Consider the following 44,466-nt stretch of genomic DNA (forward strand, 5'->3'; position numbering starts at 1 on the left):
TGGTTACTTTTTGTCGCGTTTGACAAAAAGTTCACGTAAGGGCGAAAAGGTGAGTCGGTGTCGCCATCGTGAATGGACTGTTCGCTGAGTCAAAACAGACGAATTTGCTTCTTGCTTCTTGCTTCTTGGATGTGGGCATTCACACCGAGTAGATATTCATTCACGCAGGTGGCGCATAGTCACCTTTCCGCCCTTACGGCGGGTCCCTTTTTGTCGTGGCAAAAAGGAACCAAAAACCGTCGGCTCCCATCATCCGGCCCCTGCGCTACGCTCCGGGGTTCCCTCGCTCCGGGCTTGCTCCCGGGAGGACCGCGCTGCAGGCCCCATCCATGGGGCCTCAGCGCTTGACGGGCATCCATGCCCGTCACCTCCCTCCGCAAGCCCTGCGCTCGGCCTCCTGAAGTCGCAATCTGCGTCGTCTGAACTATCGCGCACTTAGAAGCAAAAGCAAAAGCAAGGGCAAGGCTCTGTCAGAGCAGACATTTCGCCAATGAATAAGGCATAAAAAAATACCGCACTGTCACCAGTGCGGTATTTTTCAGGTAAAGCCTGAACGATCAACGCTCCAGCAGAATCCGCAACATGCGACGCAGCGGTTCGGCGGCGCCCCACAGCAGCTGGTCACCCACGGTGAACGCACCCAGGTACTGCGAACCCATGTTCAGCTTGCGCAGGCGGCCAACCGGGATGTTCAGGGTGCCGGTGACCTTGGTCGGGGTCAGCTCCTGCATGCTGATTTCACGCTGGTTCGGCACCAGCTTCACCCAAGGGTTGTGCTGGCTGATCATGCCCTCGATGTCGGCGATCGGCACGTCCTTGTTCAGCTTGATGGTCAGCGCCTGGCTGTGGCAGCGCATGGCACCAATGCGCACGCAGATGCCGTCGACCGGAATCGGGCTCTTGAAGCGGCCGAGGATCTTGTTGGTTTCGGCCTGGGCCTTCCACTCTTCGCGGCTCTGACCGTTCGGCAGCTCCTTGTCGATCCACGGGATCAGGCTACCCGCCAGCGGCACGCCGAAGTTTTCGGTCGGGAACGCTTCGCTGCGCATGGTCTCGGCAACCTTGCGGTCGATATCGAGGATGGCACTGGCCGGGTTGGCCAGATCATCGGCCACTGCCGCGTGGGTAGCGCCCATCTGCTTGATCAGCTCGCGCATGTTCTGCGCGCCGGCACCCGAAGCTGCCTGGTAGGTCATGGCGCTCATCCACTCGACCAGACCGGCCTCGAACAGGCCACCCAGGCCCATCAGCATCAGGCTGACGGTGCAGTTGCCACCGATGTAGTTCTTGGTACCGGCGTCAAGCTGCTGGTCGATGACCTTGCGGTTGACCGGGTCAAGGATGATCACCGCGTCATCCTGCATGCGCAGGGACGAAGCGGCGTCGATCCAGTAACCCTGCCAGCCGGCTTCACGCAGCTTGGGGAAGACCTCGTTGGTGTAGTCGCCGCCCTGGCAGGTCAGGATCACGTCGAGGGTCTTGAGTTCTTCAATCGAATAAGCGTCCTTGAGGGGCGCTGTATCCTTGCCCACGTTCGGACCCTGGCCACCAACATTGGAGGTAGTGAAGAACACCGGCTCGATAAGGTCGAAATCCTGCTCCTCCAGCATCCGCTGCATGAGCACGGAACCGACCATACCGCGCCAACCGATCAGACCTACACGTTTCATCGCAACTACACCTTTGCTAAAAGTGGGCCGCCACCGGGAATTTTGGGTGGCGGGCCAGAGAGATTACAGATTCCGCAGCGCTGCGACTACTGCGTCGCCCATTTCCTGCGTACCAACTTTGCGGCAGCCTTCCGAGAAGATGTCGCCGGTACGCAGCCCCTGGTCCAGAACCAGGCTCACGGCCTTCTCGATCGCCTCGGCGGCAGCCGACTGATTGAAGCTGTAACGCAACATCATCGACACCGACAGGATAGTCGCCAGTGGGTTGGCGATACCAAGGCCAGCGATGTCCGGTGCCGAGCCGTGGCACGGCTCGTACATGCCCTTGTTGTCGGCATCCAGCGACGCCGAAGGCAGCATGCCGATGGAACCGGTCAACATGGAAGCTTCATCCGACAGAATGTCGCCGAACATGTTGTCGGTCACCATCACGTCGAACTGTTTGGGTGCACGCACCAGCTGCATGGCAGCGTTGTCGACGTACATGTGGCTCAGTTCCACGTCCGGGTAGTCCTTGGCCACGTCTTCGACCACTTCACGCCACAGCTGGCTGGAGGCCAGAACGTTGGCCTTGTCCACCGAGCACAGCTTCTTGCCGCGCACACGGGCCATGTCGAAACCGACACGGGCAATGCGGCGCACTTCGCTTTCGCTGTACGGCAGGGTGTCGTAGGCCTGGCGTTCGCCGCCTTCCAGCTCGCGCTGGCCACGCGGGGCACCGAAGTAGATGCCGCCGGTCAGCTCCCGGACGATGAGAATGTCCAGGCCCGATACGATTTCCGGCTTCAGCGACGAGGCATCGGCCAGTTGCGGATAAAGGATGGCCGGGCGCAGGTTGGCGAACAGGCCCAGTTGCGAACGGATCTTCAGCAGGCCGCGCTCCGGGCGAATGTCTCGCTCGATCTTGTCCCACTTCGGCCCGCCAACAGCCCCCAGCAGCACCGCATCGGCCTTGCGCGCACGCTCCAGGGTTTCGTCGGCCAGCGGCACACCGTGCTTGTCGATGGCGGCGCCGCCGATCACGTCGTGCGCCAGGCTGAAACCGAGCTGGAACTTGTCGTTGGCCAACTCCAGTACCTTGACCGCTTCGGCCATGATTTCAGGGCCGATACCGTCACCTGGGAGAATCAGAATCTGCTTGCTCATGCTTTCCTCTATCCATTCACGCGGTGTGGCCAAGCGGGCCCCACCGAAAAGTGCTTAACGCTCGGCCCACAGCACCAGCACATCGGTGCTGAACGAGCCATCGGCTTCGATCTGGTAATACTGCCGTACTTCTTCGCCCATGGCTTGCTGCAACTGGCGGATGGCCACGCGCATCGGCTCGGGGGTGCGCATGCGCTCAACCCAGGTGCTCCACTCCAGGCGCAACGGTTGGCGGGTGTGGCTGCGCACGTGCAGGCCGGCTTCGCTGACCTGGCGTTGCCATTCGGCGACGGAGTAGTCACGCACATGGCTGGTGTCGCGCAGCACTTCGACCGTTTGCAGGTAAGTGTCGAGCAGCGGGCTGCCCGGAGACATCACGTCGATGAACGCCGCCACACCACCAGGCTTGAGCACCCGGCGCACTTCGCGCAGGGCCAGGCCCAGGTCGCTCCAGTGGTGGGCCGAATAACGGCTGAAGACAAAGTCGAACGAGGCATCGGCGAACGGCAGGCGTTCGGCAGCGCCGCGTTCGGTAGTGATATTGGCCAGACCACGCTCGGCGGCGGCGCTGGCGACCACGTCGAGCATGGACTGCGAGAGGTCGTAGGCGACCACTTCGGCAACCAGCGGGGCGACGTGGAAGCTGACATGACCGGCACCGCAGCCCAGGTCCAGCACGCGGGCATGGGCCTGCCCTGCCAGCTCAGCCTGCAGCAGGGCGAATTCACTGCCTTGGGCGTGCACGGCGCTGCTGAGGTAGGCGCTGGCCTGTTCGCCGAACTGGCGTTGGACCACATCGATGTGCTGGGTGCTGGTCATGTCTCGTTCCTTTAGATTTTTGTTGCCTGTGCCGGCCTCTTCGCGGGTAACCCGCTCCTACAACGACCGCGTAACCCTCTGCCCGCGAAGAGGCCCGCACCGTCACCTACGAACTTCAGGCATCACGGAACAGCCAAGGCTGGCTGGCGCGATGCTTGGCTTCGAAGGCCTTGATTGCATCGCTGTCCTGCAGGGTCAGGCCGATATCGTCCAGACCGTTGAGCAGGCAGTGCTTGCGGAACGCATCAATCTCGAAGTGCAGCACCTTGCCATCCGGGCGGGTCACTGCCTGCGCCTGCAGGTCGATGGTCAGCTGATAGCCTGGGTTGGCTTCAACCTGTTTGAACAGCTCGTCGACTTCCTCATCGCTCAGAATGATCGGCAGCAAGCCGTTCTTGAAGCTGTTGTTGAAGAAAATATCGGCAAAGCTCGGCGCAATGATGCTGCGGAAACCGTACTCGTCCAGCGCCCAAGGGGCATGCTCACGGCTGGAGCCGCAACCAAAGTTCTCCCGCGCCAGCAACACGCTGGCACCCTGGTAGCGCGCGTGGTTGAGCACGAACTCCTCGTTGAGCGGGCGCTTGCTGTTGTCCTGGTAGGGCTGACCCACGTCCAGGTAACGCCACTCGTCGAACAGGTTCGGGCCAAAGCCGGTGCGCTTGATCGACTTCAAGAACTGCTTGGGGATGATCTGGTCGGTGTCGACGTTGGCACGGTCCAACGGTGCGACGAGGCCAGTGTGCTGGGTAAAGGCTTTCATGCTGCGCTCCCTTGGATCAACTCGCGGACATCGATGAAGTGGCCAGCTACAGCGGCAGCGGCGGCCATGGCCGGACTGACCAGGTGGGTACGGCCACCGGCGCCCTGACGGCCTTCGAAGTTGCGGTTGGAAGTGGACGCGCAATGCTCGCCGCTTTCCAGGCGGTCCGGGTTCATCGCCAGGCACATCGAGCAGCCTGGTTCACGCCATTCGAAACCGGCTTCGAGGAAGATCTTGTCCAGGCCTTCACGCTCGGCCTGGGCCTTGACCAGACCCGAACCCGGCACGACGATGGCTTGCTTGACGCTGGCGGCCACCTTGCGACCCTTGGCGATTTCCGCCGCAGCACGCAGGTCCTCGATTCGCGAGTTGGTGCACGAGCCGATGAACACACGGTCCAGCTTGATATCGGTGATCGCCTGGTTGGCGGTCAGCCCCATGTACTTCAAGGCACGCTCGATCGAACCCCGCTTGACCAGGTCCGCTTCGGCAGCCGGATCCGGTACGCGCTGGTCGACGGCCAGAACCATCTCGGGCGAAGTGCCCCAGCTGACCTGTGGCTTGATCTGGCTGGCATCCAGCTCGACCACAGTGTCGAATACGGCATCGTCATCCGACACCAGGTCTTTCCACGATTCGACCGCTTGCTTCCACTGCTCGCCCTTCGGCGCGTACGGGCGCCCTTCGACGTAGGCAACGGTAGTGGCATCGGTCGCCACCAGGCCCACGCGGGCACCGGCTTCGATGGACATGTTGCAGATGGTCATGCGGCCTTCCATCGACAATTCGCGAATGGCACTGCCCGCGAATTCCATGGCGTGCCCGTTGCCACCGGCAGTGCCGATCTTGCCGATCACGGCCAGCACGATATCCTTGGCGGTGACGCCGGCCGGCAATTGGCCTTCCACGCGCACCAGCATGTTCTTCATCTTCTTGGCGACCAGGCACTGGGTGGCGAGCACGTGCTCGACCTCGGAGGTGCCGATGCCATGGGCCAAGGCACCGAAAGCGCCATGGGTGGAGGTGTGCGAGTCACCGCAGACCACGGTCATGCCAGGCAAGGTGGCACCCTGCTCCGGGCTGATGACGTGGACGATGCCCTGGCGCTCGTCATTCATCTTGAATTCGACGATGCCGTATTCGTCACAGTTCTCGTCGAGGGTCTGGACTTGCAGGCGCGAAACCTGGTCGACGATTGCCTCGATACCACCCTTACGCTCTGGCGTGGTCGGCACGTTGTGGTCCGGCGTGGCGATGTTGGCGTCGATACGCCACGGTTTGCGATTGGCCAGGCGCAGGCCTTCGAAGGCCTGGGGCGACGTCACTTCGTGGATGATGTGGCGGTCGATGTAGATCAAGGACGAGCCGTCATCACGGCGCTTGACCTCATGGGCTTCCCAGAGTTTGTCGTAGAGCGTTTTGCCAGCCATCAGACTGTTCCTCATCAGCGTCTTTCTATGCCAAAGACCCCTTGGCTTGTACGGACGATGCTAGGGGGTTAGATTGAATAACTCAAATTCATAATTTTTATGCTTTGGATAACCCAAAGGAATACGACATCATGGACCTGGCCAACCTCAGCGCCTTCATCGCCATTGCCGAAACCGGTAGCTTTTCTGGCGCGGCCGAACGCCTGTTCCTGACCCAGCCGGCCATCAGCAAACGCATCGCCGGCCTGGAGCAGCAACTGGACGTGCGCCTGTTCGACCGCCTGGGCCGCGAGGTGACCCTGACTGAAGCCGGGCGCGCACTGTTGCCGCGGGCCTACCAGATCCTCAACGTCCTTGATGATACCCGACGGGCGCTGACCAACCTGAGCGGGGAAGTGAGTGGTCGCCTGACCCTGGCCACCAGCCACCATATCGGCCTGCACCGCTTGCCTCCGCTGCTGCGGGCCTTCACCCGTCAGTTCCCGGCCGTGGCGCTGGATATTCAGTTCATGGATTCGGAACAGGCCTACGACGAGATACTGCATGGCCGCGCCGAAATCGCCGTTATCACCCTGGCGCCCGAGCCTCATCACTTGGTCAAGGCCGTGCCGGTGTGGGATGACGCCCTGGACTTTGTCGCCGCCCCCGAGCACCCATTGGCCAATAATCAGGCGGTCAGCCTGGCTGACGTCGCCCGCCACCCGGCGGTATTTCCCGGCGGCAATACCTTTACCCACCATATCGTCCAGCGCCTGTTCGAAAGCCAGGGCCTGACGCCGAACATCGCCATGAGCACCAATTACCTGGAAACCATCAAGATGATGGTGTCGATCGGCCTGGCCTGGAGCGTACTGCCACGCACCATGCTCGACGAGCAGGTTGCACCCATCGCTTTGCCCGGCATACAGCTGTCGCGCCAGCTAGGCTACATTTTGCACACGGAGCGTACGCTATCGAATGCGGCCAGGGCATTCATGGCCCTGCTCGACAGCCACTCAGGTTCCACCTGAAGGGCTGTCAGCCGGCTATTCCGTTTCCAAGGACACGTCATACGCCAAAGGTCTGGTACCGATGCCCAAATCAGCAAACCGCTTTTTGCGCCTGCCGCGAATACCTGCCGCTGATCCCCAGGAGTCCGAGCAGGCCTGGCAGAACGCCCCGCAACTGCTGGCAGCGCTCAACGGTGCGCACCTGGGTGCCTGGCTATGGGATATCGAAAGCGGCAGGGTCAGTTGGTCGCGGGGAACGCAGGCCCTGTTCGGCTTCGATCCACAGCGGCCACTGCCTGCCGATATCGATTACCTTGACCTGCTGCCCGAGGAGGACCGCGCCCGCACGCGCCAAATGTTTCAGGCAGTGTTCAACGGTGAGCCGGTGGAACAGGCCATGCGCCACCGTATCCGCTGGCCGGACGGCAGCCTGCACTGGCTGGAGATCAACGGCAGCCTGACCCACGACCCGCACGGCCGACCGCAGATGATCGGCGTGATCCGCGAGATCACCCGCCAGCGCGAGCGGGAAACGGCGCTGATCAATTCGGAAAAGCGCTTCGCCACGCTGTTCCACCTGAGCCCTAACGCCATTTTGCTGACCCGCCGCCACGATGGCATGATCTTCGAGGTCAACCAGCACTTCGAAGACATGTTCGGCTGGCCCGGCAGCCAGGTGATCGGCAAGACCAGCCTGGAACTGGGCCTGTGGGTCAACCCCGAACAGCGCCACCAGATAATCGAGTCGACCCGCGCCAACGGCGGCCCGCTGATCATGGAGGTGCAATTCCGCGCCACCAGCGGCAAGGTGCATGACGGCATCCTGTGCACCCAGGGCATCGAGCTGGAAGGCGTGACTTTCCTGATCAGCACATTCGTCGACACCACCGAACGCAAGCGCGCCGAGAAGGCCCTGAAGGACAGCCAGGAGCGCCTGGACCTGGCCCTGGATTCGGCGCAACTGGGCACCTGGGACTGGCACATCCCAAGCGGCATGCTCTACGGCTCGGCCCGCGCTGCGCAGCTGCATGGCTTGCCGCCCATCCCTTTTCATGAATCGTTCGATGCATTTTTCGAGGGGGTGCCGGAGCAAGAGCGCAACTCGATGCGACAGGCCTACCGTAGCCTGCGCGAAGGGCCCGCCGGCAACTACCAGATCACCTATCGGGTGCAGTTGGAAAACGGCACTTCACGCTATATCGAAAGCCGCGCGCGGCTGTACCGCGACGACCAGGGCATCCCCCTGCGCATGGCGGGCACCTTGCTCGACATCACCGATCAGGTGGAGCGCGAACAGCGCCTGAGCGCCTCGGAAGAGAAGTTTGCCAGCCTGTTCCAGGTCAGCCCCGACCCGATCTGCGTCACTCGTCAGGACACCGGCCAGTTCATCGAGATCAATCCGGCGTTCACCCAGACCTTCGGCTGGAGCAGCGAGCAGGTGCTTGGGCGTACCGCCGAGGAAATCGGCCTGTGGGCCGAGTCCGTCGAGCGCGCGAAACGTATCGAGCAGGTGATCCGCGAACAGGCCTTGAGCAACGTCGCCGTGGTACTCAACCACCGCAATGGCGCCCCGCTGACCTGTGTGATTTCCAGCCGCCTGATCACCGTCGACGACCAGCCCTGCAGCGTCACCACCCTGCGCGACATCACCCAGCAACAACGCGCCGAAGCCGCGCTGAAGTCCAGCGAGGAGAAGTTCGCCAAGGCCTTCCACTCCAGCCCCGACGCCATCACCATCACCGAACGCCACAGCGGCCGCTACCTGGAAGTCAACGACGGCTTCTGCCGCCTGACCGGCTACAGCACTGCCGAAGTGATCGGCCACACGGTGTATGAGATCGGCATCTGGGCCGACGCCAAGCAGCGCAGCGCGCTGCTGGCCGAATTACACGAACGCGGCCGGGTACACCACCGCGAGATGCTCGGGCGCAACAAGCGTGGCGATATCCTCACGGTGGAGGTTTCGGTAGAACCGATCACCCTCAACGAAGTGGATTGCCTGCTGCTGACGGCCCGCGACGTCAGCCAGCTGAAGAACGCCCAGGCGCAGATACGTCACCTGGCCTATCACGACCCGCTGACCAACCTGCCGAACCGCGCCTTGTTGATGGACCGCCTGAGCCAGCAAATCGCCTTGCTCAAGCGGCATAACCTGCGTGGTGCCCTGCTGTTCCTCGACCTGGACCACTTCAAGCACATCAACGACTCGCTGGGCCACCCGGTGGGCGACACTGTGCTGAAGATCATCACCGCCCGCCTTGAGGCCAGCGTGCGGCTGGAGGACACCGTGGCGCGCCTGGGGGGCGACGAATTCGTGGTGCTGCTCAGCGGCCTGGAAGGAAGCCGCGAACACGTGGAACAGCAAGTGCGCGAGCTGGCCGACACCCTGCGCGAACTGCTGGCCGAGCCCATGTCACTGGATGGCCAGCGCCTGCAGGTAACGCCCAGCATCGGCGTGGCGCTGATCCCCGACCACGGCACCACACCGGCCGACCTGCTCAAGCGTGCCGATATTGCCCTGTACCGGGCCAAGGACTCCGGTCGCAACACCACCCAGCTGTTCCACACCACCATGCAAAAGGCCGCCAGCGAGCGCCTGCGCATGGAAAACGACCTGCGCCTGGCCTTGGCCCGTGGCGAACTGGCGCTGCACTTCCAGCCGCAGGTGGATGCCCGTGACAACCGCATCGTCGGTGCCGAAGTGCTGCTGCGCTGGCACCACCCGCTACTGGGCCAGCAACCGCCCTCGCAGTTCATCCAGGTACTGGAAGAAAGCGGCCTGATCCTGGAAGTTGGCAGCTGGATTCTCGACGAAGCCTGCGACGCCTGCGCCCGCATGCTCACCGACGGGCTGATCGACGCTGACGATTTCAGCCTGTGCGTGAACATAAGCCCGCGACAGTTCCGCCAGAACGACTTTGTCGGGCGGGTGCTGCGCAGCCTGGACGATTACCGCCTGCCGCGGCAGATGCTGACGCTGGAAATCACAGAAGGCATCGTCATCCAGAACCTGGAAGACACCATCAGCAAGATGCGCGAGCTGAAGCGCTACGGGGTGAGTTTTGCCATGGACGACTTCGGCACCGGCTACTCCTCGCTGACTTACCTGAAGCGCCTGCCGGTCGATGCGCTGAAAATCGACCAGAGCTTCGTACGCGATGCACCGGTCGACCCCAACGACGCAGAAATTGTCCGCGCCATTGTCGCCATGGCGCGCAGTCTGGACCTTGCGGTGATTGCCGAAGGGGTAGAGCTGACCGACCAGCTGGCGTTTCTCGAGCGGCTGGGGTGCCATCTGTACCAGGGTTATCTGCACAGCCGGCCATTGCCGCTGCCGGAGTTTCGGCAGATGCTGCTGGAGGCGCCGGCAGATTACTGACCCGCATGAAGGCCGCGCGCCTACACGGAACCGCGCGAGAGGCACGAAAAAGGGCACCTCTGGAGGTGCCCTTTTTCATTGCAGCGCGATCAGTTCAGCGCAGGCTTTTCACCATTGATCGGAATGCGCTTGGCCTTGGCTTCTTCAGGCACGATGCGCAGCAGGTCGATGCTGAGCAGGCCATTGGCCAGGCCGGCGGCCTTCACTTCGATGTGATCTGCCAGGCGGAACGACAGCTTGAAGGCGCGTTGTGCGATACCCTGGTGCAGGTAGGTCACTTCAGCGGCGCTGTTGTCGCGCTTGCCACCGGTCACGGTCAGGACACCTTTTTCGACCTGCAGGTCGAGGTCCTCTTCCTGGAAACCGGCTGCAGCAACCACGATGCGGTAGTGGTCATCGCCATGCTTTTCCACGTTATAGGGCGGGTAGCTGCTACCGGCCTCGTTACGTGCCGCGGATTCGAACAGGTCGTTGAAACGGTCGAAACCAACGGAATGACGGAACAGTGGAGCAAGAGAGAAAGCAGTAGTCATGGTCATAAACTCCTGAGATTCAGCAAGTAAGTCATTACGCGACCCGGCTTCGGCATCGCGTACTCAAAAGATATGGCCGCGGGAAACGCTTTCAAGGGGCAAACAGAAAAAATTTGATTTTTTTGCACGGAGCCTGTGACCTGTTTGTCGCTGACCCGCCCCTACGGCGGCCTTTGCCGAACCACCGATCCGGCGTAGGAGCGGGTTTACCCGCGAATACGGTGGCAGCAGCGACGGTGAACGGCCAGGGATATTGGCCAGCAGGCCCGGCCCTTTCGCGGGTGAACCCGCTCCTACGGGTGCAGTACCCGCGAAGAGGCCTGCTCAGGCGACGCAAGCTTCCAAGGCTGGAACCTCAACCCCGAGCAACCGGCTGATCCGCGCGCAGTCATCTTCCCGGCGCAACTCGGCAAACAACACCACCGCTTCGGGGTAACTGCGAGTCAGCATCGCCAGCCACTGCTTCATCCGCCCCGGCGCATAACGCGGCGACAATTTGGCCTGGGCCTGGCGCCAGAACTCACGCAACAGTGGCAACAAGTCATGCCAGCTCATCGGCTGGTAGTCGCGCCCGTCCCGCGCGGCTGCAATCTGCAAGCCCAGGTCCGGGCGCGATACCAGCCCGCGGCCGAGCATGAAGTCTTCGGCGCCACTGACCTCGCGGCAACGCCGCCAGTCATCGACGGTCCAGATCTCGCCATTGGCGAACACCGGCACCTTGACCACATCCTGTACCCGCGCCACCCACTCCCAGTGCGCTGGCGGCTTGTAGCCCTCAACCTTGGTCCGTGCGTGCACCACCAGGTGTGCCGAACCGCCCTCGGCCAGCGCCGTGGCGCACTCCAGTGCCCCATCGGGGCTGTCGAAGCCCAGACGCATCTTCGAGGTGACCGGGATATTCGCCGGCACTGCACGCCGCACTTCACGCACAATGGCGTGCAACAATTCCGGCTCTTTGAGCAGTACCGCACCACCGCGCGACTTGTTCACCGTCTTTGCCGGGCAACCGAAGTTCAGGTCGATCACCGGCGCCCCAAGCTCGCACGCCAGTGCGGCGTTGTCCGCCAGGCATACCGGGTCCGAACCCAGCAATTGCACGCGCATGGGCACACCAGAAGCCGTGCGCGCTCCCTGGCGCAATTCAGGCGCCAGCTTGTCGAACGAGGACGCCGGCAGCAGGCGGTCGCACACGCGAATGAACTCGGTGACGCACCAGTCAATACCGCCTACACGGGTCAATACGTCGCGCAGGATGTTGTCGACCAGCCCCTCCATGGGGGCCAGGGCAATTTGCATGTCGGGGTCTCAGCGGAAAAACCGGCAGTTTAACAAAAAATGCCGGCGACTCAGGCGCCGATCAGCGCCGGACCGTAACCCTCGACGAATTCCGCCGGCATGCGCCTGGGCTTGCCGCTGGACAGCTCGATGCAGGCAAAGGTGGTTTGCGCGCGCAGCAGCGTCACACCATCGCGCGGGCGCTTGAGCTGAAACCGCCGGGTCATGCGCAGGCGCTGGTCCCAGTCAATAATCCAGGTGGCCAGCTGCAGCTCATCGTCTTCATAGGCGGCGGCCAGGTAGTCGATTTCGTGGCGCACCACAGCCATCGCCCGGTCAAGGCGCCGGTACTCGGCCAGGTCCAGCCCCAGGCGCTGGGAGTGGCGCCAGGCGCAGCGCTCAAGCCAGGTGACGTAGACGGCATTGTTGGCGTGGCCAAGGCCGTCGATATCCTCGCTGCCGACGCGCAGGTCGATGACGAAGGGTGTTGCCAGGTCCCAGCTCATTTTCGCTTCCTTGGCGCAAAAGGCGATTTAGCAGCGATCTGCGGGGCAATGTCCAGCCCCAGCGAGCCTGAAGCGGTCGTTATAGGAGCGGGCTTGCCCGCGAATCAGACACCGCGGTGGGTGGCACCGGCGATGCCGATGTTCGCGGCTGAAGCCGCCCCGACACTGACGGCTTCAGCCCGAGCCAGCAATTCGAGCACGGCTTCACCCAGCCGCGGGTCGGCCAGCACTCGCTGGTGACCACCCTCTTCCAGCAGCATCAGCCGACTGTCGAACCAGGCTTTGTGAATAACCTGTGCCTCATCTGCGGGCACGAGCGCATCATTGGCGGCATGCACCACCAGCCCCGGCAGCTCCAACTGGTAACCCGTCACATCCAGCCGCGCAATCTGCATGCCCACGTCACGCTCGACCTGGCGAATGAACGCTGCCCGCGCCCGCGCTGGCAGCCCCAGGCGATGGGCAAAACCCCGCAATACACCTAGCAAGCGCGCCGGCGCTGCAATGCTGACAGCCGCCTCTGTGCGAAGCCCCATCTGCAAGGCCAACAACACGCTGGCACCGCCCATGGAATGACCTATGACCGCTCGCAAGGGCGGCAACTCTGCGGCGGCTTCCAACAACGCCCGGGCAAACAGCACCACGTTCGCTTGCGCGCCAGGCGAACGGCCATGCCCCGGCCCTTCCAGCGATACCACCGTATGCCCCGCCTGAACCAAGGTCTCGATCAAAGCGGCAAATTGCGTCGGGCGCCCTTCCCAACCGTGCATCAGCAGCACGGTCGGCCCTTGCCCCCAGCGCAAGGCAGACAGGCCGAAGCGCAGCGTAATTCGCTCGGCACTGGCCAGCACAGGCAGCTCCCAATCCCGCGGCGGCAGGTTGCGCGGCGTCATGAAGGCACGGCGCATCTTGCCCGCGACATGCTCGGGGGCCAGGCGGCCCAAGGTGCCATTGACACCGCGAATCCAGCTAAGGGTGGTCATCGCCATGCTCCAGGGTTAAAGCACCGCCGACTTGGCAGCGCGCAAAATACGGTCAGACAGGTCACTGGTCCCCAAGGCCCGAGCCAGCGCCAGCCCCCCCACCATCAGGGCCAGGTCAGCCAGCGCTTTGTCGGCATCCTCTGGGCGGTCAACCATCGCAGCAGTCATCAACTCGATGTGCTCGGCCAGCACCTCGCGGAACACCTCCGGCAGGCGCTGCATTTCGCCCAACGCGTTAGGCAACGGGCAAGCATGTACTTCGCAGTCCCGGTGCTTGCGCGAGAGGTAGAAGGCCCCGGCCAGTGCCCGCCGCCCGGCGCCATCGAGATTGGGATCGACCTGGGCGAGCAACGCACGGCGCTCACCCAACAACTGGCGGAACGCTTCGAGCATCAGCTCGTCCTTGCTCTCGAAGTGCGCATAGAAGCCCCCGACGGTCAGGCCTGCTGCACCCATCACCTGGCTGACGCTGGGTTCGGCCGGGCCGTGCTGAATCAGCGCACTGCGCGCAGCTTCCAGAATGCGTTCGCGGGTTCTGCTCTTCTTGTCGCTCATCGGGTACACACCGAACAAAATATGATGATCGAAATATTATTCTCATCATATTTTTTGGCAAGCAAAATGTGCGGCCGTTTGTCGGGGCGAATTATTGGGAAAGGAAAAAACAAAAGGCCCATTCAATAAGCGAATGAGCCTTTAAAGTCCCGCAAAACGCGGGTAAACGTGGCGTCCCCTAGGGGACTCGAACCCCTGTTACCGCCGTGAAAGGGCGGTGTCCTAGGCCACTAGACGAAGGGGACGTAACCTTCGCGAAGATCCACTTGCGTGAACCCTGGCAGAAATGGTGGAGCTAAGCGGGATCGAACCGCTGACCTCCTGCATGCCATGCAGGCGCTCTCCCAGCTGAGCTATAGCCCCGAAACAAAAGGCTCATCAATAACCGACGAGCCTTTTAAAGCCCTGCAAAACGCAGGAAAAGTGGCGTCCCCTAGGGGACTCGAACCCCTGTTACCGCCGTGAAAGGGCGGTGTCCTAGGCCACTAGACGAAGGGGACATAACCTTCGTGCCGATCCGCTAACGCGAACCGCGGCAAAATTGGTGGAGCTAAGCGGGATCGAACCGCTGACCTCCTGCATGCCATGCAGGCGCTCTCCCAGCTGAGCTATAGCCCCGGATTTCTAGCCTCGCGGCCCAGCGACATAACAACATCGCTTGTGTAAAACTGGCGTCCCCTAGGGGACTCGAACCCCTGTTACCGCCGTGAAAGGGCGGTGTCCTAGGCCACTAGACGAAGGGGACGAACCTTCTTACCTTCAAGACCTGGTTGCTGGACCCGGTCTTGCTTATCAGCCTTGGCTGCTAAGCGGAATTTGGTGGAGCTAAGCGGGATCGAACCGCTGACCTCCTGCATGCCATGCAGGCGCTCTCCCAGCTGAGCTATAGCCCCACAATGTCGCTTTGAACTGAACCACTGGCTGGGTGCCTGGCGCTTCGTTTTCGTTCATCGCTGTGGACGGGGCGCATATTAAGTTCGGATTGCAGGGCTGTCAAACGAATTTTCAAAAATATTCAAAAGTTTTTTCACAGATAACAATCACTTACCGCCCTGCTCCACTAAACCCGGCTACTTGGTCCTCAGGGAAATGCCTGTGGGAGCGGCCTTGTGTCGCGAAAGGGCCGCAAAGCGGCCCCCGACGGTTTTGCGTTGAGCCAAAGAGAGTGGGACCGCGTTGCGGTCCTTTCGCGACACAAGGCCGCTCCCACAGTGCTCAACAGCGGTGTTCGGAACGCAGTCAGGCGATGGAAGCCAACAGCTTTTCCCATTCTTTGTTTTCTTTCTTCGACACACCACCCAGCAGGTCCAGGGCCTGGCGCAGGCGGTAGCGCGTCAGGTCGGGGCCGAGGATTTCCATGGCGTCCAGCACCGAAACCGAGCTGGCCTGGCCCGTGATGGCGGCAAACATCAGCGGCATGGCGTCGCGCAGTTTCAGCTCCAGCGCTTCGACCACGGCCTGGATGCAACCGGTGATGCGCTCTTTTTCCCACTGACGCAGGCTTTCAAGCTTCCACAGGATCAGCTGGATCACCTGGCGCACTTGGTCGGCCGACAGTTTCTTGCTTTCGAACAGCTTGGCATCAAGCTTGAGCGCGCCTTCGAAGAAGAACCCGCCCAAGGGGGCAACCTGGCTGAAGGTTTCGACCCGGCCTTGCACGTGCGGGGCAATCTTCATCATGTAGTCGCTGTTGAAGGCCCACTTCTGCAGGCGTGCGGCAAACTCGTCGACCGGCAGCTCGCGCAGCCACTGGCCGTTGAGCCAGGACAGCTTCTCGATGTCGAAGATCGGGCCGCCCAGCGAGATACGTGACAGGTCGAAGTGCTCGACCATTTCGGCCAGCGAGAACTTCTCGCGCTCGTCAGGCATCGACCAGCCCATGCGGCCAAGGTAGTTGAGCATCGCTTCAGGCATGAAGCCCATGCGCTCGTAGAAGGTGACCGAGGTCGGGTTCTTGCGCTTGGACAGTTTGGATTTGTCCGGGTTGCGCAGCAGCGGCATATAGCACAGCTTGGGCTGCTCCCAGCCGAAGTACTCGTACAGCTTGATCAGCTTGGGCGCCGATGGCAGCCACTCTTCCCCACGCAGCACGTGGGTGATGCCCATCAGGTGGTCGTCGACCACGTTGGCCAGGAAGTACGTCGGCAGGCCGTCGTTCTTCATCAGTACCTGCATGTCCATGCGGTCCCACGGGATCTCGACATCGCCGCGCAGCATGTCCGGCACCACGCAGACACCTTCGCTCGGCACCTTCATGCGGATCACGTGCGGCTCGCCAGCGTCCAGGCGGCGCTGCACTTCTTCGGCGCTCAGCAGCAATGCACGGCCATCGTAACGGGGGGTTTCGCCACGAGCCTGTTGTTCGGCACGCATCTGCTCCAGCTCTTCGGCGGTGCAGAAGCAATAGAAGGCGTGGCCGGCGTCTACCAGTTCCTTAGCGTATTTGGCGTAGATTTCACCACGCTCGCTCTGCCGGTAGGGGCCGTGCGGGCCGCCGACATCCGGGCCCTCGTTCCATTCGATGCCAAGCCAGCGCAGAGCGTCGAAGATCTGTTGCTCCGACTCACGCGTGGAGCGCAACTGGTCGGTGTCTTCGATGCGCAGGATGAACTCACCGCCGTGCTGCTTGGCAAAGCAGTAGTTGAACAGGGCGATGTAGGCGGTGCCGACATGGGGGTCGCCGGTAGGCGATGGCGCGATACGCGTGCGTACGGTGGTCATGGAGAGTCTCGAACGAAAGATGAAACAAAGGCGGGATGTTAGCAGGAGGCGGGCACCGGGCTCCAGCAATGGCGCGAACGTCACTTGTCGACAGGCCCTGTGCCGCTGTTAAATTTGTTTACATTTCTGGAACGATAGTCCCCATGCCTGCCCAACTCAAACGCCGCCTGACGCTCTTCTTCGCCCTGGTGGCCATCATCGCCCTCGCCTTCCTGGCCCACTGGTACTTCAAGGGCCGCTTCTACGAGAGCACCGACAACGCTTACGTGCAGGGTGAGATCACCCGTATCTCCAGCCAGCTCGGCGCACGTATCGAAACGGTGCCGGTCGAGGACAACCAGCACGTCAGCAAGGGCGACCTGCTGGTGCGCCTGGAAGCCGCCGACTTCGAGCTGGCGGTCGAACGCGCCCGTGCCGCCCTGGCCACCCGCGAAGCCGAGTACGCACAAGCGCAAAGCCGCCTCACCCAGCAAGGCAGCCTGATTGCCGCCGGCCAGGCCCAGTTGGCGGCCACCCAGGCCACCTTCGACCGTTCACGGCTGGACCTGAGCCGCGCCGAGAAGCTGCGCAAACCGGGCTTTGTCTCTGAGGAGCGGGTCACTACCCTGTCGACGGACAGCCATGTCGCCGGCTCCCAGGTCGACAAGGCCCGCGCCGACCTGCAAAGCCAGCGCCAGCAGGTCACCGCCCTGAACGCCGAACTCAAGCGCCTCGATGCGCAAATCGCCAATGCCCGCACCGACCTGGCCCAGGCCGAACTGAACCTGACCCGCTGCGAAATCCATGCACCGATCAGCGGAACCATCGGCCAGCGTAATGCGCGCAATGGCCAAGTGGTGCAGGCCGGCGCCTACCTGCTGTCGATCGTGCCGGATGAAGACATCTGGGTGCAGGCCAACTTCAAGGAAACCCAGATCGGCCGCATGCAGCCCGGCCAGCGCGCGCAGCTGTTGTTCGACAGCTACCCCGACACACCGATCGAAGGGCGGGTAGACAGCCTGTTCGCCGCGTCCGGTGCGCAGTTCAGCCTGCTGCCACCGGACAACGCCACCGGCAACTTCACCAAGGTTGTGCAGCGCATCCCGATAAAACTCACGTTCCGTGCCGACAACCCGTTGCATGGGCGTATTCGCCCCGGCATGTCGGTGACCGCCACCGTCGACCTGCGCAGCGCAGACGAAGGCCACAATGGCCGGTGATCAACTGCTGCGCCCCACTGCGGAGCCAACCCGACGCGACTGGATCGCGGTGATGAGCGTGATGCTCGGTGCCTTCATGGCTGTGCTGGATATCCAGATCACCAACTCCTCGTTGAAGGATATCCAGGGCGCTCTGTCGGCGACCCTGGAAGAAGGCTCATGGATTTCAACTTCGTACCTGGTGGCGGAAATCATCATGATCCCGCTAACGGCCTGGCTGGTGCAGCTGCTGTCAGCGCGGCGCCTGGCGGTGTGGGTATCCGGCGGTTTCCTGCTGTCGTCGCTGCTATGCTCGATGGCCTGGAACCTGGAGAGCATGATCCTGTTCCGCGCCTTGCAGGGTTTCACCGGTGGCGCGCTGATCCCGCTGGCCTTCACCCTGACGCTGATCAAGCTGCCTGAGCACCACCGTGCCAAAGGCATGGCGATGTTCGCCATGACCGCCACTTTCGCGCCCTCCATCGGGCCCACCCTGGGCGGCTGGCTGACCGAGAATTGGGGCTGGGAATACATCTTTTACATCAATATCCCACCGGGCCTGCTAATGATCGCCGGATTGTTGTACGGGCTTGAGAAGAAGGAGGCGCACTGGGAACTGCTGAAAAGCACCGATTACGCCGGCATCGTCACGCTCGGCCTTGGGTTGGGCTGCCTGCAGGTGTTTCTCGAGGAAGGCCATCGCAAGGACTGGCTGGAGTCGCAGCTGATCGTCGGCCTGGGCAGCGCTGCCCTGGTCAGCCTGATCACCTTCGTCATCCTGCAGTTTTCCAAGCCACACCCACTGATCAACCTGCGCATCCTCGGCAACCGCAACTTTGGCCTGTCGAGCATCGCCAGCCTGGGCATGGGCGTGGGCCTGTACGGTTCGATCTATCTGCTACCGCTGTACCTGGCGCAGGTACAGGGCTACAACGCCTTGCAGATTGGCGAAGTGATCATGTGGATGGGTATTCCGCAGCTGTTCCTGATCCCGCTGGTGCCGCAACTGATGAAGGTAGTATCACCCAAGGTGTTGTGCGCCCTGGGGTTCTGCCTGTTCGGTGCCGCCAGTTTCGGCTCGGGCGTACTCAACCCGGACTTTGCCGGGCCGCAGTTCAACCATATCCAGATCATCCGCGCCCTCGGCCAACCGATGATCATGGTGACCATTTCGCTAATTGCCACCGCGTATATCCAGCCGCAGGATGCCGGGTCGGCGTCGAGCCTGTTCAATATCCTGCGTAACCTGGGTGGGGCCATCGGTATTGCCCTGCTTGCCACCCTGCTCGATGCACGGACCAAGGTGTACTTCGACTACCTGCGCGAGGCGGTGGTACCGAGCAACCCACAAGTGGCAGAGCGGCTGGCGCAACTGACGGAGCGCTTGGGCAATGACAATGCGGCACTGGGCAAGCTGAGCGAAATCACCCACCAACAGGCCATGATCATGGCTTACAACGATGCCTTCCACTTTGTCGGGATCGGGTTGGCGGTGAGCATGGTGGCCGTGTTGTTGACCCGCAAGTTGCCGGAAGGGTTGAAGGCCGGGGAAGCCCATTGAGGCTATTACAGATTAAATGCGGTCCCTGTGGGAGCGGGCATGCCCGCGAACACCGGCGCAGCCGGTGCCAGCCACCGCGTTGAATTCTTCGCGGGCACGCCCGCTCCCACAGGGCCCGCGCCCGGCTTCAGCTGGTAATCAACCGCTCCCGCAGTTGAGTAATCTCGTCACGCAGCTGCGCCGCAGCTTCGAACTCCAGGTCGCGGGCGAACTGCATCATTTTCTCTTCCAACTGCTTGATACGCTTGGTGATCTCGCCCGGCGTACGCAGTTCGGCCTCGTAACGGGCGCTCTCCTCCGCCGCCTTGGCCATGCCCTTGCGCTTCTTGCTACGCGCGCCGGGCACGGTGGCGCCTTCCAGGATGTCGGTGATGTCCTTGACCACCCCCTTGGGGACGATACCGTTGGCTTCGTTGAAGGCGATCTGCTTCTCGCGGCGGCGCTCGGTTTCATCGATGGCGCGCTGCATCGAGCCTGTCACATTGTCGGCGTACAGGATGGCCCGACCATTGAGGTTACGTGCAGCGCGGCCAATGGTCTGGATCAGGGAACGCTCGGAACGCAGAAAACCTTCCTTGTCCGCATCGAGGATCGCCACCAGCGACACCTCGGGCATGTCCAGGCCCTCGCGCAGCAGGTTGATGCCCACCAGCACGTCGAAGGTACCCAGGCGCAGGTCACGGATAATCTCCACCCGCTCCACCGTATCGATGTCCGAGTGCAGGTAGCGTACCCGCACGTCATGGTCGGCCAGGTAATCGCTGAGGTCCTCGGCCATGCGCTTGGTCAGCGTTGTCGCCAGCACACGCTCGCCTGCCGCAACACGCTTGCGGATCTCGGACAGCAGGTCGTCGACCTGGGTGAGCGCCGGGCGCACCTCTACCTGCGGGTCGACCAGCCCGGTCGGGCGCACCACCTGCTCCACCACGCGCCCGGCATGCTCAGCCTCGTAAGGGCCCGGGGTTGCCGAAACAAAAATGGTCTGCGGGCTGACATCTTCCCACTCGTCGAAACGCATCGGCCGGTTGTCCAGCGCTGAAGGCATGCGGAAGCCGTACTCGACCAGGGTCTCCTTGCGTGAACGGTCGCCCTTGTACATGGCGCCGACCTGCGGAACGCTGACGTGGGATTCGTCGATCACCAGCAGCGCATCGGGCGGCAGGTAATCGTACAGGGTGGGCGGCGGTGCCCCGGCCGGGCGCCCGGAGAGGTAGCGCGAGTAGTTTTCGATGCCGTTGCAGTAGCCCAGCTCGAGGATCATCTCCAGATCGAAGCGGGTGCGTTGCTCCAGACGCTGCGCTTCGACCAGTTTGTTGGCCTTGTGCAGGTATTCCAGACGCTCTTTCAGCTCTTGCTTGATGCCTTCCACTGCTTCCAGCAGGGTTTCCCGCGGGGTGACGTAGTGGCTCTTGGGGTAGAAAGTGAAACGTGGCAGCTTGCGGAAAACCTCGCCGGTCAATGGATCGAAGGCGGCGATGTTCTCCACTTCATCATCGAACAACTCGATGCGGATGGCCTCCAGATCCGATTCGGCCGGGAAGATGTCGATCACGTCGCCGCGGACCCGGAAGGTGGCGCGGGCAAAGTCCATTTCGTTGCGGGTGTACTGCAGGTCGGCCAACCGGCGCAGCAGCGCGCGCTGGTCGAGCTTGTCGCCACGGTCCACGTGCAGAACCATTTTCAGATAGGTCTCGGGGCTGCCCAGGCCATAGATGCACGACACCGTGGTAACGATGATCGCGTCACGCCGCTCCAGCAGCGCCTTGGTTGCCGAGAGGCGCATCTGCTCGATGTGGTCGTTGATCGAGGCGTCCTTCTCGATGAAGGTGTCTGACGAAGGCACGTAGGCTTCCGGCTGGTAGTAGTCGTAATAGGAAACGAAGTACTCCACCGCGTTGTTGGGGAAAAACGCCTTGAACTCCCCGTACAACTGGGCGGCCAGCGTCTTGTTGGGCGCCAGCACCAGCGTCGGGCGCTGCACCTGCTGGATGACGTTGGCAATGCTGAAGGTCTTGCCCGAGCCGGTCACCCCGAGCAGCGTCTGATGCGACAGCCCCGCCTCGATGCCTTCGACCAACTGGCGGATAGCCTCGGGCTGGTCGCCTGCCGGCTGAAAACGTGTGACGAGCTGGAACTCGGACATGAAGGACCTCGCGGTGCTGCAGCAGCTGTAAATTTAGCCAGTAGTCTATACCCAAATGCGCCCGTTCGGGGGCGCTTTCAAGGCACAGGTGCGGGCGCGTACAACGGTGGACACGGCATTTAGACCAATGGTCGAAAAATATTTGCGCAAATAGCCCCAAAAGCTGCGCCAGAGTGTCGCGGTGACCGGTCGGTATCACTATACTGACTCCCCGTTTGTGCACCGCTTCAGTGCATTCGGCTGGAGCGTGTACGCCCTATCACACTCCAATCAGAGCCAAGGTAACAATGAGCCTGTTTTCCGCTGTCGAGCTGGCACCCCGCGACCCTATTCTGGGCCTCAACGAAGCATTCAACGCCGACCCACGTACCGACAAGGTCAACCTGGGCGTAGGCGTGTATTGCAATGAGGAGGGCCGCATTCCGCTGCTGCGCGCCGTGATCGAAGCCGAAACCCAGCGTGCCGCCCAGCACGCTTCGCGCGGCTACCTGCCGATCGATGGCATCGCCACCTACGACCAGGCTGTGCAGAAGCTGCTGTTCGGCGCCGAGTCGCCACTGCTGGCCGCCGGCCGCGTGGTCACCGTGCAGGCCGTCGGTGGTACCGGCGCACTGAAAATCGGTGCCGACTTCCTCAAGCGCCTCTCGCCCAACGCCGTGGTTGCCATCAGCGACCCTAGCTGGGAAAACCACCGTGCGCTGTTCGAATCGGCCGGCTTCCCGGTGCAAACCTACCGCTACTACGATGCGCCGACCAACGACGTCAACCGCGCCGGCATGCTCGAAGACCTCAACGCCCTGCCATCCGGCTCGATCGTGGTGCTGCACGCCTGCTGCCACAACCCGACGGGTGTCGACCTGAACCTGGACGACTGGAAGAACGTCCTGGAAGTGGTCAAGGCCAAGGGCCACGTGCCATTCCTCGACATGGCCTACCAGGGCTTTGGTGACGGTATCGCCGAAGACGCCTTCGCCGTGCGCCTGTTCGCCGAGTCGGGCCTGGAGTTCTTTGTGTCCAGCTCGTTCTCCAAATCGTTCTCGCTGTACGGCGAGCGCGTCGGCGCACTGTCGATCGTCACCGCCTCCAAGGACGAGAGCACCCGCGTGCTGTCGCAGGTCAAGCGCGTGATCCGCACCACCTACTCCAACCCGCCAACCCACGGCGCAACCATTGTTGCCACCGTGCTGAACAGCGCAGAGCTGCGCCAGATGTGGGAAACCGAACTGGCCGAAATGCGCGAGCGTATCCACGGCATGCGCAAGCAGATGGTATCGCTGCTGGCCGAATACGGTGCCAACCGTGACTTCAGCTTCGTTGGCCGCCAGGTCGGCATGTTCTCCTACTCGGGCCTGACCGTTGAACAGGTTACCCGCCTGAAGAACGACTTCGGCATCTATGCCCTGGACACCGGCCGTATCGCGGTGGCCGCGCTGAACCAGAGCAACATCCACGTGGTGACCAAAGCTATCGTGGAAGTGCTGTAACTCATTGTTTTGCCTGGGGGTGGGTTGACTTCTCCCGGGCAATCAGTAAGATACGCGCAGATTCCGCGATAGCTCAGTCGGTAGAGCAAATGACTGTTAATCATTGGGTCCCTGGTTCGAGTCCAGGTCGCGGAGCCAGACATTGAAGAAGCCCCCGGATGCGCAAGCAACCGGGGGCTTTTTCGTTGTTCAGCGGAAGTATGTCAGCGCCTGGTAGATCGAGCGCCGCCCGCGCGGCGCTCGATCTACCAGGCAGCCCCCCCCTCAAGACATGCCTCTTGCAGCCCAGCCCCCTCAACCACTGCGCCCAATCGGGTAAAACTGACCCTGGCTCCATACGCCCAACCATTCCTCACCGTCGATCACATGCGGCACCGCCAGCTCCACCAGTTGGTAAAACACATTGCGATGTATCAGCGCCTCCAGGTTGCTGCGCATCAGCACATACGGTGATGGCTCCTGCGTCACCGGGTCGATCACTACCCGCAGGGGGTTATCCGGCCCTGCCTCGACCTGGTCCTCGACATTGCTGGTAAAGCGCAGCACCTGCTGTTCGCCTTCGCCCTGCACCTCCAGCAACACGGCCACGAATGGCGCATCATCGACACGAATGCCGACCTTCTCTACCGGGGTAATCAGGAAATAGTCATCGCCATCGCGGCGAATGATGGTAGAGAACAGCCGCACCATCGGCTTGCGCCCGATCGGCGTGCCCAGGTAGTACCAGGTGCCATCGCGGGCGATGCGCATGTCGATGTCACCACAGAAATCCGGGTTCCACAGGTGCACCGGCGGCAGCCCCTTGGCCTTGGGGATCTGCGCCAGAAGGTCATTGGCCTTGCCGGAGTCGCTCATCACGCTTGCCTCATTCACTCATGCCCAGGAGGCTACGAGCGTACTCGCGCATCGGCGCACCAAGCAAATCCTCCGGGGTGTTGTCGTGGAACGTCAACAAACCGCCACGGCTCTTGATGCGTGCGGTGTCGATCAGGTAGCGGGTACTGGTTTCGATCAGCATCATCTGCACCACGCCAGAGTCCCAGCCCAAACGGTCGACGGCCTGCTCGTCATACCATTCGTCACCATTGCCGATGCGATCGTCGGTACGTGCAAAGCGCGTGTACAACACGTAGTCCGCACCCACCGAGCGCGCCTGGGCAATGGCCTCTTCGAGGCCCAGCGGGCCCTGGGCACGACGTACCAACGGGAAGTATTCGACGAAACTCTTGTAGGCCTGCTCGGCCACTGCGTTCTGCCGAGGCACCGGCCCCTTGCCGGGCGGTACGAAGGTACCCTGGCCAATGAAGATGAACGAATCAGGCTGCAGGCGGATCGACAAGGTGCGACGGGTTTCGCTGTGGTCCAGCAGACCGGCATCGCTCATGTGATAGCGGACGCCTTCGCCCATATCGCTGACATTCATGCAGCCGCCCAGCGCCATCAGCGCCAGCAGCAAGACCAGGCTACGCATCTTTCCTCCAGTGGCCGGCGACGAAAAACCGGCGAATAGCCGGCGGATGCAGCTTTTGCGCCAGCTTCAGCCACCGATCACTTTCATGACTGTCACGCCACCGGAAAAGGCCACATCCTGCTTGTCAGCCAAAGCCTTGACCAACAACCGTTGCAAGGCCGGCAGCGCCTGATGACGCGGCTTTTCCAGCAGGTCGCCGACGAAGTGCCGGTTACCTGACGACAGGCAGCCATGCAGCCAGCCGGTAGAAGACAGGCGCAGCCGTGAGCAGGTACGGCAAAACGGCACGCTTTCGTTGGCAATGACGCCGAAGTGGCCCCTGCCAGGGATGTGGTAACGCATGGCTGTGGCATCCAGCGGCGCATTCACCTGGACGTAGGTATGCTGGCCGCCGATCAGCGCAAGCAGCTGGTCGAGGCTTACAAACTGTTGGAGGAAGGCATTGCGATCGTGAGAGAGGTGGCCCATGCGCATCAGTTCGATGAAGCGCAGCTCGAAGCCGCGCGCGAGGCAGTAATCCAGCAGCGGCAGCACCTGATCCAGGTTTTTCCCGCGCATCGGCACCATGTTGACCTTGATTCGCATACCCAGGGTGCTGGCCTGCGCCAATGCGTCCAGCACGGTGCCCAGGTCGCCGCCACGGGCAATCTGGCGGAAAGCCAGCGGGTCGAGGGTGTCGAGGGATACGTTCAGCCGACGAATCCCAGCCGCCTGCAGTTGCGGCAACTTGCGCGCCAGCAACTGGCCGTTGGTGGTCAGCGAAACGTCGTCAAGGTGGAGTTTGGCCACGGCAGCCAGAAAGGCATCCAGGCGCGGGCTAACCAGTGGCTCACCACCCGTAATCCGCAGGCGCTCGATGCCGGCGGCTTCGATCAGATAGGCCACACCACGCGCCAGGGCATCCGCCGACAGCTCGTCCTGCGCCGCCACCAGCCGCTTGCCGTCGGGTACGCAGTAGGTACAGGCGTAGTTGCAGGCAGCCGTCAGGCTGACGCGCAGGTTGCGAAAGCGCCTGCCTTGACGATCGACAATCATGAATGACTCCGGCATGGATGAAGGGGCTGGCAAAACCTGACTCATAAATCAGGTTTTTGCAAGCCCCCCAATGAGCAATGCCGAATTTCCAAACGATAGCCAAACGCTTCGGGCTGCACTGCCGTGCAGAGGACGCACAACCCAGTTTCGCTAAATGCTCAGCTTGAGGGTTCCGGGTCGCGCTTGCGCTTGTTGCCCATACGCACCCCAATGTCCATCAGGAACTGGAAGAAGCCTTCCTGGTCCTCCAGCACGTTGCTCCAGAACGGCGAGTGGTACAGCGCCACAGCGCCGTGCACCAAAGCCCAGGCAGCGCAGTAGTGGAAATACGGCGGCACGTCTTCGAGCTTGCCTTCGCTGATACGGCCCTTGATCAGCTGGGTCAGGCGGTCGAAGTTGGAGGCACGAATGCTGTGCAGTTGCTCGACCATTTCCGGCACCTGATTGCCCTTGACCACCTTTTCTTCAAGGCGGTCGAACAGCCGGTAGCGTTGCGGATCGCGCATGCGGAACTCGAAGTAGGCGCGCGACAGCGCTTCCTTGTCACGGTCGATATCGGCCGAGTGCAACAGCTCATTCAGGTCACGCTCGTAATCGAGCATCAGACGAAGGTAGATCTCCGCCTTGGACTTGAAGTGCTTGTAGATCGTGCCTTTGCCGATGCCCACGGCGTCGGCGATCATCTCGACGGTGACGCTGTCTTCACCTTGCTCGAGAAACAGCTTGAGCGCGGTATCGAGGATTTCCTGTTCGCGACGGCGAAACTCACGGACCTTACGAGGTTCTTTCTGCATGGGAAGGACTGGATGACAATCGAAGCGGTTTATTATGCCTAACTTGCGGGAAATTGCACGGATCATCCACGCATGTCTGTGTTTCACGATGCATACAGCCATGCGCTGCGGGAGGAATGAAACGTTGGCGTATTCCAAATCTGTTTAAAAAACGTCCAATATGCACTGGCACTGCGCCAAAGCTGACCAATACTTGAAGTGTTGGCGCGGCGCATCCCCCCCAGTGGCGCGCCGATAAAGGTGCTCAGGGACCGCGTACCTTTGTTTTACTCCTAATGGTCTTAACCCGGATTCCTCCCCCAGAACCCGGGTTTTTTTTGTGTTTTTGTGGGGAGGATGGTGTGACGGCTGTCAGGTTTGTGGCAGGCACCCTGTGCCCCTCACCCAATCTTTAAACCCCGGTGAATCAATCCACCCGCGCCAACGGAAACAGCCGCTTGAAGTTGGCGGTAGTCTGCTCGGCCAGTTGCTCATAACTGGCCCCACGCAGCGAAGCCACATACTCCGCCACGTCCCGTACGTACTGCGGCAGGTTCGGCTTGCCGCGATGGGGAATCGGCGCCAGGTACGGCGAATCGGTCTCTACCAGCAGGCGGTCGACCGGCACCTGCCGCGCCACTTCCCGCAAGGCATCGGCATTGCGGAAGGTAACGATGCCCGACAGCGAAATGTAATAGCCCAGGTCCAGCGCCGCCTTGGCCATGTCCCAGTCTTCGGTAAAGCAGTGCAGCACGCCAGCCTGCGGCAGGCTGGCCTCACGCAGCAGCGCCAGGGTATCGGCGCGCGCCGCCCGGGTATGCACGATGACCGGCTTGCCGGTCTGCCTCGAGGCCTCCAGGTGCAGACGGAACGAGGCCTGTTGAAGCTCGGCAGCCTCCGGCTCGTAGTGGTAATCCAGCCCGGTTTCACCAATCGCCACCACATGCGGGTGAGCCAGTTCGCGCAACAGCCATTCCAACGCCGGGGTTTCGCCTGGGGCCAGGTCCAGCGGGTGAACGCCCACCGAGCAGTCAACGTCAGCGTACTGCTCGCTCAGCGCCTTCACGGCACCCGCATTCTCGGCACTGACGCCAATGCACAAGAAATGCCCCACCCCACGCTCACGCGCCGCCTGCAGGGCAGCATCGAGGGAGCCCTGGTGGGCACTGAGATCAAGACGGTCGAGGTGGCAATGGGAATCTACGAGCATGGGATTACGGCACACATGAAAAATGGGAAATCAGCGGGCACCTGGCAGTTGCAGCCAGTGAGCCAGCAGCGATTCAAGCAGCAAGGCACGGTTGAGGTTGGCCTTGCCCAGCACCTTCTGGCGCTGCTCGAGGATCCAGGCTTGCACTTCCAGCACCTTGGCCTGGCGGCTTTTCTGCGCCAGGTATTGCACGACCTTGCGCATATCGGCCAAGCCTAACCCTTCCTCGTCCTGGGTCAACTGATAGCGCAGGATCAGGTGCGACCAATCGCAGAACCAGTCGAACAGCAACAACAACGGCACACCGCTCCAGGCATCGGCCAGCTGGCTGGGCGATTGCTGCTGCTTGAGCAGCTTCTTCACCCCATCGGCCACCAGCGCGCGTTGCTCACGCACGCCCTGCGCCTGCAGGCTGACCGCCATCAATGGCGAGCCTGCTGCCAGCGTCAGCAGCTCATCGCGCTCGACCTCGTCGCAGTCGGGCAACGCCCCAGCCAGCCATGCCTGGCTCTGGGCCAGGCTGGGCTGCGGACAGGCGACCTGCTGGCAGCGGCTCTTGATCGTCGGCAACAGACGGCTGGGCTGGTGCGTCACCAGCAACAACACGGTATCACCGGAAGGCTCTTCAAGGCTTTTGAGCAGAGCGTTAGAGGCGTTTACATTCATCGCCTCCACCGGCTCGATCAACACCACCTTGCGCCCGCCCAACTGCGCAGTCTGCACCACAAAGGCCACCAGTTCACGTACCTGGTCGACCTTGATCGGCTTGTCAGCCTCTTCCGGCTCGAGGACGAAGTTGTCCGGGTGGCTGCCGGCCTTGAGCAACAGGCACGACTTACACGCCCCACAAGCGTCCAGGCCCTGCGGCTGCTGGCACAACAGACGCGCCATCAGACGCTCGGCCATGGCCCGCTTGCCAATACCCTGCGGCCCATGCAGCAGATACGCGTGGGCATGCCGGCTGCGACCGGCCAGTTGCCGCCACAGCGCCTGCTGCCAAGGGTAAGCCTCAGCCACGGCAACGCTCCAGGATGCCTGGCAGCAGTGCGTCGATATCACGCTGCACCGCCTCCAGGGATTGCGCCGCATCAAGCAGGCTGTAGCGCCGTGGCGCGCCCTGGGCGCGCTGCAGGTACGCCTGGCGCACCGCTTCGAAGAAGGCCTGCCCTTCCTGCTCGAACCGGTCCAGGCGGCCACGGGCGGCGGCTCGCGCAAGGCCCACTTCTACCGGCAGGTCGAAGACCAGCGTCAGGTCCGGGCGCAGGTCGCCCTGGACGAACTGCTCCAGGACAGTGATACGCTCGACAGACAAACCACGTCCGCCTCCCTGATAGGCGTAGGTGGCATCCGTGAACCGATCACACAGCACCACAGCCCCGCGAGCCAGCGCCGGGCGGATAACCTGCGCCAGGTGTTGGGCGCGAGCGGCGAACACCAGCAGCAGCTCGGTGTCGGCCGCCATGCCTTCTTCGCTAGGCGCCAGCAACAGCTCACGCACCTTTTCCGCCAGCGGCGTACCGCCAGGCTCACGGGTCAGCACCACGTCCAGGCCGTGCTCGCGCAGGCGTGCGGCCAGGTAGTCGCGATTAGTGCTCTTGCCCGCGCCTTCGGGGCCTTCCAAAGTAATAAACAAGCCGCTCACAGGCAGTCCTTAATGTTGTTCGTCAGGCGTCGGCCGCTCGGCCGCTTGCGCACCGCCGGCAGGGGCATCCTGCGCGGGCGCTTCATCGGGGGCTGGCTGCTCAGCTGGCTCGTCCGCGGCAGGGGGCTCAGGCTGCTGCGCATCGTCGGCGCCCGACGCCTGTTCGGCATCATCGGCACCCGGCTTTGCCTCTTGCTGCGGCGCGGGGCTGGAGCGGTAGTCCGACCGGCGCTTTAACTGAAACTCGCGCACTGCCGAATTGTGGTCGTCGAGGTCGTCGGAAAACACATGGCTGCCATCGCCACGGGCGACGAAGTAAAGACTGGTGCCATTGGACGGGTTCAGCGCCGCGTGAATCGCCTCGCGGCCGACCATTGCGATCGGGGTCGGCGGCAGGCCAGTCATGGTGTAGGTGTTGTAGGGCGTAGGCTCGCGCAGGTCGGCGCGGGTGATCTTTCCGTTGTAGCGCTCACCCATGCCATAGATGACCGTCGGGTCGGTCTGCAGCATCATGCCCAGGCGCATACGCCGCACGAACACGCCGGCAATCTGCCCGCGTTCCTGCGGAATGCCGGTTTCCTTTTCGACCAGGGAGGCCATGATCAGCGCTTGATACGGGTCGCGATACGGCAGGTCTGTGGAACGCTCGGCCCACTCCTTGGCCAGCACTTCGTCCAGACGCATGTAGGCCTGCTGCAGCAACTCGACATCGCTCATACCGCGCACGAAGCGGTAAGTGTCGGGGAAGAAGCGGCCTTCGGGGAATACACCAGTGTGGCCGAGCTTGTCCATGACCTCGGCATCCGACAAGCCCTCGAGGGTATGCTTGATCTTTTCATGCTTGGCCACGGCCGCGCGCACCTGGCGGAAGGTCCAGCCTTCGACCAGGGTGAGGTTGTACTGCACCACGTCGGCACGGCGCCAGGCGTCGAACAACTGCTCGACAGTCATGCCGGGGGTAAGACGGTACTCGCCGGTGTGCAGGGGGGTGCCGGCCATGTTGAAGCGCCAGTACAAACGCAACCAGACAGCATCGTCGAGCAACCCTTCTCTTTGCATGCTGTAGAACATGCGGTTGGGATTGGTGCCATTGGGCACATCCAGCAGGCGTTCCTGCGTGACGTGCAAGGGCTGCTCCAGGACCGAGTTGACCTTCCAGGCCGACCAGCCAAGCACCAGGCCGGCAAGGATCAAGCCCATTTCCAGCAACAGCAGGAATTTACGTCTCACGAATTCAGGTTTCCAGTAACGTACGGGCAACGGCCTGCAGTTTACGAGTGAGCGGGCCCGGCGACCAGTTTAGCGCGGCTACGCCACACACGGGCCAAATGCCGTAAACGCTATTGCAAACAAATACTTCATCCGCTTGCTCAAGCGCCTCGAACGGCAGGTCGCAGACCTGTACCGCAATCCCCAGCAGCGGGGCCTGTTCCAGCAGTGCGGCACGCATCACGCCCGCCACGCCACAACGACCAAGGTCAGCGGTGAACAGCACGCCATCACGTACCAGAAACAGATTGCTGTATACCCCTTCGATCACCCTGCCCTGCGCGTCACGCATAAGGCCTTCGGCATGGTTACTGTCCTGCCATTCGGCACGGGCCAGCACCTGTTCCAGGCGGTTAAGGTGTTTGAGGCCGGCCAGCAGTGGTTGTTCCCCAAGCCGGGTCTGACAGGGGAACAGACGCACGCCATGCTCGGCATGCTCGGCAGGATAGCGGGGTAATGGGCTGCCTTGAAGGATGCGTCGCGGCGGGGCATCGACAACTGGCGCATAGCCACGTTGGCTATCGCCACGGGTAAGGATGAGTTTGACCACTCCCTCACCCAGCTGGCTGGCATAGTGCAGCAGCTCGTCGCGTACCAGCGCCAGATCGGTGCTGATCGCCAAGCGCTGACAGCCCAGTGCCAGGCGTGCGAGGTGGCCGTCCAGCAAGCTGGGCCGGGCACCTCGCACGGCGATGGTTTCGAACAGGCCATCGCCGTAGGCCAGGCCGCGGTTCTGCAGGTTGAGCGCAGTCGCCGGCTGGCCGTCGATCCAGCTGTGCATCAGTCGGCAAACCGGCGGAATACCAGCGAGCCGTTGGTGCCGCCAAAGCCGAACGAGTTGGACAGCACCACGTCGATTGGCATGCTGCGCGCCTGGTGGGGAACGAAGTCAAGGTCACACCCGTCGTCCGGCTCGTCCAGGTTGATGGTCGGCGGGGCCATCTGGCTATTGATTGCCAGCACGCTGAAGATCGCTTCCACCGCGCCCGCGGCGCCCAGCAAGTGGCCAGTCATCGACTTGGTCGAGCTGACCGCCAGCTTGTAGGCATGTTCGCCGAACACGCGCTTGATCGCCGCCACTTCGGCCACATCGCCCGCTGGGGTAGAAGTGCCGTGGGCGTTGATGTAGCTGACTTCTTCCGGCTGGATACCGGCATCGCGCAAGGCGTTGGCCATGCAGCGGGCAGCGCCTTCGCCAGAGTCGGGCGGCGAGGTCATGTGGTAGGCGTCGCCACTCATGCCAAAGCCAACCAGTTCGGCATAGATAGTCGCCCCGCGGGCCTTGGCGTGCTCCAGCTCCTCGAGCACCAGGGCTCCAGCACCGTCGGACAACACAAAGCCGTCACGGCCCTTGTCCCACGGGCGGCTGGCCCGGCTTGGTTCGTCGTTGCGGGTAGACAGTGCGCGCGAAGCGCCAAAGCCGCCCATCCCCAGACCACAAGCGGCCATTTCGGCGCCACCGGCGATCATCACGTCAGCTTCACCGTAGGCGATATTGCGCGCGGCCATGCCGATGCAATGGGTGCCGGTGGTGCACGCAGTGGCGATGGCATAGTTCGGTCCTTGCAGGCCCAGGTGGATCGACAGGAAACCGGAGATCATGTTGATGATCGAGCCTGGCACGAAGAACGGCGAAATGCGGCGCGGCCCTGAATCGTGCAGGGTACGGCTGGTTTCCTCGATGTTGGTCAGGCCACCGATACCCGAGCCCATGGCCACGCCAATACGCTCGCGGTTGGCATCGGTGACCTCCAGGCCGGCATTACGCACGGCCTGGAAACCAGCCGCCAGGCCGTACTGGATGAACAGGTCGAGCTTGCGGGCCTCTTTGGCCGACAGGTACTGCTCAACCTCGAAGCCTTTCACCGAGCCGCCAAAACGGGTGGAGTAGGCAGACAGGTCCGTGTGTTCGATCAGACCAATGCCACTGCGGCCAGCCAGAATGCCCTGCCAGGTGCTCGGTACATCGGTACCCAGTGGCGACAGCATACCCATACCGGTGACCACGACGCGTCTACGCGACACAGTACTCTCCTTTTCTAATAACAGAGTCTCTTGCCATTGCATTCAAGCGCTGGAATGAAATGGCAACAAGCTCTATTGGTGCGCGGTGAACGAAGCCGCCTGAAAAAGGCGAGGCGCTCGCAAAGAAAAAACCGCACGCCGGCGAAGGCAGTGCGGTTTTCCCCGACAAGAAACGTCGACTGTAGCGTCTTAGGCCTGGTGGGCCTGGACGTAGTCGATGGCAGCTTGAACGGTAGTGATCTTCTCGGCTTCTTCGTCAGGGATTTCGGTCTCGAATTCCTCTTCCAGAGCCATCACCAGTTCAACGGTGTCAAGCGAATCGGCACCCAGGTCATCGACGAAGGACTTGGAGTTAGTCACTTCTTCTTCCTTGACGCCCAGTTGCTCGGCGACGATTTTCTTGACGCGTTCTTCGATGGTGCTCATACCTAGTTTTCACTCCTAATGGATATATGTCAGGCAGCTGGCCGGTGGCTAATTTTATAGAAAGACGTTCGCTTTTCAAGCAAAACGCACCTTCAGGCTAGTCACCACACCCGCTGCCTGGAATCTGGTTGCAGCTTTATAACGGATTTTAGGCTCGCAGTATGACTCTTTTTTTACGAAACCCGTCACATTGAGTTGCAGTATTACATGTACATCCCGCCGTTGACCGGCACGGTAGCCCCGGTCACGTAGGCGGCGCCGTCGGACGCCAGGAACGAAACCACCTTGGCAATTTCGTCAGCCTGGCCCAGGCGGCCCAGCGGAATCTGGGTCTGCAGGGCTTCACGCTGAGCTTCCGGCAGCTCGCGGGTCATGTCGGTATCGATGAAGCCTGGGGTCACCGAGTTGACGGTGATGCCACGCGAACCCACTTCACGCGCCAGGGCGCGACTGAAACCTTCCAGACCGGCCTTGGCAGCCGCGTAGTTGGCCTGACCGGCGTTACCCATGGCACCGACGACCGAGCCGATGCTGATGATACGACCCCAGCGTGCCTTGGTCATGCCACGCAGCACGCCCTTGGACAGACGGTAGAGGCTGTTCAGGTTGGTGTCGATGACATCGAACCACTCGTCGTCTTTCATGCGCAGCATGAGGTTGTCGCGGGTGATACCGGCGTTGTTGACCAGGATGGCCGGCGCACCGAACTGCTCGCCAATGGCGGCCAGTACCGCTTCAACCGATTCGGCGCTGGTGACGTTCAGCTCCATGCCGGTACCGGTGATGCCGTGTTCTTTCAGGGTGGCAGCGATGCGCTCGGCGCCGGACGCCGAAGTGGCGGTACCGATCACGGTCGCGCCCTGGCGGCCCAGCTCCAGGGCGATGGCCTGGCCAATGCCACGGCTGGCGCCGGTAACCAGTGCAACTTTACCTTGCAGGCTCATGCAAGCTTCTCCAAATCAGGCCAGTGCCGCGCGGGTGGCGGCAACGGCTTCAGGGGTGTTGAGGTTGTAGGTGGTCACGCCGTCGGCGCAACGCTTGTTAAGGCCAGCCAGGACCTTGCCCGGGCCACACTCGACCAGGTTGACCGCACCGTTGGCGGCCAGGGTCTGCACACACTCGACCCAGCGTACCGGCTGGTACAGCTGTGCCAGCAGGTCGTGCTTGAGGACATCGAGGTCGGCAGCGACGGCGGCAGTGACGTTCTGCACCACCGGAATCTGCGGAGCCTTCCATTCGATGGCATTGACCGAATCGGCAAAGCGCTCGGCGGCTGGCTTCATCAGGGCGCAGTGCGACGGGACGCTGACCGCCAGTGGCAGGGCGCGCTTGGCACCTTTGGCCTTGCACAGCTCCATGGCGCGATCTACCGCCGCCTTGTTGCCGGCGATGACCACCTGACCAGGCGAGTTGAAGTTCACGGCACTGACAACTTCATCCTCAGCGGCTTCGGCGCAGATTTCCACGACCACAGCATCGTCCAGGCCGAGAATGGCAGCCATGGCGCCGTGGCCGGCCGGTACGGCTTCCTGCATCAGCTGACCGCGGCGCTCGACCAGGCGAACGGCATCTTTCAGGCTGATGCTGCCTGCGGCGACCAGGGCGCTGTATTCGCCCAGGCTGTGACCGGAAACGAAAGCAGGCTTGGCACCGCCCTCCTCCAGCCACAGGCGCCACAGTGCGATGGACGCAGTAAGGATCGCCGGCTGGGTCTTGTCGGTCTGGTTAAGTTGCTCTTCCGGGCCGTCCTGGACCAGCTTCCACAGGTCGTAGCCGAGCGCTTCGGACGCTTCCTTGAAGGTTTCGATGATCACTGGCTTCTCGGCGCCGAGCTCGGCGAGCATGCCCAGCGACTGGGAACCTTGACCGGGAAAGACGAATGCGAGGGATGCAGACATTGAACAAGCCCTTATGATCTTGTCGTCGGATAGTGTGCGCCAGGCCCGAGGCCAGGCGCGGAATCTGAAAACTTGGATGGAAACATAGACCAAGCGGTCACATTTAAGCACTTCATCGGCGAAATGCCTAAGGCAACAGGTCTTCAAGGCGGCCGTGCAGCCGCTGCGGCAGGTTTTCCTGAATTTCGATCAGCGCCCGCTGGATGGCACTCTGAAACCCCTGCACGCCCGCCGAGCCATGGCTCTTGATGACGATACCCTGCAACCCCAGGAAGCTCGCCCCATTGTGCCGCGCCGGCGCCAGGTCGGCTTGCAGACGCTTGAGCAGCGGCATGGCAACAGCCCCGGCAACGCGGGCAAAAGCACCGCCCTTGAACAGTTTTTCGATGCGCGCACCAATCATCGTCGCCAAGCCCTCGCTGGACTTGAGCAGTATGTTGCCGACAAAACCGTCGCACACCACCACGTCCGCCTCACCCCGGTACAGGCCATCCCCTTCGACGAAACCGATATAGTTGAGCCCGCGGGCGTTCTGCAACAGCGTGGCAGCCAGCTTGACCTGCTGGTTACCCTTGATGTCCTCGGTACCGATATTCAGCAGCGCCACGCGCGGCCGATGCACACCCAGCGCCTGAGCGGCCACCGAGCCCATTACAGCGAACTGGTAGAGGTTTTCGGCACTGCAGTCGACATTGGCGCCCAGATCGAGCAGTTGGCAGTAACCCGTCTGGGTCGGGATCGCCGCCACCATGGCCGGCCGGTCGATACCCGGCAGGGTCTTGAGCACGAAGCGCGACAACGCCATCAGTGCCCCGGTATTGCCGGCACTGACGCAGGCCTGGGCTTTTCCGTCGCGCACCAGTTCAAGGGCAATGCGCATCGACGAATCCGGCTTGCCGCGCAACGCCTGGGATGGCCGCTCGTCCATGCCGACCACCTCACTGGCGGCGACAATTTGCAGGCGCGCGCGATCCGCAGCTGGCAGGCCACTGACGAGATCTTCAAGGAGGGAGGGTTGACCGACGAGGGTCAGATGAAGCGAGGGGGTAGCCGAAAGGCAGGCAATGCTAGCCTGGACAATGCTGCGGGGACCGAAGTCCCCGCCCATTGCGTCGATCGCGATGACCTGAGCAGACAAGGATTACTCGTCAGCGCCCTTGTCGACCACTTTACGACCACGGTATACGCCTTCTGGCGAAACGTGGTGACGCAGGTGAACTTCACCGGTGGTTTTCTCTACCGACAGCGCGTTTTCCGACAGAGCGTCGTGCGAACGGCGCATGTCACGGGCAGAGCGGGATTTTTTGTTCTGCTGAACAGCCATAATTGATTAACTCCTAAACGTTTGGGTCACGCTTTAACTGCGCCAAAACACTGAACGGGTTGGACCGCGATAACTCGTCCTTGCTCGATTCGGGCTCGTCTGCGCCCGCCGGCTGCTGGCATTCTTCCGGATGATGAGCAGGCACGATTGGCAAGGCGAGCAGAAGCTCCTCCTCGGCCAATGCCTGCAGATCCAAAGGATCTTCGCCCAGTTCCAGCACGTCATAGCCTTTCGGCAACGACTGGGTATTCGCACCCTCCTTCACCACGGCGTATGTACATTCGCTGTGGATCGGCAGGGTGACCAGCTCAAGACAACGCTGGCAAACCATCTTGACTTCGACGTCCAGCTCGCTGTGGATTACCACCACGTGCTGTTCATCTCGTTCAAAATCGAACTTCGCCTGCACCGTACCGACATTGTCGGAAAGCGGGTCGCAGAGTCTTTCCAAATCAGCGAGCTGCAGCGAACCGTTAAGGGTTACGCCACGATCGGCTAATTTGCGCGGGTCAACGTGAGGTGGAATCGGGTCATTCAACATAGGCGCAGCATTCTAGGGATGCCCCCCGCCCCTGTCAAAGGAAATTAGGCGGCATCGTGCGTGATAGAATTGGTTCAACCGAACCCGGAGTCTACCATGCTTCCTTTGTTACTGGCTTCCAGCTCTGCCTATCGCCGCGAACTGCTCGCTCGCCTGCACCTGCCTTTCACCTGGGCAAGCCCCGATATAGACGAGCAGCGCCGCGAAGACGAGCCAGCCGTTGAACTGGTACGCCGCCTTGCCAGGCAAAAAGCCGAGGCCCTGGCGGGTAGCCATCCCGGGCACCTGATTATCGGGTCGGACCAGGTAGCCGTGCTGGGCGAACAGGTGCTGGGTAAGCCGCACACCTTCGAGCGGGCTTGCGAGCAACTGCTGGAGTGTAGCGGCCAGCAGGTGAGCTTTCTGACCGGGCTGGCACTGCTGAATAGCGCCACCGGGCAATGCCAGGTGGATTGCGTGCCGTTTACCGTCACGATGCGCGAATTGAGCCGCGAGCAAGTGGAGCGCTATGTCGCGGCGGAACAACCGCTGGATTGCGCTGGGAGTTTCAAGGCCGAGGGGCTGGGGGTGAGCCTGTTCCAGAGCACCCACGGGTGCGATGCGACCAGCCTGATCGGGCTGCCGCTGATTCGACTGGTGGACATGCTGACAAAGGAAGGGGTGGTGGTTCCGTAGTCCGACTTGAGGCTTTTGACGCCTGCGAGATCGAGCGCCGCCCGCGCGGCGCATCGCGATGCAAGCTCGCTCCTACATTTGTTTCGGGCCAATTATGCCTGTGGGTTTTGTGCGCGAACGCTTTGGCGCATGGCTCGATATCGCGCCTTACAAACAAGGCGGTCGCGTGCGCCTGACACAGGATGGATTGGCCCGAAACAAATGTAGGAGCGAGCTTGCTCGCGATGCGCCGCGCGGGCGGCGCTCGATCTCACAAACACCACCAAACGCGCGACAGGCACTCAACGCAACTGCGGCCCCTGGAACCCCATCCACATCGCCAGGTGCTCAGCCACGCTGGCACCCACGCGTTTGGAGAAGCGATCGAACGGCGACTCTTGAACAGTGAAGTCCACCAGCTCCTTCTCACCCACGATCTCACGCGCCACATAACTGGCACTGCCCAAGCCATCCACCAGCCCCAGCGCCTTGGCCTGCTCACCCGACCAGACAAGGCCACTGAACAACTCCGGGTGCTCCTTATCCTTCAGGCGCTCGCCCCGCCCCTGCTTGACCATGGCGATGAACTGCTGGTGCGTGGTATCCAGCACGCCCTGCCAGAACCGGGTCTCTTCTGGTTTTTCCGGCGAAAACGGATCAAGGAACGCCTTGTGCTCACCCGATGTATAAGCGCGCCGCTCGACCCCTAGCTTCTCCATGGCTCCAACAAAACCATAACCCGCCGCCGTCACCCCTATGGAACCCACCAGGCTGGCCTTGTCGGCATAGATCTCGTCCGCCGCACTGGCGATGTAATAGGCACCGGAAGCCCCAAGATCAGCGATCACTGCATACAGCTTGATGGCGGGATATTCGGCACGAAGGCGACGGATTTCGTCATACACGTAACCCGCCTGCACCGGGCTGCCACCCGGGCTGTTGATGCGCATCACCACAGCCTTGGTCTTGTCGTCCTTGAACGCCTCTCGCAGGCTCTTGACGATGTTATCGGCGCTGGCAGCCTCCTGATCGGCAATTACCCCGCGCACCTCAACCAGCGCGGTATGACTGACACTGCGCGAAGCGGCCTTGTCCATGTCCATCAGCGGCGAGAACAACGCCAGAATGCCGAACAGGTAGACGAAGGTCAGCAGCTTGAAGAAGATCCCCCAGCGCCGCGACCGTCGCTGCTCCTGCACGCTGGCCAGCAAGGTCTTTTCCAGCAACCTCCAACTGTTGCGCTCTTCGCGCTCCCCGGGCTCGGCCTCAGGGGCCTTCCATTCGTCTGCCATGCTTACCTACCTTGGAAGTGGAATTGCGGAACCATCCAGCCACTCGCGCAACTGGGAAAAGTGATCGATACATACCTGCGGGCCAAACTCGGCCAGCGCCTGCAGCGACATGGCACCATAGCCAACCGCCACCGAATGCATGCCGGCATTGCTGGCCATCTGCAGGTCGAATGCCGAATCTCCGACCATCAGCGCACGCGCCGGTTCGACACCACAATGCCCGAGGATTTCCTCAAGCATCAGCGGGTGTGGCTTGCCACGGGTCTCGTCAGCGGCACGGGTGATGTCGAAGAACCGCTCCCAGCCATTGGCCTTGAGCACGCGATCCAACCCGCGACGGGCCTTGCCGGTGGCCACCGCCAAGCGATACCCCTCGGCGCGAAAGGCATCCAGCGACTCGACCACGCCATCGAACAGTGGCGAAGGTTGCTGATCCAGTGCAACGTAGACATCGGCATAGTGCTGACGGAAGCTGGCAACCTCTGCAGGCACCAGGTGCGGGTACAGGGTATGGATCGCCTCGTCCAGGGCCAGGCCGATGATGCCCTTGACCGCATCGTCGCTGCTCTGCGCCTCGCCGGCACGCTCTGCGGCGACATTCATGGCCTCGACGATACGACCAATGGAATCGGCCAGGGTGCCGTCCCAGTCGAAGATCAGTAGCTCATAGCCTTTCTTCATGGGTCAGGACGCACTCAAACGTTCAACGGTTTTCGCCCAGACCTCATCCACAGGCGCCTCGAGCTTCAACTCGCCACCGTCCGGCAGCGGTACAGTCAACGCGTAGGCATGCAGGAACAGACGCTTGCCGCCCAACTCGCGAATTTCCCGGCTGAAGTCTTCGTCGCCGTATTTGCTGTCACCAGCGATCATGTGCCCGGCATGCAGGGTGTGCACGCGAATCTGATGAGTACGACCGGTGATCGGGCGCGCCTCGACAATGGTGGCAAAGTCGCCAAAGCGACGCAGCACGCGAAACAAGGTCAGCGCCTCCTTGCCTTCCTCGTTCACTTCGACCATGCGCTCGCCGGAACGCAGGTTGCTCTTGAGCAACGGCGCGTTGACCTGCTTTTTCGATGTTGGCCAGTGGCCGCGCACCAGCGCCATGTAGCGCTTGTCGACACCATCGCCGCGCAGCGCGGCATGCAGGTGGCGCAGCATGCTGCGCTTCTTGGCGATCATCAACAGGCCAGAAGTGTCGCGATCCAGGCGGTGTACCAGCTCCAGCTCCTTGGCGTCCGGGCGCAACTGGCGCAGCGCCTCGATCACCCCGAAGCTCAGGCCACTGCCGCCGTGCACGGCGATGCCGGCCGGCTTGTTCATCACGATAAGCGCTTTGTCCTCATAGACAATGGCGGCTTCCAGGCGCTGCAGCAGGCCTTGGGCCACCGGCGCCGGTTCGTCTCGTTCCGGCAAGCGCACGGGCGGGACCCGCACGATGTCCCCGGCCTGGATCTTGTACTCCGGCTTGACGCGGCCCTTGTTGACCCTCACCTCACCCTTGCGCAGGATGCGGTAGACCAGCGTCTTGGGCACGCCCTTGAGGGCCGTGATGAGGAAATTATCGATGCGTTGGCCGGCAAGCTCCGGCGCGACTTCGATCAGCTGAACGCCGGAAGTCGGAGGGGTATTGGTCGTCATTACGGGATCATAACAATTTTTTATGGAATTGAAGCACTTAATCATTGCTGCTATAGTCGCGAACGCCGCCAAAAGCGGCAGGCCAGCGGCACCAGGCTCTTTGCCGGTCCCTGACCTTCGCAATTCTCCAGGACGCGAGGCCGTCCTACGGGGTTTTCGCCAGTTTACCGAAATGCCTGGAATCGCCACCAGCGCCGTGTAGAGAAGACCGAAAAAAAACGACAAGTGCGGTGTTTCACCTGCTTACCCGATTCTTTTCGCCGCACCTCTGCCCGCGGGTCGCTTCCACGCAACGCCCGGCGAATGCTTCGGAAATACCTGCCTTGGACATGAATGGCGCCAGCGCAGAACCAGCGCTGGCGAAAAATGCAACCCGTTGCGGATTCAGCGCGCGGCAGCACCCGAATTATCAGGGATACGTGCAGGGTGGAGATGCACAGCCCTCGGACCGTGTAGCACCGCGTCCGGCCACCAGCCCACTGACGGCTGGTGAGCGGATAAGGTCCTGAACAGATGCCCTCCGGGCGTCCACGGCTGACGGTTGATTCCTCCTCCTGACTGAGTGCACAAGGCCCGCTTGGTTGATTCGGATACCTATTCGAAGCCACCGGGGCCTTGTTGGCACCGCAGCAAACAGGACGCGTCGTCGCGACAACGGCAGGCTGGGCAACCGGCTGGTGCCGAACGTCGCTCGACACGGGGGTGGCCCGGCCACCCTTTGCGCACCTTGGCACCGACCATGAGACGTCGTGTGTGCCGAACGCCGTTTCCGGCAGCCCGGAAACCGACGGTACAACATGAAAAGAATGCTGATTAACGCAACTCAACCCGAAGAGTTGCGTGTAGCCCTGGTGGACGGCCAACGTCTCTACGACCTGGACATCGAGTCCGGCGCGCGCGAGCAGAAAAAGGCCAACATCTACAAAGGCAAGATCACCCGCATCGAACCCAGCCTCGAAGCCGCCTTCGTCGACTTCGGCTCCGAACGTCACGGCTTCCTGCCGCTGAAAGAAATCTCCCGCGAGTACTTCAAGAAGGCCCCAGAAGGTCGGGTCAACATCAAGGAAGTGCTCAGCGAAGGCCAGGAAGTCATCGTTCAGGTCGAGAAGGAAGAGCGCGGCAACAAAGGCGCCGCCCTCACCACCTTCATCAGCCTGGCCGGCCGCTACCTGGTGCTGATGCCCAACAACCCGCGTGCCGGTGGCATCTCGCGCCGCATCGAAGGCGAAGAGCGCAACGAACTGCGCGAAGCCCTGAACGGCCTGACCGTCCCGGGTGACATGGGCCTGATCGTGCGCACTGCCGGCCTTGGCCGCAGCAGCGAAGAAATGCAGTGGGACCTGGACTACCTGCTGCAACTGTGGACCGCCATCAAGGAAGCGTCCCTGGACCGCGCCGCGCCATTCCTGATCTACCAGGAAAGCAACGTCATCATCCGCGCCATCCGCGACTACCTGCGCCAGGACATCGGCGAAGTGCTGATCGACAGCATCGACGCCCAGGAAGAAGCGCTGACCTTCATCCGCCAGGTAATGCCGCAGTACGCCAGCAAGGTCAAGCTGTACGAAGACAGCGTGCCGCTGTTCAACCGCTTCCAGATCGAAAGCCAGATCGAGACTGCCTTCCAGCGCGTGGTTGACCTGCCGTCCGGTGGCTCGATCGTGATCGACCCGACCGAAGCCCTGGTGTCCATCGACATCAACTCGGCGCGCGCCACCAAAGGCAGCGACATCGAAGAAACCGCCCTGCAGACCAACCTGGAAGCGGCCGAGGAAATCGCCCGCCAGCTGCGCCTGCGTGACATTGGCGGCCTGATCGTGATCGACTTCATCGACATGACTCCGGCGAAGAACCAGCGCGCTGTTGAAGAGCGCGTTCGTGAATGCCTGGAAGCCGACCGCGCCCGCGTGCAGGTAGGCCGCATCTCGCGCTTCGGCCTGCTGGAAATGTCCCGTCAGCGCCTGCGCCCATCGCTGGGCGAAAGCAGCGGCATCGTCTGCCCACGCTGCTCTGGCACCGGCATCATCCGTGACGTCGAATCGCTGTCGCTGGCCATCCTGCGCCTGATCGAAGAAGAAGCCCTGAAGGACCGCACCGCCGAAGTACGCGCTCAAGTGCCGATCCCGGTAGCCGCTTTCCTGCTGAACGAAAAGCGTAACTCGATCACCAAGATCGAGCTGCGTACCCGTGCGCGCATCATCATCCTGCCGAACGACCACCTGGAAACCCCGCACTTCGAAGTCCAGCGCCTGCGCGACGACAACCCCGAAGTGCTGAACAACCAGTCCAGCTACGAAATCGCCGCAGCCGAAGCTGAAGAAGCGCCGCAGCCGACCGCCACCCGCACCCTGGTACGCCAGGAAGCCGCAGTGAAGACAGCCCCGGCCCGCGCCAACGCACCGGTACCAGCTGCCGCTGAAGAGCCCCAGCCTGCAGCCCCGGTCGCCCCTGCCCCGAGCGCTCCGGAGCCAAGCCTGTTCAAGGGCCTGGTGAAGTCGCTGGTCAGCCTGTTCGCCGGCAAGGACGAGCCTGCCGCCGCGCCAGTGGTTCCCGCCGCAGAAAAACCGGCTGCCGAGCGCAGCCCGCGTAACGAAGAACGCCGCAACGGCCGCCAGCAAAGCCGCAACCGCAACGGCCGCCGCGACGAAGAACGCAAACCGCGTGAAGAGCGTGCCGAGCGCGCACCGCGTGAAGAGCGTGCACCGCGCGAGGAACGCGCCCCACGCGAAGAGCGTGCACCGCGTGAGGAACGTGCCCCACGCGAAGAGCGTGCATCGCGCGAGGAACGCGCCCCACGCGAAGAGCGTGCACCACGTGAAGAACGTGCTCCGCGCCAGCCACGCGAAGACCGCCGTAGCAACCGCAGCGAAGAGCGCGTTCGCGAACTGCGCGAACCGCTGGACGCTACCCCACCAGCCGAACGCGAAGAGCGCCAGCCGCGTGAAGAACGTGTAGCCCGTGAAGAGCGTGCTCCACGCGAAGAACGCGCACCGCGTGAAGAACGTGCTCCACGCGAAGAGCGCGCCTCTCGCGAAGAACGTACTCCACGTGAAGAGCGCGCCCCTCGCGAGGAACGAGCGCCACGTGAAGAGCGCGCCCCGCGCCCACCACGCGAAGAGCGCCAACCACGCGCTGCCGAAGAAGCAACCGAACAGGCTGCCGAACTTGCCGAAGAGCAACTGCCAGGCGAAGAGCTGCTGCAAGACGAGCAGGAAGGCACCGATGGCGAGCGCCCACGCCGCCGCTCCCGCGGCCAGCGTCGTCGCAGCAACCGTCGTGAGCGTCAGCGCAATGCCAATGGCGAGCTGATCGACGGCAGTGAAGAAGAAGGCAGCGAAGAGCAACCGCAACAGCACCAGGCTACCGAGCTGGGCGCTGAACTGGCTGCCGGTCTTGCCGTGACGGCTGCCGTCGCCAGCAGCAACATCAGCTCCGACGCAGAAGCCCAGGCCAACCAGCAGGCCGAGCGCGCCACCGCCGAAGTCGCTGCCGTTGCAGAAACCGACAACAGCGAAGCCGCCCAGCCGGTTGAGCAGGTCGAAGCGGTCGCCAAAGCTGAAGAAGCAACCGTGGCCCCGGTGGTCGAACAGCCGGTCGCCGAGCCAGTGGCCGCAGCCGAGGCAACTGCCGAACCTGTGATCGAGACTGCCCCGCAGCCCGTCGCTGAGGATGCACCTGCTGTTGAGCCAGCCGTGGTTGCAGAAACCGTAGCGGTTGAAACCCCGGTAGAAGCCCCAGCGGTAGAAGCCGGTGAAATCGAACAGGCCCCGGCCGTGGTCGAAGTCACTCCGGTTGCCGTACAGTCTGCTCCGGTTGTCGAAGCCCAGCCAGAAGTGGCGGCCGAGCCTGCACCTGCAGTGGTAGAACCTGCCACGGTAATGCTGGCCAACGGCCGCGCACCGAACGACCCACGTGAAGTGCGTCGCCGCAAGCGTGAGGCCGAGGCTGCTGCCAAAGCCGCACAGGAAGCTGCTGCAGCTTCCCAGGAACCAGCCCTGGAAGCCGCCGATGAGCAGAAACCTCATCACGGCTGATAGCCACAGCTGAACGAAAAAGCCCCGCCAGTGCGAACTGGCGGGGCTTTTTTTGGTTTGCCTGACTGGCCTCTTCGCGGGTAAACCCGCTCCTACAAT

The 44,466-nt window shown here is 62.2% G+C and carries 38 protein-coding genes and 7 tRNA genes; 8 read left to right on the forward strand and 37 right to left on the reverse strand.

The features are described 5' to 3' along the window. Positions 1–557: 557 nt before the first annotated feature. The 5 genes from asd to leuC form a co-directional block, all read right to left on the reverse strand. A complete protein-coding gene (gene asd, locus LVS58_RS23660; RefSeq protein WP_003247195.1) occupies positions 558–1,670 on the reverse strand; it encodes an aspartate-semialdehyde dehydrogenase in 1,113 nt (370 codons plus the stop codon). A 63-nt stretch (positions 1,671–1,733) separates the two neighbouring features. Beyond that, complete coding sequence (leuB, locus tag LVS58_RS23665; RefSeq protein WP_003247194.1) at positions 1,734–2,816, reverse strand: 3-isopropylmalate dehydrogenase; 1,083 nt, start codon at positions 2,814–2,816, stop codon at positions 1,734–1,736. A 54-nt stretch (positions 2,817–2,870) separates the two neighbouring features. Further along, positions 2,871–3,635, reverse strand: coding sequence for a class I SAM-dependent methyltransferase (locus LVS58_RS23670; protein WP_233693063.1), 765 nt, complete (start codon positions 3,633–3,635; stop codon positions 2,871–2,873). Positions 3,636–3,750: 115 nt separating this feature from the next. Further along, positions 3,751–4,395: a 3-isopropylmalate dehydratase small subunit gene (gene leuD, locus LVS58_RS23675; protein ID WP_020192544.1), complete on the reverse strand. Its 645-nt coding sequence runs from the start codon at positions 4,393–4,395 to the stop codon at positions 3,751–3,753. Then, positions 4,392–5,825: a 3-isopropylmalate dehydratase large subunit gene (gene leuC / locus LVS58_RS23680; RefSeq protein WP_003247191.1), complete on the reverse strand. Its 1,434-nt coding sequence runs from the start codon at positions 5,823–5,825 to the stop codon at positions 4,392–4,394. The genes leuD and leuC overlap by 4 nt, the downstream gene beginning before the upstream one ends. Positions 5,826–5,956: 131 nt before the next feature. Here leuC and LVS58_RS23685 point away from each other — a divergent pair, with 131 nt between their 5' ends. Then, entirely contained in the window at positions 5,957–6,835 is an 879-nt protein-coding gene (locus tag LVS58_RS23685) for a LysR family transcriptional regulator (RefSeq protein ID WP_233693064.1), read from the forward strand. A gap of 61 nt (positions 6,836–6,896) precedes the next feature. Beyond that, positions 6,897–10,193 carry a bifunctional diguanylate cyclase/phosphodiesterase gene (locus LVS58_RS23690; protein WP_233693065.1) on the forward strand — a complete coding sequence of 1,099 codons (3,297 nt, stop codon included), beginning with the start codon at positions 6,897–6,899 and terminating at the stop codon, positions 10,191–10,193. 89 nt (positions 10,194–10,282) lie between these two features. On the opposite strand, the gene LVS58_RS23695 is transcribed toward LVS58_RS23690, so the two are convergent. The 12 genes from LVS58_RS23695 to gltX all read right to left on the reverse strand — a co-directional run bounded on the left by LVS58_RS23695 (position 10,283) and on the right by gltX (position 16,766). Further along, entirely contained in the window at positions 10,283–10,726 is a 444-nt protein-coding gene (locus LVS58_RS23695) for an Hsp20 family protein (RefSeq protein WP_019437397.1), read from the reverse strand. Positions 10,727–11,050: 324 nt separating this feature from the next. Continuing rightward, entirely contained in the window at positions 11,051–12,022 is a 972-nt protein-coding gene (locus LVS58_RS23700; RefSeq protein WP_233693066.1) for a tRNA dihydrouridine synthase, read from the reverse strand. 50 nt (positions 12,023–12,072) lie between these two features. Continuing rightward, positions 12,073–12,507 (reverse strand): acyl-CoA thioesterase, encoded by a 435-nt coding sequence (locus tag LVS58_RS23705; RefSeq protein ID WP_003247186.1) that lies wholly within the window; start codon positions 12,505–12,507, stop codon positions 12,073–12,075. Positions 12,508–12,611: 104 nt separating this feature from the next. Beyond that, on the reverse strand, positions 12,612–13,490 hold the full coding sequence (locus LVS58_RS23710; protein WP_233693067.1) for an alpha/beta fold hydrolase: 879 nt from the start codon (positions 13,488–13,490) through the stop codon (positions 12,612–12,614). A 15-nt stretch (positions 13,491–13,505) separates the two neighbouring features. Beyond that, positions 13,506–14,045, reverse strand: coding sequence for a TetR/AcrR family transcriptional regulator (locus LVS58_RS23715; protein WP_233693068.1), 540 nt, complete (start codon positions 14,043–14,045; stop codon positions 13,506–13,508). 169 nt (positions 14,046–14,214) lie between these two features. After that, a tRNA-Glu gene (locus LVS58_RS23720) sits at positions 14,215–14,290 on the reverse strand. 42 nt (positions 14,291–14,332) lie between these two features. Further along, positions 14,333–14,408 (reverse strand) — tRNA-Ala (locus tag LVS58_RS23725). A gap of 61 nt (positions 14,409–14,469) precedes the next feature. Next, positions 14,470–14,545 (reverse strand) — tRNA-Glu (locus tag LVS58_RS23730). Between the two features lie 42 nt (positions 14,546–14,587). Further along, positions 14,588–14,663, reverse strand: a tRNA-Ala gene (locus tag LVS58_RS23735). 51 nt (positions 14,664–14,714) lie between these two features. Continuing rightward, a tRNA-Glu gene (locus tag LVS58_RS23740) sits at positions 14,715–14,790 on the reverse strand. A gap of 72 nt (positions 14,791–14,862) precedes the next feature. Continuing rightward, positions 14,863–14,938 (reverse strand) — tRNA-Ala (locus tag LVS58_RS23745). Positions 14,939–15,284: 346 nt separating this feature from the next. Beyond that, positions 15,285–16,766, reverse strand: coding sequence for a glutamate--tRNA ligase (gene gltX / locus LVS58_RS23750; RefSeq protein ID WP_233693069.1), 1,482 nt, complete (start codon positions 16,764–16,766; stop codon positions 15,285–15,287). A gap of 143 nt (positions 16,767–16,909) precedes the next feature. Between gltX and LVS58_RS23755 the strand changes: the two genes are divergently transcribed. Together LVS58_RS23755 and LVS58_RS23760 are read left to right on the forward strand one after the other, a co-directional pair. Next, positions 16,910–17,965 carry an HlyD family secretion protein gene (locus tag LVS58_RS23755; protein ID WP_233693070.1) on the forward strand — a complete coding sequence of 352 codons (1,056 nt, stop codon included), beginning with the start codon at positions 16,910–16,912 and terminating at the stop codon, positions 17,963–17,965. Between the two features lie 49 nt (positions 17,966–18,014). Continuing rightward, positions 18,015–19,505, forward strand: a complete 1,491-nt coding sequence (locus LVS58_RS23760; RefSeq protein ID WP_233693090.1) for an MDR family MFS transporter — start codon at positions 18,015–18,017, stop codon at positions 19,503–19,505. Between the two features lie 127 nt (positions 19,506–19,632). Here the strand turns inward: LVS58_RS23760 and uvrB are convergent, their stop codons facing one another. Next, the gene (gene uvrB / locus LVS58_RS23765; protein WP_233693071.1) at positions 19,633–21,648 is read right to left on the reverse strand and encodes an excinuclease ABC subunit UvrB; all 2,016 of its coding nucleotides are present in this window, start codon (positions 21,646–21,648) and stop codon (positions 19,633–19,635) included. 287 nt (positions 21,649–21,935) lie between these two features. On the opposite strand from uvrB, the gene LVS58_RS23770 reads away from it, so the two are divergent. Continuing rightward, positions 21,936–23,132 carry an amino acid aminotransferase gene (locus LVS58_RS23770; RefSeq protein ID WP_010952990.1) on the forward strand — a complete coding sequence of 399 codons (1,197 nt, stop codon included), beginning with the start codon at positions 21,936–21,938 and terminating at the stop codon, positions 23,130–23,132. 62 nt (positions 23,133–23,194) lie between these two features. Beyond that, a tRNA-Asn gene (locus LVS58_RS23775) sits at positions 23,195–23,270 on the forward strand. A 156-nt stretch (positions 23,271–23,426) separates the two neighbouring features. On the opposite strand, the gene LVS58_RS23780 is transcribed toward LVS58_RS23775, so the two are convergent. The 16 genes from LVS58_RS23780 to LVS58_RS23855 all read right to left on the reverse strand — a co-directional run bounded on the left by LVS58_RS23780 (position 23,427) and on the right by LVS58_RS23855 (position 36,746). Beyond that, positions 23,427–23,987: a DUF1285 domain-containing protein gene (locus LVS58_RS23780; RefSeq protein WP_233693072.1), complete on the reverse strand. Its 561-nt coding sequence runs from the start codon at positions 23,985–23,987 to the stop codon at positions 23,427–23,429. 10 nt (positions 23,988–23,997) lie between these two features. Then, complete coding sequence (locus LVS58_RS23785; RefSeq protein WP_233693073.1) at positions 23,998–24,603, reverse strand: DUF4823 domain-containing protein; 606 nt, start codon at positions 24,601–24,603, stop codon at positions 23,998–24,000. Between the two features lie 66 nt (positions 24,604–24,669). Further along, positions 24,670–25,638 (reverse strand): GTP 3',8-cyclase MoaA, encoded by a 969-nt coding sequence (locus tag LVS58_RS23790; RefSeq protein ID WP_233693074.1) that lies wholly within the window; start codon positions 25,636–25,638, stop codon positions 24,670–24,672. Between the two features lie 158 nt (positions 25,639–25,796). Next, complete coding sequence (locus LVS58_RS23795; RefSeq protein ID WP_233693075.1) at positions 25,797–26,432, reverse strand: TetR/AcrR family transcriptional regulator; 636 nt, start codon at positions 26,430–26,432, stop codon at positions 25,797–25,799. Positions 26,433–26,838: 406 nt separating this feature from the next. After that, positions 26,839–27,621 (reverse strand): TatD family hydrolase, encoded by a 783-nt coding sequence (locus LVS58_RS23800; RefSeq protein WP_233693076.1) that lies wholly within the window; start codon positions 27,619–27,621, stop codon positions 26,839–26,841. Positions 27,622–27,651: 30 nt separating this feature from the next. Continuing rightward, on the reverse strand, positions 27,652–28,638 hold the full coding sequence (locus LVS58_RS23805; protein WP_233693077.1) for a DNA polymerase III subunit delta': 987 nt from the start codon (positions 28,636–28,638) through the stop codon (positions 27,652–27,654). Further along, entirely contained in the window at positions 28,631–29,263 is a 633-nt protein-coding gene (gene tmk, locus LVS58_RS23810; protein ID WP_233693078.1) for a dTMP kinase, read from the reverse strand. The genes LVS58_RS23805 and tmk overlap by 8 nt, the downstream gene beginning before the upstream one ends. 9 nt (positions 29,264–29,272) lie before the next feature. Continuing rightward, complete coding sequence (mltG, locus tag LVS58_RS23815; protein WP_233693079.1) at positions 29,273–30,493, reverse strand: endolytic transglycosylase MltG; 1,221 nt, start codon at positions 30,491–30,493, stop codon at positions 29,273–29,275. A gap of 4 nt (positions 30,494–30,497) precedes the next feature. Beyond that, the gene (gene pabC, locus LVS58_RS23820; protein ID WP_233693080.1) at positions 30,498–31,313 is read right to left on the reverse strand and encodes an aminodeoxychorismate lyase; all 816 of its coding nucleotides are present in this window, start codon (positions 31,311–31,313) and stop codon (positions 30,498–30,500) included. Continuing rightward, a complete protein-coding gene (gene fabF / locus LVS58_RS23825; protein ID WP_233693081.1) occupies positions 31,313–32,557 on the reverse strand; it encodes a beta-ketoacyl-ACP synthase II in 1,245 nt (414 codons plus the stop codon). Before fabF ends, pabC begins: the two co-directional genes overlap by 1 nt. Before the next feature lie 189 nt (positions 32,558–32,746). Next, complete coding sequence (gene acpP / locus LVS58_RS23830) at positions 32,747–32,983, reverse strand: acyl carrier protein (RefSeq protein ID WP_233693082.1); 237 nt, start codon at positions 32,981–32,983, stop codon at positions 32,747–32,749. Positions 32,984–33,186: 203 nt separating this feature from the next. Continuing rightward, positions 33,187–33,927, reverse strand: a complete 741-nt coding sequence (gene fabG / locus LVS58_RS23835; RefSeq protein WP_003247160.1) for a 3-oxoacyl-ACP reductase FabG — start codon at positions 33,925–33,927, stop codon at positions 33,187–33,189. 15 nt (positions 33,928–33,942) lie between these two features. Next, positions 33,943–34,881 carry an ACP S-malonyltransferase gene (gene fabD, locus LVS58_RS23840; RefSeq protein WP_233693083.1) on the reverse strand — a complete coding sequence of 313 codons (939 nt, stop codon included), beginning with the start codon at positions 34,879–34,881 and terminating at the stop codon, positions 33,943–33,945. 127 nt (positions 34,882–35,008) lie between these two features. Next, on the reverse strand, positions 35,009–36,019 hold the full coding sequence (plsX, locus tag LVS58_RS23845) for a phosphate acyltransferase PlsX (RefSeq protein ID WP_267954637.1): 1,011 nt from the start codon (positions 36,017–36,019) through the stop codon (positions 35,009–35,011). 3 nt (positions 36,020–36,022) lie between these two features. Next, positions 36,023–36,205 carry a 50S ribosomal protein L32 gene (gene rpmF, locus LVS58_RS23850; protein ID WP_003247154.1) on the reverse strand — a complete coding sequence of 61 codons (183 nt, stop codon included), beginning with the start codon at positions 36,203–36,205 and terminating at the stop codon, positions 36,023–36,025. A 13-nt stretch (positions 36,206–36,218) separates the two neighbouring features. Beyond that, positions 36,219–36,746, reverse strand: coding sequence for a YceD family protein (locus LVS58_RS23855; RefSeq protein WP_233693084.1), 528 nt, complete (start codon positions 36,744–36,746; stop codon positions 36,219–36,221). A 96-nt stretch (positions 36,747–36,842) separates the two neighbouring features. Here LVS58_RS23855 and LVS58_RS23860 point away from each other — a divergent pair, with 96 nt between their 5' ends. Then, positions 36,843–37,421, forward strand: a complete 579-nt coding sequence (locus LVS58_RS23860) for a Maf family protein (RefSeq protein ID WP_233693085.1) — start codon at positions 36,843–36,845, stop codon at positions 37,419–37,421. A gap of 281 nt (positions 37,422–37,702) precedes the next feature. On the opposite strand, the gene LVS58_RS23865 is transcribed toward LVS58_RS23860, so the two are convergent. From LVS58_RS23865 to rluC, 3 genes are read right to left on the reverse strand one after another with little or no spacing between them, the layout of a single operon-like run. Continuing rightward, positions 37,703–38,692, reverse strand: a complete 990-nt coding sequence (locus LVS58_RS23865; RefSeq protein ID WP_233693086.1) for a S49 family peptidase — start codon at positions 38,690–38,692, stop codon at positions 37,703–37,705. A gap of 6 nt (positions 38,693–38,698) precedes the next feature. After that, positions 38,699–39,373, reverse strand: a complete 675-nt coding sequence (locus tag LVS58_RS23870; RefSeq protein WP_233693087.1) for an HAD family hydrolase — start codon at positions 39,371–39,373, stop codon at positions 38,699–38,701. 3 nt (positions 39,374–39,376) lie between these two features. Beyond that, positions 39,377–40,333 carry a 23S rRNA pseudouridine(955/2504/2580) synthase RluC gene (gene rluC / locus LVS58_RS23875; RefSeq protein WP_233693088.1) on the reverse strand — a complete coding sequence of 319 codons (957 nt, stop codon included), beginning with the start codon at positions 40,331–40,333 and terminating at the stop codon, positions 39,377–39,379. 797 nt (positions 40,334–41,130) lie between these two features. On the opposite strand from rluC, the gene rne reads away from it, so the two are divergent. Beyond that, positions 41,131–44,367 (forward strand): ribonuclease E, encoded by a 3,237-nt coding sequence (rne, locus tag LVS58_RS23880; RefSeq protein WP_233693089.1) that lies wholly within the window; start codon positions 41,131–41,133, stop codon positions 44,365–44,367. The last annotated feature ends 99 nt before the right edge of the window (positions 44,368–44,466 follow it).

This window comes from Pseudomonas sp. JR33AA (genome assembly GCF_021378985.1).
GTDB lineage: Bacteria > Pseudomonadota > Gammaproteobacteria > Pseudomonadales > Pseudomonadaceae > Aquipseudomonas > Aquipseudomonas alloputida.

Coding starts and splice junctions, on each gene's coding strand:
- LVS58_RS23705 (WP_003247186.1), bottom strand. CDS start 12,507: ATGAGCTGGGACCTGGCAACACCCTTCGTCATCGACCTGCGCGTCGGC.
- LVS58_RS23710 (WP_233693067.1), bottom strand. CDS start 13,490: ATGACCACCCTTAGCTGGATTCGCGGTGTCAATGGCACCTTGGGCCGC.
- LVS58_RS23870 (WP_233693087.1), bottom strand. CDS start 39,373: ATGAAGAAAGGCTATGAGCTACTGATCTTCGACTGGGACGGCACCCTG.
- LVS58_RS23795 (WP_233693075.1), bottom strand. CDS start 26,432: ATGCAGAAAGAACCTCGTAAGGTCCGTGAGTTTCGCCGTCGCGAACAG.
- asd (WP_003247195.1), bottom strand. CDS start 1,670: ATGAAACGTGTAGGTCTGATCGGTTGGCGCGGTATGGTCGGTTCCGTG.
- rluC (WP_233693088.1), bottom strand. CDS start 40,333: ATGACGACCAATACCCCTCCGACTTCCGGCGTTCAGCTGATCGAAGTC.
- pabC (WP_233693080.1), bottom strand. CDS start 31,313: ATGCACAGCTGGATCGACGGCCAGCCGGCGACTGCGCTCAACCTGCAG.
- LVS58_RS23715 (WP_233693068.1), bottom strand. CDS start 14,045: ATGAGCGACAAGAAGAGCAGAACCCGCGAACGCATTCTGGAAGCTGCG.
- LVS58_RS23685 (WP_233693064.1), top strand. CDS start 5,957: ATGGACCTGGCCAACCTCAGCGCCTTCATCGCCATTGCCGAAACCGGT.
- acpP (WP_233693082.1), bottom strand. CDS start 32,983: ATGAGCACCATCGAAGAACGCGTCAAGAAAATCGTCGCCGAGCAACTG.
- LVS58_RS23700 (WP_233693066.1), bottom strand. CDS start 12,022: ATGCAAATTGCCCTGGCCCCCATGGAGGGGCTGGTCGACAACATCCTG.
- LVS58_RS23695 (WP_019437397.1), bottom strand. CDS start 10,726: ATGACTACTGCTTTCTCTCTTGCTCCACTGTTCCGTCATTCCGTTGGT.
- leuD (WP_020192544.1), bottom strand. CDS start 4,395: ATGAAAGCCTTTACCCAGCACACTGGCCTCGTCGCACCGTTGGACCGT.
- LVS58_RS23790 (WP_233693074.1), bottom strand. CDS start 25,638: ATGATTGTCGATCGTCAAGGCAGGCGCTTTCGCAACCTGCGCGTCAGC.
- LVS58_RS23855 (WP_233693084.1), bottom strand. CDS start 36,746: ATGTTGAATGACCCGATTCCACCTCACGTTGACCCGCGCAAATTAGCC.
- LVS58_RS23755 (WP_233693070.1), top strand. CDS start 16,910: ATGCCTGCCCAACTCAAACGCCGCCTGACGCTCTTCTTCGCCCTGGTG.
- LVS58_RS23690 (WP_233693065.1), top strand. CDS start 6,897: ATGCCCAAATCAGCAAACCGCTTTTTGCGCCTGCCGCGAATACCTGCC.
- LVS58_RS23770 (WP_010952990.1), top strand. CDS start 21,936: ATGAGCCTGTTTTCCGCTGTCGAGCTGGCACCCCGCGACCCTATTCTG.
- LVS58_RS23780 (WP_233693072.1), bottom strand. CDS start 23,987: ATGAGCGACTCCGGCAAGGCCAATGACCTTCTGGCGCAGATCCCCAAG.
- fabG (WP_003247160.1), bottom strand. CDS start 33,927: ATGAGCCTGCAAGGTAAAGTTGCACTGGTTACCGGCGCCAGCCGTGGC.
- LVS58_RS23800 (WP_233693076.1), bottom strand. CDS start 27,621: ATGCTCGTAGATTCCCATTGCCACCTCGACCGTCTTGATCTCAGTGCC.
- LVS58_RS23865 (WP_233693086.1), bottom strand. CDS start 38,692: ATGGCAGACGAATGGAAGGCCCCTGAGGCCGAGCCCGGGGAGCGCGAA.
- LVS58_RS23860 (WP_233693085.1), top strand. CDS start 36,843: ATGCTTCCTTTGTTACTGGCTTCCAGCTCTGCCTATCGCCGCGAACTG.
- LVS58_RS23785 (WP_233693073.1), bottom strand. CDS start 24,603: ATGCGTAGCCTGGTCTTGCTGCTGGCGCTGATGGCGCTGGGCGGCTGC.
- rne (WP_233693089.1), top strand. CDS start 41,131: ATGAAAAGAATGCTGATTAACGCAACTCAACCCGAAGAGTTGCGTGTA.
- rpmF (WP_003247154.1), bottom strand. CDS start 36,205: ATGGCTGTTCAGCAGAACAAAAAATCCCGCTCTGCCCGTGACATGCGC.
- LVS58_RS23670 (WP_233693063.1), bottom strand. CDS start 3,635: ATGACCAGCACCCAGCACATCGATGTGGTCCAACGCCAGTTCGGCGAA.
- leuB (WP_003247194.1), bottom strand. CDS start 2,816: ATGAGCAAGCAGATTCTGATTCTCCCAGGTGACGGTATCGGCCCTGAA.
- leuC (WP_003247191.1), bottom strand. CDS start 5,825: ATGGCTGGCAAAACGCTCTACGACAAACTCTGGGAAGCCCATGAGGTC.
- gltX (WP_233693069.1), bottom strand. CDS start 16,766: ATGACCACCGTACGCACGCGTATCGCGCCATCGCCTACCGGCGACCCC.
- fabD (WP_233693083.1), bottom strand. CDS start 34,881: ATGTCTGCATCCCTCGCATTCGTCTTTCCCGGTCAAGGTTCCCAGTCG.
- uvrB (WP_233693071.1), bottom strand. CDS start 21,648: ATGTCCGAGTTCCAGCTCGTCACACGTTTTCAGCCGGCAGGCGACCAG.